58 protein-coding genes and 5 tRNA genes (1 of these 63 cut by a window edge) are annotated in these 57,070 nt (G+C 42.5%); 26 read left to right on the top strand and 37 right to left on the bottom strand.

Annotated features, from left to right (window positions below; translation table 11 throughout):
- Positions 1-680 precede the first annotated feature (680 nt).
- Positions 681-1,757 (top strand): tyrosine-type recombinase/integrase, encoded by a 1,077-nt coding sequence (locus V7R35_RS15500; RefSeq protein WP_334015838.1) that lies wholly within the window; start codon positions 681-683, stop codon positions 1,755-1,757.
- 57 nt (positions 1,758-1,814) lie between these two features.
- Here V7R35_RS15500 and V7R35_RS15505 read toward each other — a convergent pair whose 3' ends face one another.
- The gene (locus V7R35_RS15505) at positions 1,815-2,174 is read right to left on the bottom strand and encodes a diacylglycerol kinase (protein ID WP_334015839.1); all 360 of its coding nucleotides are present in this window, start codon (positions 2,172-2,174) and stop codon (positions 1,815-1,817) included.
- Between the two features lie 135 nt (positions 2,175-2,309).
- Here V7R35_RS15505 and V7R35_RS15510 point away from each other — a divergent pair, with 135 nt between their 5' ends.
- The 4 genes from V7R35_RS15510 (at position 2,310) to bfr (V7R35_RS15525) (ending at position 5,706) form a co-directional block, all read left to right on the top strand.
- Entirely contained in the window at positions 2,310-2,780 is a 471-nt protein-coding gene (locus tag V7R35_RS15510) for a c-type cytochrome (protein ID WP_334015840.1), read from the top strand.
- Between the two features lie 253 nt (positions 2,781-3,033).
- A complete protein-coding gene (locus tag V7R35_RS15515; protein WP_334015841.1) occupies positions 3,034-4,623 on the top strand; it encodes a cation:proton antiporter family protein in 1,590 nt (529 codons plus the stop codon).
- 139 nt (positions 4,624-4,762) lie between these two features.
- Positions 4,763-5,239: a bacterioferritin gene (gene bfr / locus V7R35_RS15520; RefSeq protein ID WP_334015842.1), complete on the top strand. Its 477-nt coding sequence runs from the start codon at positions 4,763-4,765 to the stop codon at positions 5,237-5,239.
- Positions 5,239-5,706: a bacterioferritin gene (gene bfr / locus V7R35_RS15525; RefSeq protein WP_014979359.1), complete on the top strand. Its 468-nt coding sequence runs from the start codon at positions 5,239-5,241 to the stop codon at positions 5,704-5,706. The genes bfr (V7R35_RS15520) and bfr (V7R35_RS15525) overlap by 1 nt, the downstream gene beginning before the upstream one ends.
- A gap of 83 nt (positions 5,707-5,789) precedes the next feature.
- Here the strand turns inward: bfr (V7R35_RS15525) and V7R35_RS15530 are convergent, their stop codons facing one another.
- Positions 5,790-6,191, bottom strand: coding sequence for a hypothetical protein (locus tag V7R35_RS15530; RefSeq protein WP_334015843.1), 402 nt, complete (start codon positions 6,189-6,191; stop codon positions 5,790-5,792).
- 306 nt (positions 6,192-6,497) lie between these two features.
- Between V7R35_RS15530 and ccoN the strand changes: the two genes are divergently transcribed.
- From ccoN to V7R35_RS15590, 12 genes are all read left to right on the top strand, one after another.
- Entirely contained in the window at positions 6,498-7,931 is a 1,434-nt protein-coding gene (gene ccoN, locus V7R35_RS15535) for a cytochrome-c oxidase, cbb3-type subunit I (protein WP_334015844.1), read from the top strand.
- Positions 7,932-7,946: 15 nt separating this feature from the next.
- Positions 7,947-8,552, top strand: a complete 606-nt coding sequence (gene ccoO, locus V7R35_RS15540) for a cytochrome-c oxidase, cbb3-type subunit II (RefSeq protein WP_334015845.1) — start codon at positions 7,947-7,949, stop codon at positions 8,550-8,552.
- Position 8,553: 1 nt separating this feature from the next.
- On the top strand, positions 8,554-8,715 hold the full coding sequence (locus V7R35_RS15545) for a cbb3-type cytochrome oxidase subunit 3 (RefSeq protein ID WP_334015846.1): 162 nt from the start codon (positions 8,554-8,556) through the stop codon (positions 8,713-8,715).
- 16 nt (positions 8,716-8,731) lie between these two features.
- On the top strand, positions 8,732-9,685 hold the full coding sequence (gene ccoP, locus V7R35_RS15550) for a cytochrome-c oxidase, cbb3-type subunit III (protein ID WP_334015847.1): 954 nt from the start codon (positions 8,732-8,734) through the stop codon (positions 9,683-9,685).
- Positions 9,686-9,860: 175 nt separating this feature from the next.
- Entirely contained in the window at positions 9,861-10,340 is a 480-nt protein-coding gene (locus tag V7R35_RS15555; protein WP_334015848.1) for a FixH family protein, read from the top strand.
- Positions 10,340-12,781: a heavy metal translocating P-type ATPase gene (locus V7R35_RS15560; RefSeq protein ID WP_334015850.1), complete on the top strand. Its 2,442-nt coding sequence runs from the start codon at positions 10,340-10,342 to the stop codon at positions 12,779-12,781. The genes V7R35_RS15555 and V7R35_RS15560 overlap by 1 nt, the downstream gene beginning before the upstream one ends.
- 1 nt (position 12,782) lies before the next feature.
- A complete protein-coding gene (gene ccoS / locus V7R35_RS15565) occupies positions 12,783-13,037 on the top strand; it encodes a cbb3-type cytochrome oxidase assembly protein CcoS (protein ID WP_334015851.1) in 255 nt (84 codons plus the stop codon).
- Between the two features lie 2 nt (positions 13,038-13,039).
- Positions 13,040-13,699 carry a sulfite exporter TauE/SafE family protein gene (locus V7R35_RS15570; RefSeq protein WP_334015852.1) on the top strand — a complete coding sequence of 220 codons (660 nt, stop codon included), beginning with the start codon at positions 13,040-13,042 and terminating at the stop codon, positions 13,697-13,699.
- A 49-nt stretch (positions 13,700-13,748) separates the two neighbouring features.
- Positions 13,749-14,489, top strand: a complete 741-nt coding sequence (gene fnr, locus V7R35_RS15575) for a fumarate/nitrate reduction transcriptional regulator Fnr (RefSeq protein ID WP_334015853.1) — start codon at positions 13,749-13,751, stop codon at positions 14,487-14,489.
- 137 nt (positions 14,490-14,626) lie between these two features.
- The gene (gene uspE, locus V7R35_RS15580; RefSeq protein ID WP_334015854.1) at positions 14,627-15,550 is read left to right on the top strand and encodes a universal stress protein UspE; all 924 of its coding nucleotides are present in this window, start codon (positions 14,627-14,629) and stop codon (positions 15,548-15,550) included.
- A gap of 116 nt (positions 15,551-15,666) precedes the next feature.
- Positions 15,667-16,626 (top strand): tRNA 2-thiocytidine(32) synthetase TtcA, encoded by a 960-nt coding sequence (gene ttcA / locus V7R35_RS15585; RefSeq protein ID WP_334015855.1) that lies wholly within the window; start codon positions 15,667-15,669, stop codon positions 16,624-16,626.
- Positions 16,627-17,655 (top strand): patatin-like phospholipase family protein, encoded by a 1,029-nt coding sequence (locus tag V7R35_RS15590; protein ID WP_334015856.1) that lies wholly within the window; start codon positions 16,627-16,629, stop codon positions 17,653-17,655.
- Here V7R35_RS15590 and V7R35_RS15595 read toward each other — a convergent pair.
- From V7R35_RS15595 to V7R35_RS15625, 7 genes are all read right to left on the bottom strand, one after another.
- Entirely contained in the window at positions 17,647-18,291 is a 645-nt protein-coding gene (locus V7R35_RS15595) for a DUF2987 domain-containing protein (protein WP_334015857.1), read from the bottom strand. The genes V7R35_RS15590 and V7R35_RS15595 overlap by 9 nt on opposite strands.
- Entirely contained in the window at positions 18,288-19,079 is a 792-nt protein-coding gene (locus V7R35_RS15600; protein WP_334015858.1) for a glucosaminidase domain-containing protein, read from the bottom strand. The genes V7R35_RS15595 and V7R35_RS15600 overlap by 4 nt, the downstream gene beginning before the upstream one ends.
- Complete coding sequence (locus V7R35_RS15605; protein ID WP_334015859.1) at positions 19,072-19,803, bottom strand: stress protein; 732 nt, start codon at positions 19,801-19,803, stop codon at positions 19,072-19,074. The genes V7R35_RS15600 and V7R35_RS15605 overlap by 8 nt, the downstream gene beginning before the upstream one ends.
- A gap of 87 nt (positions 19,804-19,890) precedes the next feature.
- Positions 19,891-20,517, bottom strand: coding sequence for a LysE family translocator (locus V7R35_RS15610; RefSeq protein ID WP_334015860.1), 627 nt, complete (start codon positions 20,515-20,517; stop codon positions 19,891-19,893).
- A gap of 9 nt (positions 20,518-20,526) precedes the next feature.
- Positions 20,527-21,291: a Sir2 family NAD+-dependent deacetylase gene (cobB, locus tag V7R35_RS15615; RefSeq protein WP_334015862.1), complete on the bottom strand. Its 765-nt coding sequence runs from the start codon at positions 21,289-21,291 to the stop codon at positions 20,527-20,529.
- 132 nt (positions 21,292-21,423) lie between these two features.
- Entirely contained in the window at positions 21,424-22,254 is an 831-nt protein-coding gene (locus V7R35_RS15620) for a sulfurtransferase (RefSeq protein WP_334015863.1), read from the bottom strand.
- 107 nt (positions 22,255-22,361) lie between these two features.
- Entirely contained in the window at positions 22,362-23,054 is a 693-nt protein-coding gene (locus V7R35_RS15625) for a tRNA-uridine aminocarboxypropyltransferase (protein ID WP_334015864.1), read from the bottom strand.
- A gap of 155 nt (positions 23,055-23,209) precedes the next feature.
- On the opposite strand from V7R35_RS15625, the gene V7R35_RS15630 reads away from it, so the two are divergent.
- Complete coding sequence (locus V7R35_RS15630) at positions 23,210-24,325, top strand: EAL domain-containing protein (protein WP_334015865.1); 1,116 nt, start codon at positions 23,210-23,212, stop codon at positions 24,323-24,325.
- A gap of 289 nt (positions 24,326-24,614) precedes the next feature.
- On the top strand, positions 24,615-25,586 hold the full coding sequence (locus tag V7R35_RS15635) for a hypothetical protein (protein ID WP_334015866.1): 972 nt from the start codon (positions 24,615-24,617) through the stop codon (positions 25,584-25,586).
- Positions 25,587-26,123: 537 nt separating this feature from the next.
- Here the strand turns inward: V7R35_RS15635 and V7R35_RS15640 are convergent.
- The 11 genes from V7R35_RS15640 to V7R35_RS15690 all read right to left on the bottom strand — a co-directional run bounded on the left by V7R35_RS15640 (position 26,124) and on the right by V7R35_RS15690 (position 35,453).
- Positions 26,124-26,210, bottom strand: a tRNA-Leu gene (locus V7R35_RS15640).
- 60 nt (positions 26,211-26,270) lie between these two features.
- A tRNA-Cys gene (locus tag V7R35_RS15645) sits at positions 26,271-26,344 on the bottom strand.
- Positions 26,345-26,382: 38 nt separating this feature from the next.
- Positions 26,383-26,458 (bottom strand) — tRNA-Gly (locus V7R35_RS15650).
- A gap of 163 nt (positions 26,459-26,621) precedes the next feature.
- Entirely contained in the window at positions 26,622-27,200 is a 579-nt protein-coding gene (gene pgsA / locus V7R35_RS15655; protein WP_334015867.1) for a CDP-diacylglycerol--glycerol-3-phosphate 3-phosphatidyltransferase, read from the bottom strand.
- A gap of 112 nt (positions 27,201-27,312) precedes the next feature.
- Positions 27,313-29,130 carry an excinuclease ABC subunit UvrC gene (gene uvrC / locus V7R35_RS15660; protein WP_334015868.1) on the bottom strand — a complete coding sequence of 606 codons (1,818 nt, stop codon included), beginning with the start codon at positions 29,128-29,130 and terminating at the stop codon, positions 27,313-27,315.
- Between the two features lie 17 nt (positions 29,131-29,147).
- Entirely contained in the window at positions 29,148-29,792 is a 645-nt protein-coding gene (uvrY, locus tag V7R35_RS15665) for a UvrY/SirA/GacA family response regulator transcription factor (protein WP_334015870.1), read from the bottom strand.
- Positions 29,793-29,983: 191 nt separating this feature from the next.
- A complete protein-coding gene (locus V7R35_RS15670) occupies positions 29,984-30,712 on the bottom strand; it encodes a pirin family protein (RefSeq protein ID WP_334015872.1) in 729 nt (242 codons plus the stop codon).
- Between the two features lie 129 nt (positions 30,713-30,841).
- On the bottom strand, positions 30,842-32,131 hold the full coding sequence (locus tag V7R35_RS15675; protein WP_334015873.1) for an aminotransferase class I/II-fold pyridoxal phosphate-dependent enzyme: 1,290 nt from the start codon (positions 32,129-32,131) through the stop codon (positions 30,842-30,844).
- Between the two features lie 5 nt (positions 32,132-32,136).
- Complete coding sequence (gene ovoA / locus V7R35_RS15680; protein WP_334015874.1) at positions 32,137-34,257, bottom strand: 5-histidylcysteine sulfoxide synthase; 2,121 nt, start codon at positions 34,255-34,257, stop codon at positions 32,137-32,139.
- Positions 34,258-34,708: 451 nt separating this feature from the next.
- Positions 34,709-34,800 (bottom strand) — tRNA-Ser (locus V7R35_RS15685).
- Positions 34,801-35,006: 206 nt separating this feature from the next.
- Positions 35,007-35,453, bottom strand: a complete 447-nt coding sequence (locus V7R35_RS15690; protein WP_334015875.1) for a DoxX family protein — start codon at positions 35,451-35,453, stop codon at positions 35,007-35,009.
- 155 nt (positions 35,454-35,608) lie between these two features.
- Here V7R35_RS15690 and V7R35_RS15695 point away from each other — a divergent pair, with 155 nt between their 5' ends.
- Positions 35,609-36,511 carry a LysR family transcriptional regulator gene (locus V7R35_RS15695; protein WP_334015876.1) on the top strand — a complete coding sequence of 301 codons (903 nt, stop codon included), beginning with the start codon at positions 35,609-35,611 and terminating at the stop codon, positions 36,509-36,511.
- A 9-nt stretch (positions 36,512-36,520) separates the two neighbouring features.
- Here the strand turns inward: V7R35_RS15695 and V7R35_RS15700 are convergent, their stop codons facing one another.
- The 3 genes from V7R35_RS15700 to V7R35_RS15710 all read right to left on the bottom strand — a co-directional run bounded on the left by V7R35_RS15700 (position 36,521) and on the right by V7R35_RS15710 (position 38,797).
- The gene (locus tag V7R35_RS15700) at positions 36,521-37,495 is read right to left on the bottom strand and encodes an alpha/beta hydrolase (protein ID WP_334015877.1); all 975 of its coding nucleotides are present in this window, start codon (positions 37,493-37,495) and stop codon (positions 36,521-36,523) included.
- Positions 37,496-37,710: 215 nt separating this feature from the next.
- The gene (locus V7R35_RS15705; protein WP_334015878.1) at positions 37,711-38,160 is read right to left on the bottom strand and encodes a hypothetical protein; all 450 of its coding nucleotides are present in this window, start codon (positions 38,158-38,160) and stop codon (positions 37,711-37,713) included.
- Positions 38,161-38,705: 545 nt separating this feature from the next.
- Positions 38,706-38,797 (bottom strand) — tRNA-Ser (locus V7R35_RS15710).
- 236 nt (positions 38,798-39,033) lie between these two features.
- Between V7R35_RS15710 and V7R35_RS15715 the strand changes: the two genes are divergently transcribed.
- Genes V7R35_RS15715 through V7R35_RS15735 form a run of 5 tightly spaced genes read left to right on the top strand, consistent with a single transcriptional unit; the run spans position 39,034 to position 41,172 of the window.
- Positions 39,034-39,699 carry a Bax inhibitor-1/YccA family protein gene (locus tag V7R35_RS15715; protein ID WP_334015879.1) on the top strand — a complete coding sequence of 222 codons (666 nt, stop codon included), beginning with the start codon at positions 39,034-39,036 and terminating at the stop codon, positions 39,697-39,699.
- A gap of 54 nt (positions 39,700-39,753) precedes the next feature.
- Positions 39,754-40,143 (top strand): sulfurtransferase complex subunit TusD, encoded by a 390-nt coding sequence (tusD, locus tag V7R35_RS15720; protein ID WP_334015880.1) that lies wholly within the window; start codon positions 39,754-39,756, stop codon positions 40,141-40,143.
- A complete protein-coding gene (locus V7R35_RS15725) occupies positions 40,143-40,511 on the top strand; it encodes a DsrE family protein (protein WP_334015881.1) in 369 nt (122 codons plus the stop codon). Before tusD ends, V7R35_RS15725 begins: the two co-directional genes overlap by 1 nt.
- Positions 40,511-40,825, top strand: coding sequence for a DsrH/TusB family sulfur metabolism protein (locus V7R35_RS15730; protein WP_334015882.1), 315 nt, complete (start codon positions 40,511-40,513; stop codon positions 40,823-40,825). Before V7R35_RS15725 ends, V7R35_RS15730 begins: the two co-directional genes overlap by 1 nt.
- Entirely contained in the window at positions 40,825-41,172 is a 348-nt protein-coding gene (locus tag V7R35_RS15735) for a TusE/DsrC/DsvC family sulfur relay protein (protein ID WP_334015883.1), read from the top strand. Before V7R35_RS15730 ends, V7R35_RS15735 begins: the two co-directional genes overlap by 1 nt.
- Before the next feature lie 56 nt (positions 41,173-41,228).
- Here V7R35_RS15735 and V7R35_RS15740 read toward each other — a convergent pair whose 3' ends face one another.
- The 9 genes from V7R35_RS15740 to lrp all read right to left on the bottom strand — a co-directional run bounded on the left by V7R35_RS15740 (position 41,229) and on the right by lrp (position 50,641).
- Positions 41,229-41,936, bottom strand: a complete 708-nt coding sequence (locus tag V7R35_RS15740; RefSeq protein WP_334015884.1) for an SOS response-associated peptidase family protein — start codon at positions 41,934-41,936, stop codon at positions 41,229-41,231.
- A gap of 91 nt (positions 41,937-42,027) precedes the next feature.
- Positions 42,028-42,363 carry a hypothetical protein gene (locus tag V7R35_RS15745; RefSeq protein ID WP_334015886.1) on the bottom strand — a complete coding sequence of 112 codons (336 nt, stop codon included), beginning with the start codon at positions 42,361-42,363 and terminating at the stop codon, positions 42,028-42,030.
- Between the two features lie 204 nt (positions 42,364-42,567).
- On the bottom strand, positions 42,568-43,020 hold the full coding sequence (locus V7R35_RS15750) for an energy transducer TonB (RefSeq protein WP_334015887.1): 453 nt from the start codon (positions 43,018-43,020) through the stop codon (positions 42,568-42,570).
- A gap of 196 nt (positions 43,021-43,216) precedes the next feature.
- Complete coding sequence (gene serS, locus V7R35_RS15755; protein WP_334015888.1) at positions 43,217-44,512, bottom strand: serine--tRNA ligase; 1,296 nt, start codon at positions 44,510-44,512, stop codon at positions 43,217-43,219.
- A gap of 10 nt (positions 44,513-44,522) precedes the next feature.
- Positions 44,523-44,906 (bottom strand): fluoride efflux transporter CrcB, encoded by a 384-nt coding sequence (gene crcB, locus V7R35_RS15760; RefSeq protein ID WP_334015889.1) that lies wholly within the window; start codon positions 44,904-44,906, stop codon positions 44,523-44,525.
- Between the two features lie 82 nt (positions 44,907-44,988).
- Positions 44,989-46,296 (bottom strand): replication-associated recombination protein A, encoded by a 1,308-nt coding sequence (locus tag V7R35_RS15765; protein ID WP_334015890.1) that lies wholly within the window; start codon positions 46,294-46,296, stop codon positions 44,989-44,991.
- Positions 46,283-47,038 (bottom strand): outer membrane lipoprotein chaperone LolA, encoded by a 756-nt coding sequence (gene lolA / locus V7R35_RS15770; RefSeq protein WP_334015891.1) that lies wholly within the window; start codon positions 47,036-47,038, stop codon positions 46,283-46,285. Before lolA ends, V7R35_RS15765 begins: the two co-directional genes overlap by 14 nt.
- Positions 47,039-47,054: 16 nt before the next feature.
- The gene (locus tag V7R35_RS15775) at positions 47,055-49,913 is read right to left on the bottom strand and encodes a DNA translocase FtsK 4TM domain-containing protein (RefSeq protein ID WP_334015892.1); all 2,859 of its coding nucleotides are present in this window, start codon (positions 49,911-49,913) and stop codon (positions 47,055-47,057) included.
- Between the two features lie 242 nt (positions 49,914-50,155).
- Positions 50,156-50,641: a leucine-responsive transcriptional regulator Lrp gene (gene lrp, locus V7R35_RS15780; RefSeq protein WP_131093305.1), complete on the bottom strand. Its 486-nt coding sequence runs from the start codon at positions 50,639-50,641 to the stop codon at positions 50,156-50,158.
- A gap of 174 nt (positions 50,642-50,815) precedes the next feature.
- Here lrp and ald point away from each other — a divergent pair, with 174 nt between their 5' ends.
- Positions 50,816-51,949 (top strand): alanine dehydrogenase, encoded by a 1,134-nt coding sequence (gene ald / locus V7R35_RS15785; protein ID WP_334015893.1) that lies wholly within the window; start codon positions 50,816-50,818, stop codon positions 51,947-51,949.
- Between the two features lie 200 nt (positions 51,950-52,149).
- Here ald and pyrF read toward each other — a convergent pair whose 3' ends face one another.
- From pyrF to ihfB, 5 genes are all read right to left on the bottom strand, one after another.
- Positions 52,150-52,842 carry an orotidine-5'-phosphate decarboxylase gene (pyrF, locus tag V7R35_RS15790; protein WP_334015894.1) on the bottom strand — a complete coding sequence of 231 codons (693 nt, stop codon included), beginning with the start codon at positions 52,840-52,842 and terminating at the stop codon, positions 52,150-52,152.
- A gap of 6 nt (positions 52,843-52,848) precedes the next feature.
- Entirely contained in the window at positions 52,849-54,018 is a 1,170-nt protein-coding gene (gene lapB / locus V7R35_RS15795) for a lipopolysaccharide assembly protein LapB (RefSeq protein WP_334015895.1), read from the bottom strand.
- Complete coding sequence (locus V7R35_RS15800; protein WP_334015897.1) at positions 54,018-54,275, bottom strand: LapA family protein; 258 nt, start codon at positions 54,273-54,275, stop codon at positions 54,018-54,020. The genes lapB and V7R35_RS15800 overlap by 1 nt, the downstream gene beginning before the upstream one ends.
- 141 nt (positions 54,276-54,416) lie before the next feature.
- Positions 54,417-56,759 carry a PilZ domain-containing protein gene (locus tag V7R35_RS15805; RefSeq protein WP_334015898.1) on the bottom strand — a complete coding sequence of 781 codons (2,343 nt, stop codon included), beginning with the start codon at positions 56,757-56,759 and terminating at the stop codon, positions 54,417-54,419.
- Positions 56,760-56,970: 211 nt separating this feature from the next.
- Positions 56,971-57,070, bottom strand: the 3' end of a protein-coding gene (gene ihfB / locus V7R35_RS15810) for an integration host factor subunit beta (protein WP_131093311.1). It continues 188 nt past the right edge of the window; 100 of the gene's 288 nt are visible here — the last part of the coding sequence; its start codon lies off the right edge, out of view; the stop codon is at positions 56,971-56,973.

Consider the following 57,070-nt stretch of genomic DNA (forward strand, 5'->3'; position numbering starts at 1 on the left):
TTTGCAATTACTATGAGGCTTTTAGAAATACGTTAATTTAAATAGTTAATTTAAATCGAGATTACTTACTTTCTCTTAAATGGAAGCTAATTAATTTAGCTCCAATAAAAAATACGAATGTAAGTGATGACTTAAAGGCCTCACCTTATAGATAGCTGTGTCTGTCGCAAATACGATGAATTTAATGATGTGAGATGCAATCACTGACTGTATTCAATGGGCTATGTAGGCTAAAAGAAGCGTAAATCTTATTATTTTATTTCGCGCTTCTACGTAAAATCTAGTGGGTAATGCCTGGTACTATTTATCAGATTTTACGTATCGCACGATTTTCGAAGCGCAAAAATATGCGCCGTTTTTGGTGTAAATTGGCATATGACGCTTATTGGTCGACAATACTCTAAATGCATGTATTAATATACAGTAACTTCTGTCTAGGGTATTATTGGAATGATAACGAACCTGTAATCACCAGTGCTTGAGTTTACTGATGTTTTCAGTAATTCATGCAAGCCTGTCGGCCACAGTTCACGCATGATAATTACAGTTATCATGCGTGAACTGTGTTGATATACAGTTACTTACAGATTTAAATGGTTTCGATCCACTCAGTTAACGTTATGCCAAATAACTCTAAAGTATCTCTCATTTACCAGCCCGGTGCTAAAGAATCCGCTTCTATGAAGGCAAATGTAACAACAACCCATCAGCAGACTAATGAAGAGTTTCTATCACTTAATACAGCTAAGTTACGCACCAACACATATTACAAAGACATATTCTCTAAACTGCCAAAGAACACACAGCGTGCATATTTAAGTGACTATAACGAATTTGGATTGTTTTGTGCGCAATATGGCTATCAGGGTTTTACTAACGACTTTGCGTCAAATGAACAATGTATCAAGCACTATGTAGAAGTACTATGCCAATCTCCCCTAGCCTATCGCACTATTAAGCGTCGATTGTCAGCGTTAAGCAAATACCTTGGTATAGCGAGTTTACCGAACCCAATCATCCGCTCTGCTTATCTGCGAGACTTTATACGACTGTCGCTGGTAGAAAACAAAAAATACAGTATCTCAAGTCATCAAGCGGTTCCATTAACCATTGAAATGCTAGACAGTATTAACAATGCAGTTATCCCAGACTCGTTATTGGAATTACGCGACCTTGCAATCATCAACATTATGTTTGATGCATTACTGAGGGCGGATGAAGTGGTTCGAGTTTGCCTTGAACATCTGTCTAGGCGTAATAATACATTATTAGTTGTCTCGTCAAAAAGCGACCAAGCGGGTCAGGGACAATATCGCTTTGTATCAGAAAGTACACTGTCCATGATTCAAGAATTTATTGATGAAGCCAATATAAATCCATCCACGAAACAACAAAGGGCTGTTGATGATCCTCGCCGTATATCGAAAGGCATTTTGTTTCGTCGTGTGTCGAATCATAAAAACGCATTACTGCCCTTTGACGAATCTGTATCTGAATATTCTGCTAACGTTTTAGATTATTCTAGTATTTATCGAATATGGAAACGCATTGCTATACGTGCAGGAATTTCTGAGAACATAACGCCGCATAGTGGCAGAGTTGGTGGTGCAGTATCGCTGGCCGAAGATGGAGCAACGTTGCCTGAACTTCAATTAGCTGGAGGCTGGAACTCGCCAGAAATGCCAGGCCACTATACCAAGCAAGCCAATGTAAAACGCGGTGGAATGGCTAAACTTTCACAAAGACACAAACGTTAAAGCGCGATTTGTAACGCATGCAGTTATGCGTAACTTCAATCGTTACTTATCGCATAACTAGAAAAGTAAAATCGTTAGCCAAGTAACTGTTGCCAATACTAAACTTACGAAAACGGCTGCAGAGCCGATGTCTTTTGCTCTCCCAATTAAAACGTGTATGTCAGTAGATACGTGGTCGCAAAGTTTTTCAACTGCAGTGTTTAGTAACTCTGTAATTAATACTATAAACAACGTCATAATAAGTAGTATTCGTTCTACATTACTTACTTCAAGCCATAGCGCTAGTGGAATTAGTACAAGCATTGCAAAAAACTCTTGTCTTATCGCAGCCTCACTTTTAAATGCAGCGCGTAGTCCATTCAATGAATAATGAGTGGCGTATAAAATGCGTAGCAATCCTGTGCGTTTCTCTATCATTTGTTGTTTTGCCTTTCCCATATTTGTGAAAACAAGTGCTTACAAGTTTGAAATTACCTATTTTGAAAATAGTAACTTGCCGTTACAGCGATATGACGATTAAATTAATTTGTATGTCTTTGTGTTGGAATTGAAATGAAAAACTACATTGTTCTGCTTTTGGTATTCTTTGTGTTTTCCTGTGACGTTGAAACCTCGTCGTCTAAAGGCTTCAGTTTGCCAAAGGGCAACACTGAAAATGGCAAAGCGGTTTTTCATAAATATAGATGTACAGACTGTCACTATATTGAAGGTGAAAAACTAAACGCTACAAACAACTATCTAACGGTAAAACCCATTATGTTAGGAGGTACGGAAGGAAACGTAAAAACATATGGCGAGTTAGTAACGAGCATCATTAATCCCTCGCATAAAATAGCACCACGTTACCCCGCTAGCTTTACAAGTAACGACGGTGTATCTCAGATGCGAGTGATAAACGACGAACTCACTGTCGCAGAACTTATCGACCTAGTTGCCTATTTGCAAGCGCAGTATAGGGTAGAACCCTACAGAACCAGCGATTATCGTCTTTATAAATTGAGAGCGAGAAACGAGAAGGGTTAATCATAACATGTTGTTTTATATATGATTACTGCTTTAATTCTCGTTGTGATTACACACACTGTGCGGTTATGCGTAACTAATGTGCGCGCTAAGTATGTTCAACAAATCGCTAATAACGCACCTTTTGGCGCTATTCTCTATGTCCAATATCGTCTGTAGCGTGCTAATCTTCTAACATAATCAATAGACTGCCCTGCACTACTGTATTTTTCACCCGCGTAGTTAATAGGGCTCATGCAATAAAAGGTTTTACATGGAGTATGCATTTCTTCTTTTCGCATTTGTTTGTGGGTTAACAGTAAAGATAATTGGCATCCCGCCCCTTGTTGGTTATTTGATAGCAGGGTTTCTGCTAAATCTTTTTGGCTACAAATTAACCGATGACCTTACTGAAATAGCAAACTTGGGTATCACCATTATGCTATTCACTATTGGTTTAAAACTAAATATAAGAGATTTGAGTAAACGTGAAGTTTGGGCTGGAAGCGTTTCACATACGCTTATTTGGGTAGGCGTTATTACATGTGCTGTTTATGGTGTTGCAGCTATAGCTTCACAATACGTTGAAGGTCTTACTTGGGAAACGGCTGCGCTTATCGCCTTTGCCTTAAGCTTCAGCAGCACAGTGTGTGTTGTAAAGGTGTTGGAAGAAAGTGGAGAAAGTAAAACTCGTCACGGTCGTCTAGCTATTGGCATACTGGTAATGCAAGACGTGTTCGCGGTAGTGTTTTTGGTCGCAGCTACTGGAAAATTGCCTTCAGTTTGGGCGTTGGGTCTGCTTGGGCTTGTTCCTGCTATGCCGCTTATCAGCAAGATGATTAACAAATCTGGGCATGGCGAACTTCTTCCTCTTACAGGGTTTATCTTAGCGCTAGGTGGGTATCACCTATTTGAGTTGGTAAATGTAAAGGGGGATTTAGGTGCACTAATTTTCGGGATGATGTTGGCACAACACGAAAAGGCTTCTGAGCTTGCAAAATCCCTTTTAAGTTTTAAAGACCTTTTCCTCATTGGTTTTTTCCTAACAATAGGGCTGACCGCCCTTCCCGACCTCACAATGATATTACTTGCAGTCGTCTTCTGTATTTTTATTCCAATAAAGGCCGCGCTATTTTTTGGTCTTTTTACGTCGCTTCGACTTCGTGGCAGGACCGCTTATTTAAGCAGCCTTGTTTTATCTAACTATAGCGAGTTTGGTCTAATCGTTGGTGCGCTTGCAGTTTCACTGGGGTTACTCGCGGACTCTTGGTTAGTGGTAATTGCACTCTCAGTGTCTATCTCCTTTGTTATTACCAGTGTGCTGTATCGCACGTCTCATGCGCAATACCATCGTTACAACGATATTATTAAACGCTATGAAAAATCGGTACGTCTTAAAGAAGACATTTACCCTACTCTTCAAAACGCTGAGTTTTTAGTGCTCGGAATGGGCCGAGTTGGGCGAGGTGCTTTTAATGCACTTTCTAATTTAAGCGACGTTAATGTTTGGGGAATGGATGCCGATCGTACAAAAGTAAAAGAACTCGCGTCTGAAGGCTTGAATGTTATTTGCGGTGACGGAGAGGATGTAGATTTATGGGAAAACTTAGATATAGCAAATGTGCAAATGGTATTATTAGCGCTCCCTTCTATTCAAGACTCGGTGAATATTACGCGTCAACTTAAAAACGCGGGTTATAAAGGCAAGGTTGCCGCAATTGCTCGTTATGAAGATGAGGTGTCTTATTTATATGAAAATCATGTAGATAAAGTGTTCAATTTCTTTACCGAAGCTGGTTTAGGTTTTGCTGAAGAGAGTCTCGCCTATGCGCAGTCTCAAGAATTACATCAACAGCAAGCGTAAGAGAAATGCAGTTCTAAATGCGAACAATGGATGAATTGAGATTCGTTATCGTTTTTAAATATATGTTTTATAAAGAAATTTTGACATTTAGCGTGAGTGGGACTACACTTCGCTAAAATACTGGAAAAGGGTTTTCACTATGCAAGGTGACAAACAAGTAATTGCAAAGTTAAACGAAGTACTTACAAGCGAACTTACTTCGATAAATCAATACTTTCTGCATGCTCGTATGTTTAAAAATTGGGGCTTCTCTGAGTTAAACGAGAAAAACTACAAGAAGTCAATTAAAGACATGAAGCAAGCTGATGACCTGATTGAGCGCATTTTATTTCTAGAAGGGTTACCTAACCTACAAGCACTAGGCAAGCTTTACATCGGTGAAGACACGGTAGAGATGCTCGCTTGCGATGCTCGATTTGAAAAAGAGCAGCTACCACTTCTTCGCGAAGCCATTGCATTGTGTGAAGAAAAACAAGACTACGTGTCGAGAGATTTACTTGAGAACATCCTTGAGTACGAAGAAGAGCACTTAGACTGGATAGAAACGCAAGAATATCAAATTGACGCGATGGGTATTGAGAACTACCTGCAAGCACAAGTTATGGGAGACGACTAATGAAAGGCAATCAAGCTATCATTAACGGGTTGAACGAGCTACTTTCATATGAATTAGCAGCAATGGATCAGTATTTTATCCATTCACAAATGTACCTTGATTGGGGTCTAAACAAACTTTACGAGCGCATTGATCATGAATTTGATGACGAGCGCGGTCATGCCACAAAGCTTATTGAGCGAATGCTGTTCTTAGAGGGCACGCCTGATATGACAAAGCGCACTGGCTTTAAAGTAGGAAAAGACGTGCCTGAAATGCTTGAAAGCGATTTACGCGTTGAGTATGAGGTTGATGCAAAACTTCGTGAGGTTATTGCGCTGTGCGAAACAGAGAAAGACTATGTTACTCGCGATATGCTAATTGTCTTGCTAGACGACACAGAAATGGACCACGCTCACTGGCTTGAGCAACAGTTGGGTCTGATTAAGCGCTTAGGGTTACAAAACTACCTTCAATCGCAAATGTAATAGTAATGGATGTTGAGAAAAGGACCAGCGCTTTAGCTGGTCTTTTTTTTATCTGTAATTTGTGTGCCTAACGCTATCAATGTTTATTGTTGGGTAACGAAATAAAGATAAGCAGGTGATTCCTCTGAAGCGATGTTTAGCCGTAGCTGCCAGCGCATAACAGGTTCACTGCAACTTCCCAGCATAAACCAACCTGACCATTTACCCTGCGGCCCCTGCTCGAGTAGCACTGGAATTTTTCCCATATACATATTAACACCCTCTATCCAGGCACTTTCCACTACATGATTTGGCGGAATTGAAAATGTGACAGTGACCGACTCTTCAGCAACGGGCTTTTCTGAAAAGTGAGCAATGGCTATGTCATTACCGATTAAGAATTCGCAAGTTTCATTGACAAACGTGCAGCTATTACCTATTCCATTACTTACATTTGTCTCGTCAAACGCAGTTTGCTGAAATTTATGCGCAAGAAAAACACACATTGTTACAAGCACAATTGCTAACAATGGCAGCTGAGAATGTAAAAATTTTGATCGTTTACTGTTATGGTTAATTAGCATTTCTTAAATTTTATGTATTTCTTCATTGACGGAGATCAAGCTTAAGTAGTTTATGGTATCTTTTTGTAACTAAAAACTTTATCATCCGCGTACCAACTGGCTTGGAGACAATAATTATTACTCTTTCTGAGCTCGGTGTGAAGCGTAATCTCTTGCTGATACACGTCTCGACCGCACTATTTTGGCAGTTGGATACCATAGTTCATTTGAAGTGGAAGATTCATTAAAATGAGTGAAATAAGCCAAGCACAACCTAACTACAATTATAAAGTGGTTAGGCAATTTACCATCATGACCATAGTCTGGGGTATCATTGGTATGGGCCTAGGGGTATTTATTGCTGCGCAATTATTTGCACCTATGCTTAACTTTGACACACCATGGCTAACATTTTCACGTTTGCGTCCGTTGCACACTAATGCCGTAATTTTTGCCTTCGGCGGCTGTGCGCTATTTGCAACGTCGTACTACATCGTTCAGCGTACCTGCCAGGTAAGACTGTTCAGTGACAAACTTGCCGCATTTACCTTCTGGGGCTGGCAGGCCGTTATTGTTTTAGCTGTTATCACCCTTCCAATGGGTTTAACAAGCTCTAAAGAATACGCTGAATTAGAGTGGCCAATCGATATTCTATTGGCACTGGTCTGGATCGCTTATATCATCAATTTCTTCGGAACCCTTGTTATCCGTAAGGTTTCGCACATTTATGTTGCAAACTGGTTCTTGGGCGCGTTTATGCTTACCGTTGCAGTTCTGCATATTGGTAACAGCATGGCTATTCCGGTATCTTTCACTAAGTCGTATTCATTGTATGCAGGCGCCGTAGACGCCATGATGCAGTGGTGGTATGGCCACAACGCGGTAGGTTTCTTCCTAACTGCAGGCTTCTTAGGCATGATGTACTACTTCGTACCTAAGCAAGCTGGTCGCCCGGTTTACTCTTACAGACTGTCTATTGTTCACTTCTGGGCACTTATTTCTCTGTATATTTGGGCTGGTCCTCACCACCTACACTACACTGCCCTGCCAGACTGGACTCAGTCACTTGGTATGGTGATGTCTATTATTTTATTCGTTCCATCTTGGGGCGGTATGATTAACGGTATTATGACGCTATCAGGCGCGTGGCATAAGCTTCGTACAGACCCTGTATTGCGCTTCCTTATTGTTTCATTGTCTTTCTATGGTATGTCTACCTTTGAAGGTCCAATGATGGCAATTAAAACCGTTAACGCACTATCTCACTACACAGACTGGACCATCGGTCACGTTCACTCTGGTGCACTAGGTTGGGTTGCAATGGTATCAATCGGTTCGATTTACCACCTAATCCCGATTCTGTTCGGTCAGCCGGCTATGTACAGCACTAGATTGGTTAACGTGCACTTCTGGTTTGCAACCATTGGCGTTGTGCTTTACATCGTTGCAATGTGGATGTCTGGTGTACTTCAAGGTCTAATGTGGCGCGCAGTTAACGCTGACGGAACGCTTACTTACAGCTTTGTAGAGTCACTTGAAGCGTCTAAACCGTTCTACGTAGTTCGTTTCATTGGTGGTTGTTTCGTTGTGGCTGGTATGCTTGTAATGGCATACAACACATGGAAGACCGTTCGTGCCCCTAAAGGCAGTATCGCTGCAGAACCAGCGACTCAGCCGGCGTAGTTAAGGAGCAGAATAATGAAAAATGCACACGAGTTAATTGAAAAGAATGTCGGCCTACTTACCGTTCTTATCCTAGTAGCGATAAGCTTCGGCGCAATGGTTCAAATTACGCCGTTGATGTTTCAACAGCAAACTATGGAACCTGTAACTGGCCTACGTCCATACACTGCACTTGAGCTGGAAGGTCGTGACATCTACATCCGTGAAGGTTGTGTTGGTTGTCACAGCCAAATGATCCGTCCATTCCGCGCAGAAACTGAACGTTATGGTCACTACAGCGTTGCTGGCGAATCAGTATGGGAGCACCCTTTCCTATGGGGTTCTAAGCGTACTGGTCCTGACCTAGCACGTGTTGGTGGTCGTTACAGTGACGAGTGGCACCGAGTTCACCTGCTAAATCCTCGTAACGTAGTACCTGAGTCGAACATGCCAGGTTTCCCTTGGCTTGCGGAAAACACGCTTAACGGCGAGTTAACAGGCGAAAAAATGGAAGTATTCCGTGGATTCGGCGTTCCGTACACCGACGAAGATATCGCGGGCGCGAAAGCCGCAGTACAGGGTAAAACAGAGATGCAAGCCCTTATTGCTTACCTTCAATCTCTTGGCACACATTTGAAATAATATGGACCAAGGAATAGTAGGCAGCATTTTTACTGTCATCGTCTTTGTAAGCTTCATCGGTATTGTGTGGTGGGCGTTTAGCAGCCGCAACAAAAAGAAGTTCGATGAAGCTGCAAACTTAGTGTTTGCAGACGAAGAAAAAGAAAAATCAAAAGAAGATTAGCAGGAGTCTTAAACTCATGAGTATGTTTTGGACAATTTGGATTTCAGTGATAACCCTAGGGTTAATCATTGGTTGCTACTTCCTTCTACGCTGGTGCCTTTCAAATAAGACAGGCGTAGCTGAAGGCGAGTCAATGGGACACGAGTTTGATGGTATCGAGGAACTGAATAACCAGCTTCCCCGTTGGTGGACAATTATGTTCTACATTACCATCGTTTGGGGCTTCTTATACCTAGCTCTGTACCCTGGTTTAGGTGCTTACGAAGGTTTATTAGGTTGGAGAAGTTCAAACCAAAATATTCAGTCGTTAGAAGAGTCTCTTCAAGCGCGTATTGAAGCGAAAGAGCAAGGTAAATTGGTTGAGTATGACCGCGAACTAGACTTTGCGGCAGAAAAATTCGACCCAATTTTTGAAGCTTACGCGGCAGTACCTGTAGAAGAACTAGCAAAAGACCCTGAAGCAAACAAAGTAGGACAGCGTTTGTTCCTACAAAATTGCTCTCAGTGTCACGGTTCTGATGCACGTGGTCAAAATGGCGGCTTCCCTAACCTTACCGACGACGATTGGTTGTACGGTGGTTCAGGCGCGAAAATTGTTGAAACCCTTCAGCTTGGTCGTAAAGCAGCCATGCCAGCATGGTTAGATGCGATGGGTGAAGACGGCATCGACGAAGTAGTAAACTACGTACTAAGCCTTAGCGGTCGCGATGTAGACCCTCAGCTTGCAAAAGCGGGTAAAGCGCGTTTTGCAGCTTGTGCAGCATGTCACGGTATGGACGGTAAAGGTAACCAAATGCTTGGTGCACCAAACCTAACAGACAATATCTGGCTATACGGCGGCAGCCACAGAGCGGTTACAGAAACGCTAACATACGGCAGAAACGGCGTAATGCCATCATTTAAGAAAACCTTGGGTGATGACAAAATTCACGTTGTAGCAGCCTATGTGTACAGCCTTTCAAATGATTAATGATCTAAATCATTAAAATGACGAGAAAGCCCCGTTACCACGGGGCTTTTTTTATGAGAAAATACAAGCCAGTAAGCATATTGTGCTTGGCCTACGTTAGTGTATTTATGCTAAATCTTGTGAATCAAGGTTTGCCATAAGAACGTTAATGCAGTAACTACGAGACTTCATATACATGAACAGACCTTGGTATAAAGAATTCTGGCCCTGGTTTTTAATCGCCGTTCCAGTTGCCACCCTTATAATGGGCGGCGTGCTTTTAAATTTGGCCATATCTACTGAAGACAGCCTAGTAATAGACGACTACTACAAAGAAGGTAAAGCAATTAATGCAAGTCTAGACAAGGAAGCTGTGGCTAAGCGTTTAAACATCACAACAGATTTGACAATCAAAGATGGCAGTATTGCGCTTGAGTTTCATTCTGGTATCCCGAAAGAAGGTAATGCGGTAAAGCTTAATTTCTACCATGTTACATTGGAAGAACGTGATGTAAGCGTATTGCTTTCACGCGATGCCAACGGAATTTATCGTGGGTTTGTTGAACAAAGCCTAGATGGAAAGTGGCGCGTTTCTCTAACGCCTTTTGACGAAAACTGGAAAATTCAAAACACGTTGGTGTTACCACAACCTGGTGCTATTAAGTTCAACCCATAATGTCACATAAAGATTGCTACCACTGCGGCCTGCCTGTTGCTAACAGTGACATAGGCCAATTTCAAACCGTTGTACTAGGCCAACCAAGAGACATGTGCTGTCCAGGCTGTTTAGCTGTGTCTGAGGCTATCGTAAACAACGGGCTTGAAGACTACTATCAATTCAGAACAGAGCCGGCTAAAAAGTCAGATGATGGCATTTTAACCAAACTCGATAAGCTAGCGTTATTCGACGACCCTGCTCTACAAGAAGAGTTCGTTTTTGATGAGGGTAAACACAAGCAAATTCAGCTGACACTTGAAGGAATAACCTGTGCAGCATGTGGTTGGCTTATAGAGAAGCAGCTGTCTAAAGTTGATGGCATCAAACAAGTTGCGGTAAATGTTCAAGAACGTCGAGCCTTAATAACGTGGTCTGAACTTGAAATAAAGCTTAGCCAAATTCTTACAACGTTAAAACGCATTGGCTACGAAGGAAGCCCATTTAACCCAGATGAGCATGAGGCTAGCTACAAACGAGAGCAGAAAACCTTTTTAAAGAAATTGGGTTTGGCTGGCATTATGACTATGCAGGTGATGATGCTGATGACCGGACTGTATTTTGACTGGTTTGGTGCCATTGAGCTTGAAACTAAGCAGTATTTTCATTGGGTCGCGTTAACACTTACCACGCCTGTAGTCTTGTATTCGGGCAGCACCTTTTATTTAGGAGCTGTAAAGGCGATAAGCGCTAGAACGGTGAATATGGATGTGCCGGTAACCATAGCAGTATTCGGTACCTATTTGGCAGGCATACGCTCTACCCTTTTAGAGCGCGGTGATGTGTATTTCGAAACTATCTGCATGTTTATATTTTTGTTGCTACTTAGTCGCTTTTTAGAACATAGAAGTAGACACAGAGCCGCGCAAATATCTGCAAATATGATGCAGCATGTGCCGGTATCAGCAAGTAAACTGCTTACCGATGGCACAATTACCGATGTACTAGCAAAACGCTTGGTCGTTGGCGATGTAGTGTTAGTAAAGCCGGGTGAGATCATACCCATTGACGGCCAGGTTATAGAGGGGCGCGCATCGGTTGACGAGTCTATGCTAACGGGCGAGTTCAATCCGGTATCGAAGTCACAAAACAGCGTTGTATACGGCGGTACTGTTTGCCAAGACGGTAGCCTAACAATATCAGTAACCAAAACGCTAAAGCATGCGCTGGTTAATGAAATAGTTCGCCTTCAATCAAGCGCAATGGCCAACAAACCTAAAGCCGCACAGCTTGCTGATAACTTTTCTAGGTATTTTGTTGTTGCCGTGCTTCTTATTTCTGCTTGTACCTATGGATACTGGTCATTGCAAGGCAGTACAGAAGCCTTTTGGATAACCATATCCGTGTTGGTGGCGACATGCCCTTGCGCTTTAGGCTTAGCTACGCCTTCAGCACTAACTTGTTCAATGGCCAAACTTAATCGCCAAGGTATCTTACTTAAACGTGCAGACGCGTTAGAGCAGGTAACCAGCATAACTACTATTGCCCTTGATAAGACAGGTACATTAACCAAAGGCAAGTTCACACTGGCACAAACATGGTTTGCAGAAGGTGTGGATGCACAAAATGTGTTGGCCCTTGCCCAAGCGCTAGAGACTCGCTCAGAACATCCTATTGCAAGTGCCTTTTTAAAGTCCACTTCACCTGAAACTGCTAGTGAAAAGAACGCTAAGCAAGTACCTGATGATCAAGCTGAAGCATTTACGGTTAGCCAATTTGAAGTAACACCTGGCGGCGGAATTGCTGGGGTGATTAATGAAGCAAAATGTTTAATGGGTACAGCTTTGTTTTGCAAAGTAGAGCCGCAAGACGTGAACATTGATGCGAATGTGTTTTTAACTGTAAACGGTCGACTGTTGGCTGCTTTTGTAGTGAGTGACAGCCTTCGTGAAGATACGAAAGAAACACTTAACGTGCTGTCAAAAACTCATGAGTTAGTCGTGTTAAGCGGTGATACACAGGACAATGTAAATACAGTTACGCAATCGTTACCTATAGCTAAATCACTTGGCGGGCTTACACCTGACAAAAAATACAATGCGGTAGTTGAAATGCAGCAACAGGGTAAAAAAGTGATGATGATGGGTGACGGCATTAACGACGCTCCTGTACTTGCCAGTGCAGATGTTGCTATAGCTGTTGGCAACGCTACTGATGTTGCAAAAACTGCCGCCGACGTTATTTTGCTGGGCGACCAGCTTCTGTCTGTGCCTGAGCTGATTGAAACCGCACACAAAGTGAAACAAAAGATTCGACAAAACATCGGCTGGGCTGTTGGCTACAACGTATTGGTTCTACCGTTTGCAGTTACTGGGCTTTTATCGCCTTGGATGGCCGTTGTGGGTATGTCGTTAAGCAGTATTATTGTTGTAACCAATTCAACAAGGCTTTTAGGGAAATAGAATGAGCATAATTTACGTCCTTATCCCCATTGCTATCATTATCGTTGCGTTGGCAATTGTTATTTTTTTCTGGGCTGTAAAGTCTAATCAATTTGAAGATTTAGATCGTCAAGGTTACAGTATTTTGTTTGATGACGACCTTCCACCTGAAGAGAAAAAACTCGCTGAGCAGCGAAAAGCCTTGCAGCGTCAAGAAGAAAAACAAAACATGGGTAGTGAAAACCAAGAAACAGTAAATAAAGAATCGAAGCGCTAAATATGGAAGGTATTAACTATCTATCTGCGTTTCTCATTGGTCTTGCCGGCGGTGTGCACTGCGTTGGAATGTGTGGCGGTATCGTAGCCGCACTAAGAATGGTTTCCCCAAAGGATGCTAACCCACTTCCCTATACATTTGCCTATAATTTGGGGCGCATATTTAGCTATACCGTTGCAGGTGCGCTTACCGGTGCTATTGGCCAAATGGCGTCTGAATTTATTCCTTTGGCAAATTATGTTCTTACGCTGTTAAGCGGCATTATGCTGTTGTTATTAGCGTGCTATCTAGGAAAGTGGTGGACCGTTTTAACCGCACTAGAATCGTTTGGTAAAGGTTTGTTTTCTAAGCTTCAACCTGTTTCTAAAAAGTTTCTTCCTTTTAAATCACCAATGCATGCCATTCCTTACGGTATTATTTGGGGCTGGCTACCTTGTGGCCTTGTTTACTCTACACTTACGTGGTCTTTAGCCGCAGGTAATGCAACGCAAGGTGCGGCGTTAATGCTATTTTTTGGACTGGGAACCTTACCAACATTGTTGGCCGCCAGTGCAGGCAGCCAGCTTCTTTTACGTGGCTTTCAACATACTGTTACCCGACAAGTCATTGCGGTGTTAATGGCTTTATATTCAGTGCTTTTGATTTATCGGGCAATCCTTTAAAGCTTGCGGTATTATTGGTAAATAACCATAACTATTGTGAGGTCTTGTCATGAGCGCAGGAAGCCAGTTTTCAATTCACTGTCAGAACTGTAGTTTTAGCCATTTGTGTTTACCTGTGGCACTGAATAAAACTGAAATTGAATCTTTAGATGACATTATCGAGCGTAAAAAGCCCCTTCACAAAGGTGATATATTAATTAGTACGGGCGATACATTTCGCTCTTTATTTGCTGTGCGCACGGGTTCTTTTAAGTCTTTTGTAACCAATAACGAAGGCGAGGAGCAAATTACTGGCTTCCATTTTCCAGGCGATATCATAGGCTTTGACGCGCTGCGTGAGAATAAACACCAAAGCTACACACAAGCGCTGGAAACGGCAATGGTATGTGAACTCCCCTACGAAACTCTTGATGAAATGTCGGTGCAGTTCCCGAAACTAAGACATCAAATATTGAGCTTTATGAGTGCTGAAATTAAACAAGATCACGACATGATCATGCTACTCAATAAGCGTACAGCAGAAGAGCGTTTGTTGTATTTTATCTCTCATCTATCACAACGTTTCGAAGAGCGTGGTTTCTCACATCGTGAATTCCATCTAACGATGACACGAAACGAAATTGGAAATTATTTAGGGCTTACCATAGAAACAATTAGTCGTTTACTCAGTCGTTTTCAAAAAGAAGATATTATTAAGGTAGACGGCAGACTTATTACTATCAAGAACTTTGACCGCTTAAACGAGAAACTAGAGGCTTTAAACGGCCCGAGTATTGTGTGCAACGGATAGGTGGGCACTTAAGAACTTATGTTTAAGTTCACTAGCCATCACCTTTCGAATTAGCAAAATATTGATCTAGTTCAACTTTCGTTTTCGAGTTTGTCGTTTACACTAAACATATATGGTTCGTTTTAACGGGACATCACATGATTGAGTGTAGACATATTTTAGCGATTGTTGATACTGAACGAGACAGCCAGCCTGCGTTAAGCCGGGCGTTTGAACTAGCCGCAAAAACAGGCGCTTCGGTTACTGCTATGTTAGTGGTTTACGACCTTTCTTACGACATGACCACAATGTTAAGCGGCGATGAGCGTGAGTCAATGCGCGACGCGGTTACCAATGAACAAGCAAAGTGGTTAAAGAACCACTTGAATGCTTTAGGATTCCAAGAAGCCGATATTGTGGTTGAGTGGAACAACCGCGCTTACGAATCAATTATTTCCTATACGTTAAACGACAAGGTTGATCTTGTTGTAAAAGCCACAAAGCGACATGATGACTTGGCGTCTGTACTATTTACGCCAACTGATTGGCATTTAATGCGTAAATGTCCCTGCCCTGTACTATTAGTTAAAGACCACGATTGGCCGGAAAACGGCGAGATAATCGCTGCAGTTAACGTGGGTAGCGAAGACAATGAACATGCTGCCCTAAATGATAAAATTACACTTATCGCAAACGACTACGCCACGTTACTCAAAGGCAATGTGAATCTAGTTAATAGCTATCCAACAACACCGCTTAATGTCGCCATTGAAGTGCCAGAGTTCGACCCTGAGAACTATCATAATGCGGTTAAGAATCACCACAATAATGAGATGCAGGCACACGCGCTTAAATATGGTGTTCCCGATGAAAAGTGTATCGTGAAAGAGGGCCTCCCTGAAAAAGTGATACCGCAAGTTGCCAAAGATATTGATGCAGAGCTAGTAATAATCGGTACTGTGGGGCGCGTAGGCCTATCTGCGGCACTTATTGGAAACACTGCGGAACACGTTATTGATGAACTCAACTGTGACGTTTTAGCCATAAAGCCGGATGGTTTTGTTTCGCCACTGGCTAAATAAAAAATGTAAGTAACGTTTTATTACGCTATGTGCATAAATTAACGACAGCAACCATGGTTTCAAAAACACGCTTTATTGTATAATGGCGTTTTTAGAACGAAACAAGCTAGTTAATTATGAGTTTAGGCACAACCAGTGCTAGTGCTAACGATGCGGTATCAAACGCAGCACAAAGCAAGCAAAAGTATAATTTCAACAAACTTCAGAAGCGACTTCGCCGTAACGTGGGTAAAGCCATTGGCGATTTTGGCATGATTGAAAACAACGATAAAGTAATGGTGTGTTTATCTGGCGGTAAAGACAGCTACACCATGCTTGATATTTTACTTTTCCTTAAAAAAATTGCGCCTATTCATTTTGACATCGTAGCGGTAAACCTTGACCAAAAACAGCCAGGTTTTCCAAAACACATATTGCCAGAATATCTTGATAGCGTTGGTGTAGACTACAAAATTGTAGAAGAAGACACGTACTCTATAGTTAAAGACAAAATTCCAGAGGGAAAAACAACGTGCTCTTTGTGTTCAAGGCTGCGCCGAGGCATTTTGTATCGCACCGCGAAGGAATTAGGCGCAACTAAAATTGCCCTGGGTCATCACAGAGACGACATGCTAGAAACCTTCTTTTTGAACATGTTCCATGGTGGCAAGCTAAAATCAATGCCGCCTAAACTTGTGAGTGACAATGGCGAGCACATTGTAATTCGTCCCCTTGCCTACTGCAGCGAAAAGGACATCGAGAAGTACTCTCAGGCTGTCGAGTTTCCAATTATTCCGTGTAATTTATGTGGAAGTCAGGAAAACTTGCAGCGTCAGAACATAAAAGCGATGCTACAAGATTGGAATCGACGCTTTCCTGGAAGAATTGAGTCAATGTTTAGAGCGCTTCAAAACGTAGCGCCCTCGCACTTAATCGACAGTAATCTTCATGACTTCAAATCAATTACTACTCAGGATGGCCCTGTAGAAGATGGCGATATTGGGTTTGATGAACCGTCTTTTACTGATACTAACAATGCCGAAATGGTAGATAGCGATAACGCCATTGAAATCGTCAACATCATGGAAACCAAATAGATGAAAATAGGACTTGCGTTAGGCGCAGGCGCGGCGCGCGGTTGGACACACATAGGTATAATTGAAGCACTTGAAAAGCTTGGCGTACGCATCGACGTTGTAGCCGGTTGTTCAATTGGTGCCTACGTTGGTGCTGCTTACGCAAGTGGTAGGCTTGAAGAGTTAAAAGAATGGGCGTGTTCACTAAGCGATTGGCAGGTACTCGCACTGATGGGAGTTGGCTTGCGTCGTGGTGGTATTGCTAGCGGCCAGAAAGTGTTCGATAAGCTTGCAGCAGATTTTTGTGTAGAGACTTATGAAGCAATGCAAAAGCCGTTTGCGTCAGTTGCTACTGACCTATACACCGGCCGAGAAGTTGTTTTTAACTCCGGACCTATAGGCGATACTATTCAAGCATCTTGTGCTATTCCAGCCTTATTCAGCCCTGTAGCACACGGTGATAGATGGCTTGTGGACGGTGCAGTAGTTAACCCTGTACCTGTAAATTTGTGTCGACAATTAGGCGCAGACTTCGTAATTGCTGTTAACTTAAACGCAGATTTTAGGCCCATGCGCTTAGAAAAGTTACGCAACGATCATGAAGAAAATCAACGAAAAACGGAAGACTTCTTTACTAAAAGTCAAAACGTATTACGTCAATGGTTTTCCCCCGATTCGAAAGACGATGATAATAAAGCTGATGAGGAACAGAAGCTTATCGAAAATGATTCGGAAGGCGTAGAAAAAACAGAAGGCTCTGTGGCGTCTGATGTAATTGAAAAAATTGAAGAAGAAGTAACAGAAGTGCCTGCAAAAGCCAGTAAGCGCAATCCACCTGGGATCATGAGCGTTATGAGTTCTTCATTAGAGATATTGCAGGCACGAGTCACTCGTTCACGTTTGGCCGGTGACCCACCTGATATCCTTATCGAGCCCCAGCTTACTGATGTTGGAATAATGGAGTTTCATAGGGCTCAGGAGCTCTGCGCAAAAGGTGAAGAAACTATTTCACGATTGGCAGAGCAAATACGCTATCAATTATCAACTTGATGCCATAGCCGTAATGCGAAGCGGCGCATGGGGTAATGTTAAACCCTTCGCTTCGCTTATCCACTGCTGCTCTAGCTGAAGTACACCATTATTTATTTGTACACCCTGTGGTGTAATAAAATCTAAGTTTTTGTCGTCGAATTGAATCATTAGGCCTTTAACAGAAGGCATAAGGAACGACAGGAAGCTCCCCATTTCATTAAAAAACGCTGCGTATTGTTCAAACAGAAATGACAGCTCTTCCTGTGAATAATACTGCTTTAGATATTCGACCTTCGTTTCAAGCTGGACTGACATATCACATACATTCGCCACTTCTTTTAAATCTATGCGAACAAGTGCATTGGCTAGCTTTAGTGCTTTTTCAGTGGGCACGGTAAAACGCCCTTCATTGCTTACCTCTAGGGGTAACGTTTGTTTATCAGTCACTATTTCAGCGTTGTTTATTCCGCAAAGACGCCCTTCTCCAACCCTAATAAAACCAAATGCAAATTGAAGCGCTTGTGTATCTTCGTTATCCAACTTTTTAACATGGCTGTAAAAACGACTGTACTCTACGTCGATGGATTCAGCATGTGCGGTTAAGCCAGACAAGCCACATAGAGCTGACGCTAATAATAAAGCTGCACGTATCATTCGGTTAAAAACTCCTCGTTAAATCGAATCATGGTTTGAAGCTCTTCCACATAAGCGGCTCCTCGCTCTGAATAATTCATTAACCCTTCAGCAAGCGCTACGCCCGTAATAGGAATTTGATTTGCGCGTAATCTGCCGCGTATTTCCCGTAAGTCTTCATAAGCGTCGTGTCGGTTTATATTTCGCATGTAGGTATACGTTGCACGTGACACATTTTCAAACTTCGCAACTTCATGAGATGCACCGTCGTTACGTCTACTTGGTACAAACCCACAACCTTTAGAGAAACACCACAAGCCAAAGAAGTTATATCCCTTACGTGCGAAGCGGCTAGTACCCCAGGCAGACTCATTCGCAGCCTGCACCAATACAAGTTCAACAGGAAGAATGTCTACTTTCAGCATAAGTGCTTCCAACTTTTTTTGAAGCGGCTGTTTTGCTTTAACTCGATACTCATTTTCCAACCACGTTAAGCGCTCAATATCGTCGTCGGTCAATGACTCGTTAACAAGGACTTTTCGGTAAAGCGTTTGAATATAATGACGGAGAGAAAGCAAATAGGCGTTTTGTTTTTCAACCTCTGGACGAAGATAATTGAAAAACGCTGCCTTCTTTTCTTTTACATTAGTGTAAACCGAAAAGTCAGGCACAGGTTTATGGGCCTCAACTGTTTTCGGTACCTCTAAAATATCGGGCTCTTGGTCGGTAAAAATAATGGCATTAATTACGATAACCGCTAAAACACCTAGCGTGATTAAAACGATTTTTGACGTTTCTCTTTTATGCATCAAATCGAGACTCATTGACATCATGAATTGGTGCTTCTTTGCCTCCCTCCTGCTCGCCAATAAGTTCTTGATACAGCAAACCCATAACACTGAAGTAAAAAGGCAATACCCAGATCAATGAAAAACCAAGCGTAAGCGGCGCGCTAAGAAAAAGTAGGAACAGTACGCCGTAAACTGCTGCAATTTGCGTCCAGTAAGCATTAAAAACTCGGCAAGATAGAATAATAGCGCTTATTGGTGTGAGCTTTCTATCTGCTACCAGCATTAATGAAAATGACGATGCAAGATAAAAATACAGTCCTGGAATAATAAGTAACACCAGCCCTAACTGAACAAGGATACTGTTTACTAACTGCGTAAGGGCGAGTAAGAAAAGCAACGGAAAAAAGCTGAAAACAGTGAATACAGATGTTTTCTGTGCTCTGGCGTTCATTACTCCCATCATGTAGAGACCCGCTATAAGCGGAGATACAATACATATCGCGATGATTTCAATAATCGATTGATGCTCAAACACATACGTGCCGTCATTATTCACCGTAATATAAGGCTGTGCCAAAAGCCCTATGACGACAAAGGTTAAGAACAATACGACGCTGCCTTGAAGTAATGCACTGTAATTTGATTTCGTTAGGGATGCGGCGTTAGACAGTATTTGCTTAACATTAAAATTATATTGTCTGTTAAGTGTTTGCTGCAGTTTATCTTTTTGTACGTCGTTCACTCGCTACTCTTTATGTTACTTTCCGCTAAATCGGCACAATTATAACAATTAACGTCATCGAATGCTTGCATGGCGGTTACTAGTAACCTAACCAATAATTAATTTAGACGCCAAGCCAACAAGAAGAACGCCCATTGCACGGTCAAGCCAATACCCCTTTCTACCCAACAACTCCGCAACTCTGCTGGTGCTTAGCAAATACGAAAGAAAGCAAAACCATAACCCTGTCGCAAGCGCTAGGTAAATTCCATAACCCAGTTTAACGGTAAAAGGTGTATCGACGCTGATTATGGCGGTAAACAGCGTAAGAAAAAACAGTGTTGCTTTTGGGTTTAACCCGTTGGTAAGAAATCCCATCCACAATGCTTTTTTAGGTGAAATTTCCGGTGGTGCTTCAGTATCTACATCCACATCAGAATGCTTAGGAGGCCCGCTTCGAAGTGCACCAAAAGCTAAGTAAAGAAGATACGCGGCAGCGCAGTAACTAAACGTTTGGAATAGCCATGGTGTTGTTGCAATTACAACACTTAAACCAACAAGTGAATAGATAACGTGCAACAGTATTGCGGCTCCAATGCCTACACTCGTATACATCGCAATTTTGCGCCCATAAGACACACTATTTCGCACTACTATGGCAAAGTCGGGGCCAGGGCTTGCTACAGCAACTAAGTGCACTATTGCGATGGTTAGAAATTCATTTAAATACGGCATATCAACCCTTTATAAACCAGCGGTGCGGTTTATTATTATCTCTACAAGCGCCGGCACTTCAGCACTAGCTAACCCTGTTATAGATTCGTCGAATAGTGCATTGGTTGAACTTGGCGCTAAATTCACTTCTATCGTGTATGCGCCAGCTTCTTGTGCTACCTGCACGAATCCAGCAGCCGGATATACGTTTCCAGACGTACCTATGGCAATAAAAATATCTGCGTTAGATAATGCATTATATATATCATCCATGTATAGCGGCATCTCACCAAACCAAACAATATCAGGGCGCAGCGTTTTACCACCACAGCATGGGCAAGGTGTGTTCTCATCAAATGAATCACGCCAAACAAAAGTTTTTTCTGACCGTGAACAACGTGCAGAAAGCAGTTCACCATGCATGTGCAGTACTCTATTACTTCCGCCCTGCTCGTGCAGATTATCAACATTTTGCGTAACGAGTAATAAGTTGTCTTGAAATGCTTTTTCTAGCTTTGCGAGTGCCTTGTGTGCCTCATTTGCTTTTACAGAAGCAGACTGAAGCTGTTCCCGTCTTGCATTGTAAAAACGATAAACTAACGCAGGGTTTTCAACGAAAGCTTCTGGAGTGGCCACCTCTTCTACTCTGTGGTTTTCCCACAGGCCATCGTTATCACGAAATGTCTTAATGCCCGATTCTGCTGAAATTCCTGCACCAGTAAGAACAACTATTTTGGGAGGTGTATTGCGCAGTTGGTTTTTAAACAGGTTAATGAACGTAGCATTATCACTCATTTGCGCTTCTCGTTAACATACTTTCTTTGCGCAATAGTGTAACGCTATCTAGCGCTTCCACCTACCTTTTTACTACCTTTTCACTACCTTTTTCGCTGATGTTTTTACTTTGAAATTACTATTGCGTAACTCTTAATTCGCAGTGACCACTGGATATTGCAAGTCTGCTCCCCATTCTGACCAAGAACCGTCATAAACGGAAATCTGAGTAGCGCCGCACATTACAGCCGCAATACCTACGATGCATGCTGTAACACCAGAGCCGCAGGTGCAAATAATAGGTTTTGTTAAGTCGATACTGTGCTGCTTAAAAGTATCATAGAGTTTATCGACTTCTTTCAAATGGCCGTTATTAAGCAACTCCATAAAAGGCAGGTTGAGTGCTCCAGGCATATGCCCGGAACGCACACCTTGGCGCGGCTCACTTACCTCACCATTAAACCGCGGGCGACTTCTTGCATCTACAAGTTGGGTATCTGTTTTAAGTGCGTTTGAAACAGTTTGTGCGTTTACAAACCACCCTGTTCGAGCATGCCCATGATAAGTAAGCTTGCCATACTGTTGTTGTTCTGCCGTGGGTAGCCCAGCAGCCTCCCACGCCTTTTGCCCCCCATCAAGAATATAAACTTCCTGATGTCCGATTGCTTTAAGCATCCACCATACACGTGGTGCACTGAACATTCCCCTTGTATCGTAAACGACAACTGGCGTGTTTTCAGTTATGCCTTGCTTGCCTAAATACAGTGATAATATTTCAACATCCGGCATGCTGTGAGGATAACCCGTTGCATGGTCGCTGCCTTCATCGTCTAAATCAAAATCGACAGAGGCAGGCAGTACCATGGCATTCCTTGCATCTGGTGTGTTTGTTATAGGGTCATCCATTACCGCACGGAGTAATGTTACGGGGCGTTCCTGCATCATTCGTGCAACATCACTTACTTTGATTAATGGAGACGTCATTACTCACTCGCAATTTTATTGTTAACGTAATCAAAATAGTGGATGTAAATCAGGTGTTTCGCAAATAAATGGGCGTTTAAATGCATATACCGCTGAAAAACACTCAACTAACAGTCATTTTTTACTTGTGAGGCCGCAAAATCTAATTTGTCTCTTAAGTGCGGTTTACCTTTTAAATACTCACGTCGAAATATGCTGAAATATTGAGCTAAGGCCTGCGCACCGTCAGTCTCGCCAGCCATGTCTAACACGCTTATTCCAACCTCGGCTGTGCAATGTTGAAAAGCATGGGTTGATTCACGCAGCAGGTAATCCGAAGACACTTCCGTACTTACTCCAAGTACAGGTAGGCGCTGAAGATAAGGACTTTTAACGAACATTTTTTTAGCTTCTCGCCATGTCCCATCCAGAAAAATAAACAAAGGCTTCTTGTTTGTCTTTCTTTCAACACTGTTTACGCAGCGTTCAGGCTGTGCATATTCATGAGGGAATACGACAATTGGCTCATAATTGCTGTTGTTTAAAAGAGATAATACTTGTGGATGTGGTTGTGTCCGCTGCCATAAAAACGCGTAGTTCTCAGACACCACATCAGCAATCAGACGGCCTGTATTAGTTGGCTTATAATATTCGCCTTTATACATCAGAAACAGCACCGCTACTTCGGTGCTCGGCGTTGGAACATAACTGCAAATACAGTTACTTAACGGTAACAGACACGCTTCACAACGCTTTACTTTACTTCCCCTTGCATGAAAGGGCCTTTCTGCTTTACTTAACTCTTCCAACCGAAGAGACATAACTGAATTCAAGGGTGTAAACTTTTGCTTTATTTAAAATGCGAAAGTTATCACAGTTTGAAGCTTAGCCCTAACTTTATAGGTTACCAGCCTGTGCTAATCCGAGTTTCAAGTAATAGCGTATAACCATTACCTTAAATAAGGAGTTGCCTGCCATGTATTGTGCCGATTGCGAATCTGTTGATGATTATTTTTTCGAAACAACCTACTTTTGGATCTTTGTACCCACGGTAGAAACCTTTGGCAAAGTGGCTGGTCTTTGCGGCTCAATGCAACTTAATGCGCAGCAGGAATCATCGCACTGCATATCTTGTTTGGTAAATAGTTCGCAAATTCAACGTTTTCTAACATCATTAAATGGCGCCCTTGAAAGTAAAGAATTAGAAAACACCAAGGTAACGACTACCGAAACAAGCGATTCCCCTAACATAGATGAAATGGGACGCATGACGACACTGGCAATATTGTTTAATCGATTTCAGGCGAAATGGTTAGTTGAAAGCGTTGAGCAAGAACGCTACGAAAGTTGGTTTCAACCCATTGTGCGTGTAGAAGATAAATCTAACTTTGCTCACGAAGGGCTGTTTAGAGTGCGCGATGATCACGGGTCTATAGTGCCTCCAGCGCTGGCGTTTAAACTAGCCGAGAGTTCTGATTTATTGTTTTCTCTTGACTTGGTGGCTAGGCGCTCGGCGGTAGAATGTGCCGCTAAAGCAAAACTAGGCGGAAAACTGTTCATTAACTTCAACCCTTCAAGCATCTACGACCCGTCTTATTGTTTACGCGCTACAGCATCAAGCATTAACGAAATTGGTATGAAACCCGAAGACGTTGTGTTTGAAGTTACTGAAACACATCGTGCCACAGATATAAACCACCTTAAGGGGATTTTAGCTTTTTACAGAAATGCGGGCTTTCAAGTCGCATTAGACGATATAGGTTCGGGTTGGTCGGGCTTGAACTTACTACAAACACTACGCCCAGATTACGTGAAGATTGATATGGAGTTGGTGCGAGATGTACATATAGACGAGTACAAACAAAATATCGTTACTAACCTCATACGCATCGCAAAGGCTAACAACATTGAAGTTATTGCTGAAGGCATAGAAGTTGAAGAAGAAGCACAGTGGCTAGCAAACGCGAAGGCCGACTATCTTCAAGGCTATCTTTATGGAAAGCCTAAGGCCTATGAGCCTGAATTATCTGGCGATGAGCAGCAAAAAATTGATGAGTCATTGAAGCCGTTAGATAACGCCGCGAACGTGTAGCTTCGAGCTGTGCCATTTTTTGCTTCTTCGCTTATGTTCTATTTTAGCAGCCATTTCGCTTCCACAGAGCATGCACTCAAGCAGAAAAAAAGGATACTAAAGTTGACCAATTTCATTGACCTGCGTAAGCTTCAACGTGGTCCAACGTGAATGTTTGGATTCCAAGGGTGTAACCAAGCATGCCCCGACTCCGAGCATTATCTCATGGATAATTGGGTGAACCAGAGGGATTTAGCTAACAATAGGTATACTTACATTTTCAAAATAAGGTAATACGGAACTAAAAGGGATGATTGGAAAGGATTCTAATTTATTAAGGATTTTAAAGAACGCAGAGAAAGTCTCATTTTCTGGATTACTTAATGCTCTTGCGCTTACAGTCTCCGTGTTAACTTTAGTGTATACACAATGGTCAAATACTTATTCACTAGAAATTGAAAACACCTCACATATACAGTCATTGTCAGACCTTTCAATAGGTAAGCACACGAAGATTCTTTTCAAAAATAATGAGGTAAAATCGCTACATAGCTCTTATTTTGTGTTAACGAACACTGGCTCGCATATGATTGACACTTCAATGATTGTCAAGCAGCCTGAACTATTCATTCAAGGATCGAACATTTTAGCAGTAGAGATAGCTAATAAATTCCCGAATGAACTAGATGTAAGTCTCAGTGTAGTTGAACAAAACTCTATTATGATTGATTTTGATTTGATTAATAGTGGAGAATTTATTGAATTTAGAGCAATAACTGATGGCCCAATAGATGACTTTACAACAAGCGCACGAATCAAAAATATTCCAGAAATTGACGTTATTAAATTAAACGTTAATAGGTCAATCTTCGAATACATAACCTTGTATGAAATAGCTCTAATAGTTATAGCGTACAACTTTTTTCTGTTTGTAAGAAGCTTCGGTAGACACCACGCTGGACCTATTTACTATTACTCGAGGGAAATACTGAAACTGTCGTCAAACACAAACAAAGCTGAGTTTCTAGTATTTCTAAGCTCTAAATGTCCTATTACAATAAAGCCTACATTTCTTGATGAAGCTATAAAGCAAACAAAAGCTACAAACTTTCGTAATAGTGAGCAGATCGTATCACTTCGCGATAGCTTGTATTACAAAGCAACTCAAAAAGACTATTCGATCACAGTTTTATTGTTTCTGATTATTAGCAGCGTTCTTGTATTCCTACAGCTGGGCTTTTTAGGTTATCAATTTTTACTTTGGCTTCAACAGTATTTTTAGTTACCCTTGCCCACAAGGACCATTTCATTGAATGCGTCAGTAGTTGCATCTTCAATCTTTACAGTTTATTTGAACCGTTCGATAAAGAAACGTAAATTGTATTATTGGTCTTAATTGACACAAGCTTCTAGTCAGAATATTTATGTACGATATCAAGCAGCCGTGATCCTGTCTCTTCTCCAACTCAACATATTTCTAAACATAAGCTAGTATACGGTTCCGAATCACAGGTTTAAATTTAAGAGCTGGTGTAATATCAAGCACAACAGTATTGACTTTGCTTGATGTGCTGACTGAATGATACTGCGCCTATGCGCTCAACTGTTCTGAGAGGTTTAAATTAATTTTTGGTAACAGTGTGAACTAAGCTGAATGGCCTTCAATAGGTTCTCTGTAAAGAAACCGTTAAATAACGCCGCGAACGTTTGACATAGCCTTTGTGAATAATCGCTTTAACAAGCAATCTATTATTGAATAACAGGAAACAAATATCTCAATAAGAAAAGAATCAATCTTTGTTTTCTAGGAGAAAGTAAATGGTGCCCGGGGCCGGACTTGAACCGGCACGCTGTTACCAGCGAGGGATTTTAAATCCCTTGTGTCTACCAATTTCACCACCCGGGCATCGGGTTGCTTTTCAGCAAAGGTGTCAGGCGTAGAACCTGATGCTGCGTTGCAGCTCTATGGAGGCGGAACCCGGAGTCGAACCGAGATAGACGGATTTGCAATCCGCTGCATAGCCATTCTGCCATTCCGCCAGTGCGACTGGCGCGTGATTAAAGCATCCTCTAAGGATTGGAGCGGGAAACGAGATTCGAACTCGCGACCCCGACCTTGGCAAGGTCGTGCTCTACCAACTGAGCTATTCCCGCATGCCTTAATCTTACATTTCGTTTCGGTGATGTCCTCTCGAAATGTGTGGTGCATTCTACCTACCCAATCAAAACTGTCAATACGAAAAAACGTTTAAATTGAGATAAATGCGGCTTTTCATGATCGTTTGCTAATTTTTTATTCACATTGATTAATGCGCGATCAATTCGCCGACGATACCCCGCCTTTTAAATGAGGCCACGCTGCTTTTGAATAAACAATCATTGACCAAATTGACAGCACCGCAGCGATATAAAGTAAAATATATCCAAGCGTTACCCAATAAATTGGAAAGCCCATAAAGGTTTCTAAACCCGACAACAACCCAATTAAGGCCAACATTTGAGCAGTTGTTTTTGCTTTACCGATAAATGAAACCTGAACGGCGTCTCTTACACCGTTTGAACCCATCCACTCTCTTAACGCAGACACATAAATTTCACGAACTAGCAGCGCTATTGAAGGAAGCGTTATCCAAAGCGTTGCATAACTATGCGTAATCATTAGAAGCGCTGCACCAACGATAAGCTTGTCGGCAACTGGATCTAAAAATGCACCAAAGGGTGTTGATTGTTGAAGTTTTCTTGCTAAATAACCATCAAACCAATCTGTGATTGCTGCAAGCCAGAAAATAAAAGCACCTGCCTCGTGCGCCCACTTCCAATCTAGAAAATAAACAACTACAAAAACGGGAATAAGGATTACTCTGAATAGAGTAATGCAATTTGGAACAGTCCACATAAAAAATACGTCTCAATATCTTGCCGCTTTGGGCGTTTAGCGCTGCTATACAGCTATTATTCTGGTAACACATTACCTTAAAACACAACGTAATGCTTGTAACAGCCAATATTTAGTTGTGAAGATGGTCGTAAATTGTTTCCGCTAAGTCTTGGCTAATGCCAGGTACGCTGGCAATTTCATCTTTGCTTGCCTTCTTAAGGCCTTGTAGGCCGCCCATGAACTTAAGAAGCTGCTGACGTCGCTTCGCGCCAATACCCGGTATACTTTCAAGGCTTGAAGTGGTTTTCACTTTCTGGCGTCTATTTCTGTGCCCAGTAATAGCAAAACGGTGTGACTCATCGCGAATGTGTTGCACTAGATGAAGACCAGGTGCATGGCTGTCCATCGACACCACGTCGTGGTTTCCGGCAAGAATCAGCGTTTCTAAACCCGCTTTTCTAGTTACCCCTTTTGCTACACCAAGCAACATTGGCTTCTTATCGTGTGGCCAATCTTCGAAAAATGCTTCAGCCTGTGCAAGCTGCCCTTTACCGCCATCTATTATTAACAGGTCAGGGATTTTTTGTACTTCTTTAACGCTTTTGTATCTGCGCTTCAATGCTTGCGCCATTGCTGCGTAGTCGTCACCAGGCGTTATTCCTTCGATATTGTAACGACGATAATCGCTTTTAAGCGGCCCTTCTCTATTAAATACTACGCAAGATGCTACAGTTTGCTGACCCGACGTGTGACTAATATCGAAACATTCCATGCGTTGAAGTGGTTTATCGACTTCCAATGCTTCTTCTAGACTCAAGTAGCGCGCAAAAACTGATTTCTGCTGGCTATATTGTGCATCCAATGCATTAACTGCATTTGCCTGTGCCAGCTGCAGATATTTTCTTTTCTCTTCACGTGCACCTTTAAAAAAGGTAACTTTGTGGCCCGCTTCACTTGAAAGTAGCTCTATAATGGCGTCCTGATCGCTGAGATCGTTAGCTAGCACAATTTGTTTTGGTATAACTTTATTGCCTGCTAAGTAAAACTGCAGGAAGAAAGACTCGAAAACTTCTTGTTCGTCAGCTGTATTAGGGACCTTCGGGAAAAATGCCTTACTGCCTAATAGCTGGCCATCACGTATAAACATCACTTGAATACACGCCATATTGCCTTTAAAAGCAAACCCAAATACATCCATTTCATCCTGCGTACCAGCAACCCACTGACGCTCTTGAACTTTACGTAACGCGTTAATCTGATCTCGATAGCGGGCGGCGGCTTCGAAGTTAAGGGCTTCGCTTGCCTTTTCCATTTTTTCAACGAGGCTACCAATTACTTGCTGATTTTTGCCCTTTAAAAATAATCGGGCAAAATTTACCTGTTCTTTATATTCTTCGTCCGACACATAGCCATCAACACAAGGCGCACTGCATCGCTGCATTTGATATTGTAAACAAGGCCTACTGCGGGCACGGTAGTAGCTATCTTCGCATTGCCTTACTGGAAATATCCGCTGCATAGAGCGCAAACTCTCACGCACAGACCATGCACTAGGGTACGGGCCAAAATATTCGCCCTTTTTCTTTTGCGGGCCTCTGTGAAAAGACAGTCTTGGGTGCGGGTGGTCAGATAGAAATATAAAGGGGTACGACTTGTCGTCGCGCATCACTACGTTGTAACGCGGCTTGTACTTCTTTATAAAGTTGTTTTCTAGCAAAAACGCTTCTGTTTCGCTGTTAACCACAGTGACATCCATCTGATGTATTTGGCTAACCAAGGAGCGTGTCTTTGCGTTGTCTACGTTTGTGCGAAAATAACTAGAAACACGCTTCTTTAAATTTTTTGCCTTTCCTACATATATTACTTCATCCTGTGAGTTGTACATGCGGTAAACACCAGGTTGTGAAGTAAGATTCTTTAGGAAAGCAGCTGAATCAAAGGCTGGCATAGTCGAATTGGAGTTAACTACAGTAGATTGGGGTCGATAAGCTTATGGCGAAGTGCCAAATGCGTTAGTTCAACGTCAGAGGTTACTCCTAGCTTGTCGAACATTCTATAGCGATAGGTGTTTACCGTTTTCGCTGAAATACTAAGCTCATTGGCGATGTCTTTAACGTTTTGCCCTTTTGTAAGGCGTTGAGCAATGTTCAGCTCGCGGCTTGATAAATCATCAAATGGGTTGTTATTACTGGGTGACAGCTTACCTACCGCAATGTTGTTAGCTACTTCACTATCAATATACTTCTGGCCGCCAAATACTTTATGAATAGCCATAATGACTTCTTCAGGCTCGGCATCTTTCGTAAGAAATCCAAACGCGCCAGCTTCCATTACCTGCAAAGGTATTGGGCTTTCCTTATGCATAGAAACACAAATAACCCGCGTATTTTCAGACATACGCACAATTTTCTTTGTTGCCTCTAAACCGCCAATACCAGGCATGTTTACGTCCATGAGTACCACATCTGGTGCGTTTTTTCGGCACAGCTGTACAGCGTCCTCACCATTTTTTGCCTCGGCCATAATGGTAAAGTCACTTACATCTTCCAGAATTCGGCGTATCCCTGTTCTGACCAAGTCATGATCATCTGCTAGGATTATTTTTATCACTCTAGTATCTCACTGACATCTATAAAAACCACAAGTAGTATTTCATCGCAATTAAGGTTTTTCGCGCTTAAGGCGAAGACCACTAAGGCGCGGCTGAAACACTACGTTAAAGTCATAATACCACGTCAATTAATTTCGTGAAGTGAAGATACACATTTTGTAATAAATAATTGAATTTATGAACATTTAGCCTAACTTGGTAAATCGAACCATAGTGCTACAAACGGATCGTTTCCTAAAACTTTTACCGTCTCATGCTCATAAATTCCAACCCCATCACCTGGGTTTACTGAAATGGGAGCATTTTCACTGGCTAACACTACATTTGCAGTGCCGCTTACCACGTGAAGGTACCCTTTTCTGCCCTCAGTAACCTGTTCAATTTGTTCATCTTTTTTTAGCTGAATGCGGGTAATAGATGCATCTTGCTTTATGGTAAGCGATTCATTGCTGCCATCTTGACTTACAAGAAGTTCTTTTGCACCCGAAGATTCGCCTGATTGCGTACTATTGCCGAAAGCACGCTGAGAATACTGTGGCTCGCCTCCCTTCTCACTCGGCACTATCCAAATTTGCAGAAAGTTGACGGCCTCGTCTTTTGAAGGGTTGAACTCAGAGTGCATAATGCCTTTCCCTGCACTCATCACTTGAATATCACCCGCTGGCACAATGTACTCATTGCCCGTGCTGTCTTTATGCTTCAAAGCACCGCTTACCACATAAGAAATAATCTCCATGTCACGGTGTCCATGGGTTTCAAAGCCCCTGCCTGGTGCAACAATGTCATCATTAATTACCCGCAACACAGAAAAACCCATGTGTTTCGGATCGTAATAATGACCAAACGAAAAACTGTGTTTGCTGCGCAGCCACCCAAAGTCAACGGCACCGCGTGTTTTTGCTTGTCTTAAATATACCATTGCTAACTCCAAAAAATGTTTGTCTCAGCGTTGCTGAAAACTTTAGTATGAAGTCATTATAAGACCCACAAAGTAGAACTAAATGCCAAAATAATTGAAGATATGTCCTACTAAATAGAATGTACATACCTAGCAGAAACAGATGCGATTCAATGCGCGCTCAATAGTATCAGGTGAACATGCAAGATTGAGACGTATAAAGTCAGGGTTTCCAAAAGCGCTGCCATCGCTACCAATAACGCCATTTTTAATACAGTCGTCGAAGGTGCTTACCGTCCTTGCAGACCCAGTACTACTTGTATCATTGCCTTTTAACTGTGGCGTTATTGATGAAATGGATAACCATAGAAAGTAGCCTGCTGCGCCCATGGTATAGGTGGCTTTAAGTTTGTGGTGGTAAAAGAAGGCATTAACAAAGTTTCGGTTAAACTCAATAGCTACAAGGACTTGTTCTAACCATTTGCTAGATGCGTTATAAGCACAAACAAGTGCCAGTTTACTTAAAATGCTTGCATTAAGATGTCTTCGATTTAAGGCTCGCCGTAAAGCTTCACGCTTCGCATCATCTGCAACAACCGCGTACGACGCACCCGGTACGCTAGCCAAATTAAAGGTTTTTGATGCGCTATTAATGTGAATTAGGATTGGAGAACATAGTAGCCCTCTGGCAGCGCCAAAAAGCGGCACGCTTGATGGCGCCACATGAGGTAAGAACCCGAAGTCACTGTGAACTGCGTCAACGATTAAAAGAATATTATGGCGTTCACAGAAGCGTATAATTTCAGCCTGATTTTCAATATCAAGCACAGTTCCCGTTGGATTATTTGGGTGGCATAGCAAAAAAGCTTTTGCATCAGCATCGAGTAAAGCAGTATCAATGGTCTCAATATGGCCCGAGTTAGTTGTTTTGTTTTCTGATAAAGGTAACTCTATTGATATTGGCTGTAGCCCGTTCGATTCAATTATATCTTGAAGAGGCGGATAGCTAGGCAACAAGTGCATGACTTTGTCGCCCTTGTTACAAAAAGTGCACAATGCGGTGTCTATTGCGCCTATTGTGCTAACCGCATCAACAACATGTTCCGGTAACACAGCACTCGTGTGTTGCGAAGACAACTGCACATTTTGTTGTGAGTGCCAATCGGCGACAGCCTGCCCTACATCACAGTCTTGGTAACCATATTCAGTCACTATATGTTGCTGCAATAGCGCCATAACCTCTTCTGGAGGGCGAATGTTCATATCGGCAATCCACATAGCAATGGCATCGCTAGGTGCTTGGGGAAACCTTTTGCTAACGCCTGCGTATTTCAACCGTGAAGTACTCTGCTTGCCTGACTCATCACTGTCCCATAGCGACGAGTACCTGTCAGCCTCTTTCCTGTGCGCTTCTAAAACGGGTGTAGCGTTTATATCCATTAGCTTTACGATTGGTTTTTTCTAAACACGTTAAATTCAGAGAGTGTATGTTGGTATTTCCGTTTGGTCTCGCGAATAACAAAAGGTATCTCGACAGGCGCATTTACGCGACTAAACTGGCCGCTTAAAGCGTTCTCTAGTGCCTGTGTGGAACTCAGTGTTTCCCCGTTTTCATCTTTGTAACCGCCTAACCATTCGCTACGTTCAGTGTAGTCTTCCAACCATGTGAATGGGCTAGCTATAATTAACAGCCCGCCTTCATTAAGTCGTTCACTAATATTTGAAAGCACCTTCCGTGGGCTATAGACACGATCTATTAAGTTACCCATAAAGATAAGATCGTAACCGGTAAATTGTGGTTTTAAGTTACATGCGTCACCTTGTGCGAAGTGCACCTTATCTGCAACATCTGCTAAGCCAAGTGCTTCAAGTTTTCTCGATTTAAACGAGGTAAGCTCACCCTCTTCGATTAAATGGTAGCGAATTTCACCACGTTCCTGCATATCAAAAGCGGTTTTAACAAACCGTGCCGAGAAATCGATACCATCAACGCTTTGAAAATACTTCGCCAACTCAAAAGTGGAACGCCCAACTGCACAGCCGAGATCTAACGCCTTATTTGTATTTATTCCGGCACGCGTTGCCATTTCAATGCAAAATGCAGCGCTTGCTTTGGCAAAATTAGGAACGCCATGGTACACGTCGCCGTAATGAAACTCGCTATACTGTGATACTTGTGTGTCGCTTTCATAATCAAAGTCATTCACTTTTACCATACTGTCGCTTTGCACGTAACGAAATCCCGCGTGTTGAAAAAAATGTCTTCTGAAAGCATAGCGGCTATCTCTCGTTGCTTCATTACCTGTAGATATCCAACTACCGCCCTTGATTAAGTTGTGCTTATTATCAAAAGTGGGCGTGGTAAAGTCATCGTATAAGTGGTGAACCTTAAATCCATCAAAAGGATAAATAGGCGTCTCAGTCCATTGCCACACATTTCCGACTACATCAAAGAATTCACCTGACTCGTTAATATTCACAGGTTCACTAGATGCATATTTCCCCAGCCCAATATTAAAACCGTCGCTGTAGACTTCTTCAATAACGCCCGCATGCTCTCGCATGGCAAACCACTCGTTCTCGGTGGGTAAGCGAATAGACAAGCCGCTCGCTTTGCTCTTGTAGTTACAAAACGCTTTTGCTTCGTGATAATTTACGTCTACAGGCCAGTCTAAAGGAAGCTCTATTTCCTGCAGCATGCTGCGGTATTTGTAACCCTCGTCGGTCTTAACCCAAAAAACAGGGTGACGAGCCTTTGTGTACTCTCGCCATTCGTTACCTTCTTTCTCCCAGTATTCAGCGTTGGTATAACCTCCTTCTTTCACAAACGAGAGAAACTCACCGTTACTTACAAGAAAACGAGATGCCTTAAATGAAGCAACTTGCTGTTTAAGTTCTCCGTACTCGTTATCCCAGCCGTAAAAGCTAGCTTCGGTTGTTTTATTACTGGTGATTTCTGTAGCAGGCACCGTCAGAAGAGCATTGACCGGTATAGCAGTCTCATCTGTTTCGAACTGTGTGCAATCAGGCCAATCTTCATTGGGTTTAACTGATGTGAGCGGCAATTGTCTTATGAGAACTGACGATGTTTCTAGATGAATTCTTTCGTGCTCAATCCCCATAATGATTGGCCACATGGGGTTTTCCCAATTAATAGGCATTGAAAACGATAATGTGTCAATTAAATCGCACATTAACGTTCTAACTTGGTCACGGTAATGTCTTACTTCATCAACAGTTGGCCAATCGTAATTTTCGTCATTCAAGTCGTCCCAACTCATTTCGTCAACGCCAATTGCGAATAGCGATTCGAACTTAGGGTTTATGCGTTCGTTGATAACTTTAGCTAAAACAAGTTTGTTGATGAAAAACGTTGCTGTATGGCCGAAATAAAAGATAAGTGGATGACGCAGTTTTTCAGGTCTTTCGTAAAAAGCGCTATCGGAAGCAAGACAAGAAAATAACGATTCGTAAGTATTAAACGAGTCTAAAAAGTAAGCTTTAATTTCTTTTCTTTTTTGCTCAACAGTGCCATTTCGAAGGTGAAGCGTAGACATTGATTGCATACTATCCTCTTATATTTTTATTACTGCAGAACACCACGCGCCGGAAAATAGTATATACGCGCTTTAGTAAAGCAAAAGTGTAACGACGAGCAGCAAATCTAATTTGTTGTATCAGGGTTTTATGACGAATGCGCGACAACAAATGATTTCTTATTGGAATGAACCATAGTTACCAGATAAAGAAAGGATGAGATCAGTTTTTATTTCATCAAAACGGTGACTTTTGAAAAGGCATAAAAAAACCCGCAACAATGTGCGGGTTTCTTGAATGTGCCGGATAGTGAGGGATTCACTCACGCCGTCCATGGCGCTCGCCCTTCCCGCAGCCTTCGGCTGTGCAAAACGGCTATCGTGCCGTTTTGTCGAACAACGGGGTTTCTCACCCTCACTCATAAAAGTATTTTATTTAGTGCATAAAAAAACCCGCAACAATGTGCGGGTTTCTTGAATATGGCGGAGAGTGAGGGATTCGAACCCCCGGAAGGTTTGACCCTTCGCTTGATTTCAAGTCAAGTGCATTCAACCGGACTCTGCCAACTCTCCGTAAGTGCTGCGTATAATAATGATTTAATTATTTCTGTAAAGCACTAATTTCAATAAAATTAATCAACTGCTGAATCACTAACCAAAATGTTTAAATTTTCGCAAAATAAGACAAAAATCAATCTAATGCTTAGCGTTATTACCACTTAAAAAGAAAAAAGAGCAAAGGCTTCCACCCCTGCTCTTTTCCAATTTATTCTGTTTAATTAAGAAAGTTTATTTGCAATAGCACTGTCTACTGAATACTTTCCACCACCTTGTATTGCCAATGCGACATTTACAGCAAGTAATGTAAGGGCAAATTCGTACCCGTTGTTACTCATGAACAAACCGTTACTAAAATGAACGCTGAAAATAGCAATAATCATGGTAAATGCGCTTACGATAGCAGCCGGTCTTGTTAGAAAACCCAACAGTAAAGCAATACCGCCAAAAAATTCTGCGCTACCTGCAAGGAGTGCCATTAGAAAACCTGGTGCAAGACCAATGCTTTCCATCCACTGCCCTGTTCCCTCAAGACCGTAACCACCAAACCATGCGAATAACTTTTGTGAACCGTGTGCAGCAAGGATGATACCTACTGGAACACGAAGCATAATGTTGGCGATGCTGTTATTGGTAGTAAAAATGTTTTTCAAAAATTGCTTGTTCATTGTCATTTCCTCAATATAAATAAAATGTATGTTGTTTCAAATCTCGTCGTTGCTAGGTGTTAGTCAACGTTATGGGTACATAATAGGCGTCGCCATTATTTTGATAAAGATGTGCTATATTGAATTATTAACAACAAAATATTGATAATAGAGTTATGGATAGGTTAGCCCTTCTAAGAACATTTTGTGTTGTGGTGCGTGAAGGTAGTTTCACACGCGCGGCTGAGCGTCTCGATACGTCAAATCAACTAGTGAGCAAATATGTTGCTCAACTAGAGAAAGAACTAGATGTGCGATTATTTAATAGAACAACACGGAAAATACACCTGACTGAGGCGGGGCAACAGTGCTTTGAGCATGCACAGCATATCTTAGAAAGTGTGGAAGATATGGAGGGGCAACTAGGGCTTTTAAATACATCGGTCAAAGGTGTATTGCGTGTTAGTGCGCCCGTGTCGTTTTCAACGCTGCACCTTTCTGCTTGCCTTGGTGCATTTCAGCAAAAACATCCGCATGTTTCAGTAAACTTGCAACTAAACGACAGAAAAGTGGATGTGATAGACGAAGGGTTTGATGTAGCAATAAGAGCCGGACAATTGGACAGTTCTTCTTTCATAGCAAAAAGAATCGCAACAATTAAACTTGTGCTTTGTGCCTCTCCGGAATATTTAGAGAAGAATGGTGTTCCAACGCTTCCGAGCGATCTAAACCCCAAACACTATCTAGAATATAGCTATATTAATTATGACGATGAAACGTCAGAGTTAATTCAAGTACTTAAAACCAATTCGCAGCGCTACAAACCACGGCTTACTGTTAATAACGGTGAAATACTCACTGACGTTGCAAAAATGGGGCTAGGCTATGTGCTACAACCCACATTTATTGCTGGAAAAGCGCTGAAGAATAAAGAGCTGCTCAGTATTCTTAATGATCATACCCCCCCGTCTATTGGCCTATATGCCGTTTACCCACACCGAAAATTGGTTTCTAACAAACTACGTGTTTTTATCGACTTTCTTTCTGAATATTTTGCTGATACACATTCTTGGGAATAGATAAAAATGTTACATGTTTTCTAAGGCATCAACACAGACTTTATCACTCACTGGGCACAATCCGCCTACCAGCTTCTTTTCAGACGGATGTACTGATGTATTGGTAATATGAGAGACATAATCTGCCAGTAGCTCTTCATCGAACAAAGCCACAAGTTCCTCATGCTCTAAATGATAATAAACGTTCAACGAAACATCATCGCGGTTAAACAATTTATCATTGTAAATCTGCGCAGCATTAACAACATCATCACTCATTGAGGCGTACATGAAAATAGGCATTGGTTTGCCAGTGTTCAGCTTATGCATTATGTCTAGGTCGTTTCGCGTAATGCCACTTCGTTTGAGTACAATCTCTGCTGCATTATCAATATTATGTTGAGAGACAAATAAACGAATCAATCGGTTTGCGCTATATAATCTAAATATAGCATTTAATGAATAATCGAAATTAATCATCGGGGCGATAAGATGCAATGTTGCATTGTCGACTTGTGTTGAGAGTTCAGTTGCTGCAACAGCCCCCATTGATACGCCCACAATATGAGTTCGACGCGCGTTTCGTTTTTCAATTAATGCTTTTAACGGCTCTACGTAATTAAGACCAAACGAAAAGGAATCTTCTGCATCTGGATTTGGCGCAACAAATACCTGAGCCCCTGTTATTCTCTGTAACCACAGAGCTTTAAAAGTCAGTAATTTAGGGTCAAGCATGTAGCCTGGTAGAACAACAATAATATCGTCCTGTAGTACTTGCGTATGCAAAGGCTCAGTTTTGTTGTTTTTAAACTTCCAAACTTTTTGGGTGTCGGTTGTATTGAGTTTAAAAGAAAGCGAGAGATTTTTTGCTTTTATAAAATCGTTTTTTGAATCGTCTGCGGCAAAAGAGGTAACCCGAATGCATCGGTTATTGTTGCTACATACTTGCTCAGAGGTGAGCACTTTGTGGAGGTCGCTTTCAATTCGTTTTAAGCCTGGGTTCATTACCTGCTTTGCGATAAACGTCGCACAGCCGCCGCTTAAAAAGCAGAGACCCAATAAACCCGCGTAAAAAAGTACCCGTGCCTTCACCAGAACCTTAACAATTATTTTTATTATAGGTTCATATTAAGCACGATTATCTAAATTAGTAAACGATGACGCACAGCTTTGTGGTTTTGAAAAACTGTTTTAAACGTAAACCAAAAGTCACGGAGAGTTTAAAAAGCCCCGTCATCAGTGGTTGCCCAAACGTTAAACAATTGCTGATATGTCGGATACTCGTTCAACATCTTCCGCGTTTTTTGAGCGTGAATAGGTGTTATGTGATTTAGCCAAAACCTTGTCTCATCAACATAATTTAATCCCTTAGCGATTTTCATAATGGTGTTAGCCATTTCAAGTGCAAGACCGCCACTTTCTTTCGTACCAAGGTATTTATTATCGAAAGCGCCTTTCTGTTCTGGGGGGAAGCGCGATAGCTCAGACATTAACTTTGAATGTATGCACGAAAACAGCGTAATAGGCCTAATGGGCTCTCCCAATGGATAACGGCAAGCCAAAAGGGATAATTCAGCTTCGTTAAACGAATGGTCTACTGGACACCAAAACCCAGTTTCAAAACCCTCGTGAAGAAATAAATTTCGGTCTGCATGTAGCGTTTTGTCCATGACAACCCTCGAAGAAAGAAGAATACAAGCGTTACGTTAAAAACGTTGATAACAAAAATACGTTTTGAAAAGCCAAAACACAGGAATTGCGTGTTTTAGTTAAAATTAGCAGGAAATTGGGAGTCTTCAAATTATGCGGGGTAGAACAACAAAAAAAGCCCGCAACGTTGTGCGGGCTTCTTGAATATGGCGGAGAGTGAGGGATTCACTCGCGCCGTCCATGGCGCTCGCCCTTCGGGCAGCCTTCGGCTGTGCAAAACGGCTAACGTGCCGTTTTGTCGAACAACGGGGGGTCTCACCCTCACTCAAAGTAGTATTTTGTTTAGTGCATAAAAAAACCCGCAACAATGTGCGGGCTTCTTGAATATGGCGGAGAGTGAGGGATTCACTCGCGCCGTCCATGGCGCTCGCCCTTCGGGCAGCCTTCGGTTGTGCAAAACGGCTATCGTGCCGTTTTGTCGAACAACGGGGGGTCTCACCCTCACTCAACTGCAGTTTTCTTTTGGCATAAAAAAGCCCGCAACGTTGTGCGGGCTTCTTGAATATGGCGGAGAGTGAGGGATTCGAACCCCCGGTGGGTTTGACCCCACGTCTGATTTCAAGTCAGGTGCATTAAACCGGGCTCTGCCAACTCTCCGTAAGTGCTGCGTATCTTAATGATATTTTTATGACTGTAAAGCATAAATTTAAAAAAGTTGTTTAAGTGCCGAGAATTCAATCAAATACGTTATTTATTAGACAATCAGGGGCTAATAATGCGCAGGTAACACCATTTTCATCTGAAAGCACTTGAAAATGGGAACTAAAAGCCATACAACATACACTAAATAAAAGAACCATTTCGGTCATATATAAGTCCTATTGGAGGAAACAATGGATCAACGTTCGATGTATTCAAGTGCATCTCAACCATCGGTATTGCAAACAAACAAGGTTTTGCGCAATACCTACATGCTGCTTGCGATGACACTGGCGTTTAGTGCGGTTTGTGCTGGTATAGCTATGGCAGTAGGCATCTCTCCTATGATGTCACTAGGTATGACCATTGGCGCTTTCATCACTTTGTTTGTTGTACAGAAGAAAGCTGACTCAGCGTCAGGTATCTACTGGGTATTTGCATTTACTGGCTTAATGGGTGCTTCATTAGGTTACACGCTTAACTTCTACCTTGGCGTAGCAGGCCCTGGCCTTATCATGGAAGCGCTTGGTGCTACAGCGTTGGTATTCTTTGCTCTTTCTGGTTATGCACTAACTACGAAGAAAGACTTCTCTTTCATGGGCGGCTTTTTAGTTGTGGGTCTTGTGGTTGTGCTTGTGGCGGCTATAGCGAACATATTCTTCGCGGTACCTGCAGTAAGCCTAGCAATAAGCGCTGCTATCGTATTCATCATGTCAGGTTTTATCCTGTTTGATACCAGCAGAATTATTCACGGCGGTGAAACTAACTACATTCGTGCTACAGTTTCGCTATACTTGAACATCTACAACTTGTTCACGTCAATCCTACACCTACTGGGTGCATTTGGTGGCGACGATTAATTCGCGATTAAGGTTTTAAAATAAACACCCCTTAACCGGGGTGTTTTTGTTTGTATGGCAGAATTTTCAATACTTATTACTTCGTCACCTTTTAATGGTGACAGCGCTATGCGCGCACTAGCATTTATTAATGGCGTAATTGCTAACGGCGATAAAGTAAACAACATATTCTTTTATGGTGATGGCGTATATCACGCAAATTCGCTCATGCTTGATACGGGTGACGCCTTTAGTGCATATCGAGCGTGGTCGAAGCTTTCTTCCGAACACAATGTAGCGCTTTTGGTATGTATTACAGCCGCTGTTAAAAGGGGCATTGTTAGTCAGCAAGAAGCTGATGACAATGGCATTGGCTTTGCCAATCTTCAAGCTCCTTTTGAGCAAGCTGGTTTAGGCGAATTTTTTACTTCGCTTCACGGTTGCACTAACTTGGTACAATTTTGATGGCTTTGATTTTAATAAGGTTAACGCAACCTCCCTACTCTAATGCGTTAACGCAAGAAGGAGTAGACTTCGCTTTAGCTGCAACCAATTATGGTCATGAAGTTAAAGTACTGTTTGAAGACCTTGCCTTACTTCAGTTAGTAAAAACAGCGTCGGTGAAAGGCCTAAAAAATAACAGTAAGCGTTTAGCATCAATGCCGCTTTTCGATATCGACGATTGCTATGCATGTAAAACCAGTGCTGAAGCCATGCAACTTAACGAATCACTTCAAAACACCAGTGTTATTGAAGAGTTAGATTGTAAATGGTTAGCAGCATCCGAGAAACTTGCGCTTATTAAAAGTGCCGACCATGTAGTAACGTTTTAATGTTAATCTCAATTTCTCACGCAAAGCTTTCTGAATCTCAACAAGATGTGCTCGCAGCATCATGCTCTGCAAGTGAAGCTGTGGCAATTGTATTCAGTGGCGATGGCGTCTATTCATTACGGTCAAACGCAAATTTAATTGATAATTGCTTATCGATAATCACAGAAGAAACAACAGAGTACGATGTACGCTTTTACGCTGTTGCAGAAGACGTGTTTTCACGTGGCGTAAATGTAGACCAAAACATAACTCAAATTACCAATCAAGAGCTTGCTGCGCTTGCGGCTGCGCATAAACAATGGGTAACGCTTTAATGACACAAGATACGTTTAGCTTCACGTATAACGGCCAAGATATCGCTACAGACAAGGCAGGCTACTTACTTGACCATACACAGTGGGATGAGGGTATGGTGGAGTTACTTGCGCGTGAGGAAAATATAGAAATGACAGACGCACATTGGGAAGTGGTTCGCTTTGTACGTGCTTTCTATGAAGAGTATGAAACTAGCCCAGCAATACGCGCGCTAGTAAAAGCAATGGCCAACAAATACGGTCCTGAAAAAGGTAACAGCCGCTATCTTCAGCGACTGTTTAAGCGCGGACCAGCTAAACAAGCCACAAAACTAGCAGGGCTTCCAAAGCCTGCCAAGTGTCTATAGCTCTTCTTTCTTAGCTTCCGTGCGAGTTAGGTAAACGAAATATGGTTACGCATAACTCATGCTTTATCCGTAGCGCGAAGTATTTCTGAACTACTTGTAGGCTCTGCACCTTTAAACGTTTTCACCTGTGTTATGCGCAGATCGGTATACAGCTTTGGAGTCGCTAATAGTTGTTCAACCTCATAGTTCATGTCGTTTTGCAGCCAAGCATTAACCATGTCTTTGTTGTGCGGTAAAAAGCATGGAATTGACTTTTCGTGATATTTGCTAAAGCCGTCAATGGGCGGACGAGTAACCACTGCGCAAGAATACGCTCCATTGCTGAAAATTCGGTAAACTGCTCCAAGTAAGAGCACGCCGCATTCGGGCTGCATCAAATAATGAGACTTTCCTTTACCACCCAAAGAAGGGTTTGACTCGCCTATTGCTGTGGCTACTACAATTCCTCTTCGGTGATGAATAGCTTTCTTCCAATATGGGCTATCTATATTGCGTGCATTGAACGTGGTACGTTCACCTATTTCAAGGGTTTCGCCATTAGGCTTTGCGTCAAACCACCATGTAGCATCAATTCCTTTCGAATGGTTTACGATTAAATTGGTAATACGCTTGGTGGCAACTTTTCCAAAAGCCGGATAAAAGTTTATAACATTGCTTTGATTCGCTTCGTCTTTAAAAAGGGGAATGGTGTGCTGCAGCCCTACTTCTTCTAGCAATGCGATAACAGCTGGCGAGTCAGTAACGCGCTGAATAAAGCCACACATGGCTTACTCCCTAAATACACTATATTCAAAGGAAACAATTCAAAAGGCTCAGTTCAAAAAGCATATTTCGTATTTTATGCTTCTATTTCTTTTATGCCCTTATCACTACTCGCCAGTTCTTGATGCTTGCTTCGTATTTGGCGGTTAAATCAGACACCCAATAAGTTGTGATAGCTAAATTCTTTTCAAACAAAAAGCTATTTACACGAAGCCTAACTACACACGCATTCTTGTTGGGGAAAGGCTTTACTAGTATATAGGTACCTGGGGCTACTCGCTCAATATCAGTCAAAAGCGCAGTAGTTCCAGATCCGCCTTTTAGTTCAATTTGATATTCAATCGTATGAAAACCGTGAATATCTATGCCAGAGTTGGACAACAGTGAGACCTTTGCCAACATATTCTCTGTATTTACGGTATCTTGCATTGGATTCTAATGCCTATAAAAAAGACGTTTTCGTTGTGCCGATTCTGGGCTAGTTTGTGTTTGAGTATTTAATCACACATCATTACACACCAGTACAGAGATGCACCCAATCGCTACTGAATAAGAGTGTCGTGCTGCGTATCTGTTGTGCAATTCAACTTCAGCAAACATAGCTCATTACTAATAGCGCATGAGGCGATGATTCTAAAATTTACAATGCTCTTTGGCTTTCGCGGCGTTTCTTGAACCCACCAATTTGAAGTTTAAAGGCACTGTAGTTAACACAGGCGTACGCTCTTTATTATCTGATGTTGGTGACCAACGCCACTTATGTAAGGCTAACACCGCTTTGTTATCGAATACCCCTTCAGGATAAGACATTGCTATTTTATAACCTGTCGCTCGACCATTGTTGTCTATTCTTACCTGAACATCTACACAACCGGACAACGCTTTACGTCTTGCTGTAGCCGGAAATTGGGGTTGAGAGTGTTGCACTAGTTTCCAATAGTCACTTAAAGCCTGAGCGCTGTCCGCTTTGGTTAAATCAATATAGTCACTGCCCAGTGGTTCTTTAACCTGTGCCTCTTTGGCATTTGAGTAAATTGTTAACGTTGATAAAGCTATTGCTGTAGTAATTGAGATAAGTGTTTTCATAGTTACATCCTAGTAGTAATAGCGAAGAGCAAAGGCGTTACTTATTGAATTCGCCGTCCTAATTTCTCTTTGAAAAAATATCAAAAGCTAATCTTTTTAAGTGTTTCGGTCTATATCTAGCTAACCAAATAAAAGATATGAACAAAAAGAAAAGCCCAACATATTCTGTTGGGCTTTAACAATAATGCATCTAACGTTACGACGCGCTGATAACTTCTTGACCGTTCATATACGGTACTAGCGCTTTCGGTACGGTAACACTTCCATCGGCTTGCTGGTTATTTTCTAGAATAGCAACAAGCGTTCGACCTACAGCAAGCCCTGAACCATTCAGTGTATGAAGAAGCTCTGGCTTATTCGTTTCAGGGTTACGGAAGCGTGCCTGCATACGACGCGCTTGGAAATCTAGCATGTTTGAACATGAAGAAATCTCGCGGTATGTATTTTGCGCAGGAAGCCATACTTCTAAATCGTAGGTTTTACATGCGCCGAAGCCCATATCACCGGTGCATAAAAGCACTTTACGATAAGGTAATTCTAGTTTTTGTAGAATAACCTCAGCGTGACCCGTTAGCGCTTCTAATGCATCAAAGCTATCTTCAGGTTTCACTAATTGCACAAGTTCAACTTTATCAAACTGGTGCTGGCGTATAAGTCCTCGTGTGTCTCTGCCGTATGAACCCGCTTCAGAGCGGAAACAAGGCGTGTGTGCAGTCATTTTCACAGGTAGCGACTTTGCATCAAGAATTTCGTCACGCGCAATGTTGGTTAAAGGTACTTCTGCAGTTGGAATTAGGCTTAGTCCCTGTCCTTCCTCGGTCGCAGGCTTAGTGTGGAATAGATCTTCTCCAAATTTCGGTAATTGACCAGTTCCATACAAGCTGTCTGCATTTACTAAATAAGGCACGTACATTTCTTGGTAGCCGTGCTCTTGTGTATGCGTGTCTAGCATAAATTGCGCAATGGCGCGGTTCAAACGTGCGATATCACCACGCATCACCACAAAGCGGCTGCCAGTTAGCTTGCTTGCCGTAGCGAAATCGAGTCCATTATTTAACCCTTCCGCAACGTCCACATGATCTTTTACTTCAAAGTCGAATGTGCGTGGCTCACCCCAGCGCGAAATCTCAACATTGTGATCTTCATTTTCACCTTCCGGCACAGACTCGTCTGGCAAATTGGGAATACCTTGTGTGAAAGCATTGATTTCTTCTAGCAGTTCGCTTAGCTCTGCTTTCGCTGCATCTAGTTCGTCGCCAAGCTTTCCAACTTCAGCTAATAAAGGTGCTATGTCTTCACCTTGCGCTTTAGCTTTACCTATGGACTTACTTCGTACATTACGTTCGTTTTGCAGATCCTGTGTTCTGGACTGAAGTGTTTTTCTTTTTTCTTCAAGCGAACTGAAAGCTGCTACGTCGAGGTTAAAACCACGGGCAGCCAATCGCTTGGCTGTTTGTTCTATATCGCTTCGCAAACACTTTGGATCTAACATGTGTTTCTAATTATCCTTTCATTAATTCAATCGCCAACCACCCAGCCAATAGGCAGGCGCCAACGTTAAGAAATACATTTGCAATGGCACGTTGCCAAAGCCCATTTTCTAATAAAGTTAACGTTTCAACTGAGAACGTTGAGAATGTTGTAAACGCACCTAACAAGCCAACCCCCAATAAAGCACGGTAGGGAGAGTCAGATAAGTCATTTCGCTCTATAAAACCGTATAGTATGGCTAAAGCAAACGACCCTACAACGTTCACGGCTAGTGTACCAAACGGTAGATGTTTTCCAAATAAGGAATCCACTGAAGTCGTAACAAAATACCGTAAACAAGCCCCCGTTGCGCCGCCAATGGCAATAAAACAGTACAAAGCTAGTCCTTGAGGCAACGTGGCACTCCTATTATTGAATTATTATTCGTTGAATGAGGTGTTTTAAACGTATTCAGCAAATACATGCTGAAACGTTACTTTAACGTTTATTAGTGCTTTGCGCATTAAGTGTGTCTAGGTAATCTCGTTTGGCTTTTAGTGCTTTTTCAAGACCACGCTCGTTTGGAAAGTAAAAGCGCGTTCTTGACAAACTTTCTGGAAAATACGTTTCGCCAGCAGCAAACGCGTTTGCTTCGTTATGCGCATAGCGGTAACCGTCGCCATGACCGAGCTCTTTCATCAACTCGGTGGGTGCGTTGCGTAAATGTAACGGTACTGGTGCATCGGCAGTTTTTCTCGCCAATGCTTTAGCGTCTTTGAAAGCCATATAAACTGCGTTGCTCTTTGCAGCTAATGCACAATAAACCGCAGCCTGTGCAATAGCGCGCTCACCCTCTGCAGGCCCAACGCGGTGAAATGTATCCCATGCATTGATGCAAAGCTGCATTGCTCTTGGGTCGGCATTGCCAATATCTTCTGATGCGATGGCAAGTAAACGCCTTCCAACATACAGCGCATCACCGCCGCCATCTAAAATTCTGGCATACCAATACAATGCTGCATCGGGGTCGGAACCCCTAACCGATTTATGAAATGCCGATATCAAATCATAAAAGGTGTCGCCTTTATTATCGTAGCTAGCAACCTTTTGTCCCACAGCCTGCTCTATGTCACCCACTGAAATTTCGCTGTCGCTGGTAAAGTCTGCTGATAGCTCTAGGTAAGTAAGCAAACGTCGTGCGTCACCGCCACTAAGCTCAACCAACGCGCCTTTTGCATTCTCTGCAATACTTAGCTTGCGTTCGCCCAAGCCATTTTTATCATCAGTTAACGCCCTATCAACCAGTTCAAACAACGCTTGCTGTTCTAGCGGCTTTAGCACATAAACTCGCACTCTTGATAGCAGTGCATTGTTAAGCTCAAACGAAGGGTTTTCGGTGGTGGCGCCAATAAACGTTACTACGCCCGACTCAACAAATGGAAGAAACGCGTCCTGCTGACTTTTGTTAAAGCGGTGAACCTCATCAACAAATAATAAGGTTTGCTGATTATATCGTGCGTTATCTTCTGCTTTATCCATAGCAGCACGAATGTCTTTTACACCACTTGTCACCGCTGAAATTCGTATAACGTTGGCGTTAGTGTAATGGGCAATTAGTTCAGCTAACGTTGTTTTACCCGTGCCTGGCGGGCCCCACAAAATCATGGAGTGACAGTGCCCTGCCTCAAGCATTTTTCTTAACGGTTTGTCGCTGCCAAGTAAGTGCGATTGACCGCTATATTGCTCAATTGTAGTAGGACGCATGCGCGCCGCTAAGGGCGCAAAGCTTTTATTAACGTTGGTCATCTACAATAAAGCTGTCAGGCACGTCTACTGCGAATGTATCAGCGGCTAACACAAAACGTGTTTCAACATTGTCGAATACTAAAGTGCTAATTTGCTGCTGAGTATCTAACATATTTAGTGCTGCTAAGTTACCCAATGAATTAAACGTTAGTGTTAGTGTTTTAATTTGACCGCCAACTTCATTGGGGGTCACCTGGAAACTTCTTAACGCTTCGTCTTCCACAGAGACATTTAGCTCTGTTATAGAAAACTGACTCCATGTTGCATTATCACTGGCAGTCAACAAAACAATTGGATTGTCCTTAATTGCACTTTCTTGCGAAAGCACGGTGACTTGCTCTACAAATGTGTCTACGTTCCACACCGCTTCGCCATCAGCAATTAGCAACGTTTCGTCAGGAAACGTCGTTTCCCACCTAAGTTTATTGGGGCGCGTCATCGTTAAAACGCCCTGGGCTTCGTGTACTACGTTTTGTTGTGCGTCTACCACGGTTTGATTAAACGTGGCTCGGTACTGCTTAATGTCAGCAAGCAGCGCTTTCAACGCATCCTTAGCAGAGACAAGAGCGCTACTGTGGTGACCTTCGTGAGATAAGTGTTTCTCTATTTGTTGTTGGGTACCTTGGTTGGTTACCAAATTCTGGTTATCCGTTAGCTCGCTTTCATTCTGCTGCGCATTCACATAAGTGAGGCTATAGGTTGAAATTACGCTCGCTAAAAAAATCGAAACTGCTTTTTTCATTCAATGCTTCCAGTGATTAATCCTTGTGAGGGGGCGGTGCGAGAACTTCTCTATTACCGTTATGTCCCTGTGCACTTACGACACCACTCATTTCCATTTGTTCAACTAGGCGAGCAGCTCTGTTGTAACCAATTCTAAATTTACGCTGTACGCTACTTACGCTTGCGCGCCGTGTTTCGGTAACAAACGCAACGGCTTCATCATAAAACGCATCAAACTCTTGGTCTTCGCCTTCAGGTTGTTCACCAGGTAGCAATACTTCGGCTGTCGCCTCACCATTAAGAATTTCATCGATGTAATCGGGCTTACCACGTTTCTGCCAATCGGCAACAACAGCATGTACTTCATGGTCGTCAACAAACGCACCATGAACCCTAGTAGGTACAGGACTCCCAGGCGGAAGGTACAGCATATCACCCATACCAAGTAGGGTTTCGGCACCCTGTTGATCTAATATCGTTCTCGAATCAATTTTACTTGAAACTTGGAACGCACAACGGGTTGGTATATTTGCTTTGATAAGACCGGTAATAACGTCTACAGACGGACGCTGTGTAGCAAGAATAAGGTGAATGCCGGCTGCTCGAGCCTTCTGAGCGATACGGGCAATAAGCTCTTCAACCTTTTTACCAACAATCATCATCATGTCAGCAAATTCGTCTACTACAACAACAATAGCAGGTAGTTTTTCAAGGTCTGGCGCCTCAGCGTCCATACTCTCTTCATTTTTCCATAAAGGGTCTTTTATAGGGGTGCCATTGGCAATAGCTTCAGTCACTTTCGCATTGTAGCCCTTTAAGTTACGCACACCTAAAGCACTCATAAGACGATAGCGGCGCTCCATTTCACCAACGCACCATCGAAGCGCGTTGGCCGCTTCTTTCATGTCTGTTACAACTTCAGCAAGAAGGTGAGGAATACCTTCGTATACCGACAGTTCAAGCATTTTAGGGTCAATCATAATCATGCGAACGTCTTCTGGCGTGCTTTTGTATAGCAAGCTCAAAATCATTACGTTCACACCAACAGATTTACCCGAACCTGTTGTACCCGCCACAAGTAAATGAGGCATTTTGGCAAGGTCTACTACAACTGGTTTACCTGAAATATCAGCGCCAAGTACCATCGTAAGCGGCGATTTGTTTGACTGGAATGTATCGCAGCTAATAACTTCGCTTAAACGCACCATTTCACGTTTTTTGTTTGGAAGCTCAAGGCCGATAACAGATTTGCCAGGTATAACCTCAACCACGCGCACTGAGATCGCCGACATTGCACGGGCCAAGTCTTTTGAAAGACCGGTAATTTTGCTTACCTTTACCCCTGGGGCTAAGTCTAATTCAAAACGCGTTATTACCGGGCCGGGATAAACACCGACTACCGTGGCTTCTATATTAAAGTCAGCGAGCTTTTCTTCAACAAGGCGTGAAATACCCTCTATTTCTTCAGGTGTTAACGGGTTTTCATGCTTATCTGCACGCTCTAGCAAGTCAAAAGAAGGCATAGGCGGAAGATTCGGGTCAATATTCGGGTCGTTCTGCCCTGCCCTTGCTTTCGCCGGTTTGGCGCCTAGCGCCGCAGGTTCAAAACTTTGAGGCGTTGGAGTCTGCTGAGGCACAGCGTTGTGGCTCGAAGACTGTGGCGCTAAAGTATTTGAGGCGTCTGCTACATCGTTTCCATTTTCAGCGGCTTGGCTATCAGAATGAATAGTCGGTTTATTGCCGGTCTCGTAAGGTAAATCTTCATCGAACGAATCGAGCTCATCAAAATTAATAGACGGGCCGTTATTAGATGAGTTTTGCATTGAAGGTACGGTATCTTCCTCAATTTCATCATCACTGCACTTCTCATCAGCACTTTTATTAAGGCCCACTTTATCTTTAATTGACTCACGCATGCCTGAGAATGAAAACGGCGCTTTCGATGCACTTGATTTCTCGGGTTCTACATCCGCGTTGTCACTTGCAGGCTCTTCATATGAGTACAGTGCTGCTCCTGAGGTGCTAGCTCCTGACACGTTAGTATCGTCTAATCCAAATGTAGGTTCGCTCCTTTCCCTACTAGGCATGCTATAGCCATCAACATTCTCATTATGTATTGATGCGTGACTATTAACAGTTGAATCAAGTTCACTTTGATTGATGTTATCGTCACTCGACTGCTTTGTACTGTTTTCACTGTCACTCTCAAATCCGGGCTCTGCTCGCATAGTTGTGATATCAAGCTCGGACGGAGTTAACTGTGCAGATTTGTCGCCCAAAGATAGCTTAGGCATGTCCAGCGCTAATAAGCGCTGTGGTGCAGCAATGGTTTTTTGTCCAAGCCATAGCGTTATTTCGCCCAGCCTGTCGATAATGGTAAGCCAACTTACGCCAGTAAGTAACGTAAACCCGGTGCAAAAGAAACATAGCAGCAATAAAATTGTGCCCGCGGTGTTGAAATATGGAACTAGCGCAGAGCTAATTACGTCACCAACAAAACCGCCCGCTGAAAAATTGAAAATGTCGTCGAAATTAATGCTGGCGATACCGGTAGCACCCAGCGCCATGAGCAAGCCGCCGACTATGCGAAGCCCAATAGTTAGGTAATCAAACTCGTCCAACTCTTTTATATGTTGGAATAAAAACCAGCCAAGAAATGCAGCGCCAAACGGCAGTAAATACGCTAGATAACCAAAAGAAAAAAGTAATAAATCAGCACACCAGGCACCTGTCGCACCCACCCAGTTGTGTACATCAAGTTGCAGGCCCGCCTGACTCCAGCCAGGGTCGCCAGGATGAAAAGATGCTAATGCCAGCAATAAAAAGAAGGCGAAAACACAGGCCATAATCATGCCTGCTTCCCACACTCGCTGAACTCCCGTTAATCGCGCCATAACCCTAAAAAACCTTCAAAATGCGTCATTTTTTCTCTTGGTCCGACACTAACTGTAAAGCTGCAAAAACTTAGCGAATTCTTTGCATTATTTACGTGCTAAACCAAATGTACTTTTATAATTATTCTAAGCGGCTTTGTAATAAGCCACATGTTTAGTGAACCCAGTATCCTTGGGTAATAACTAAACACTGTATTTTTGCACAGCCTACCATAAAATTGCGCCTTTGAGCCATGCTTTCGTTACTTCAAATTAATCCTTAAAGACGACGTACTTTTTACTTCTTCCATCACTACATAAGTTCGAGATTCGCTTACACCGGGTAAACGTAGCAAAGTATCACCGAGTAATTTTCGATAACTTCCCATATCAGCTACACGGGCCTTTAACAAAAAATCAAAATCACCCGATACCAGATGGCATTCTTGTATATCGTCATGTAGTTTTACTGCAGCAGAAAATTCTGCAAATATATCCACCGAAGTTTTGGTAAGCGTTATCTCAACAAAAACAAGCATTGCAGCACCCAGTTTTTCAGGGTCTACTACCGCATGGTAACCCTTTATATACCCTTGGCTTTCTAAGCGCTTAACCCTCTCTAGGCAAGGACTTGGGCTTAACCCTACTTCTTTGGCAAGCTCAACGTTTGATATACGTCCGTTTTTCTGTAGTTGAACCAGTATATTTCTGTCTATTCGGTCAAGGTGTTTTGGCGTTTTTACCAGCATATAATATTTTTCCAATTCTTAGTTAAACAAAATTATATTCTACAAATACCTTTTCTTCAGCAGATAGTTCTATTTTTATTGTCGTATACTCGCCACAATTAAAAACCCTTGTTGTTATAAACATTATATCCATTCGAGCCGTCAAGAAGCTCACGCAATAATAGAGGATCACGTATGTTAGTTGGTGTACCAAAAGAAATTAAGAATCATGAGTATCGTGTAGGCTTAACGCCGGCTGCGGTTAAAGAGTTTGTTACCCATGGTCACAATGTACTGGTAGAAACAAAAGCAGGCGACGCCATTGGTTTCACCGACGAGATGTATATCGAAGCAGGTGCTTCAATAGCACCAAACGCAGAGCAAGTATTTGCTGAAGCGGAAATGATTGTAAAAGTAAAAGAGCCTCAGCCTAACGAGTGTAAAATGCTTCGTAAAGGTCAAACACTTTACACTTACCTTCATCTTGCACCAGATCCTACTCAAACAAAGCTTCTTGTTGAGTCAGGCGCAACATGTATTGCTTATGAAACCGTAACTGACGATCGCGGCGGCCTTCCTCTTTTAGCTCCTATGAGTGAAGTGGCTGGACGCATGTCTGTACAAGCTGGCGCACATTATCTTGAAAAAGCTCATGGCGGAAGCGGTACACTACTAGGTGGCGTACCAGGAGTTGCGCCAGGCAAAGTATTGGTCATCGGTGGTGGTGTTGTAGGTATTAACGCTGCAAAAATGGCACTAGGTTTAGGTGCTGACGTTACCATTCTTGACCGCTCACTACCTCGTTTACGTCAACTTGACGATATCTTCAACGGCCAAGTTAAAACCGTTTACTCTACAGTTGATGCTATAGAGCACTACTCTTCGAAAGCTGACCTTGTAGTTGGTGCTGTGCTTATTCCAGGCGCTGCAGCTCCTAAGCTGTTAACGCGCGAGCACATTGCAGCAATGAAGCCAGGCTCTGTATTGGTTGACGTAGCCATCGACCAAGGCGGTTGTTTTGAAACATCAAAAGCAACAACACACCAAGACCCTGTATACATGGTTGACGATGTTGTTCATTATTGCGTAGCCAACATGCCAGGCGGCGTTGCTCGCACATCAACAATGGCACTGAACAACGCAACACTTCCTTTCGGTCTGGCACTAGCTAACAAAGGCCCTGCAAAAGCAATGCTTGAAGACAAGCATCTATTGAACGGTCTTAACGTGCATGAAGGTAAAGTAACCTACAAAGCAGTTGTTGATGCGTTGGGCGAGGAATTAGGCCTAACCTATACACCAGCAGAAGTCGCGCTTAAAGGCGAATAAATTTTATATAGCGGTGTAGTTTACACCGCGCTTTACGACCTAATATCTATCTATTTCAGGTCTTTATATAGTACAAAGCTCGGCATGGTCACCCATAGCCGAGCTTTTTTTATTGAATTTATGTATCTGCTAGCGAGATTTCATGCAATCAAAGCTGTGCATTAGACTACGTGCTTGAACCCCTGCTCTCGGCGCTGTGACTAGATAGATGCATTTACTGCTTTTAGCACCGCAATTGGATCATCAGCTTTTGTAATTGGACGGCCCATCACCAAGTAGCTCACACCAGCACGCATAGCGTCTGGTGGCGTCATAACGCGTTTTTGGTCTCCAACTTCTGCGCCTATTGGGCGAATTCCTGGCGTTACTAGTAAGAAGTCATCGTTGTATTTAGTGCGCAGTACCTCAGCTTCTTGTGCAGAACATACAATGCCATCAAGGCCTGCTTTGTGAGTCAATTCGGCTAGTCGTAATACCTGCTCTTGTGGCGTAACACCACTTATTACACCTGATAACTGCTCTTCATCCATACTGGTAAGCACAGTAACTGCAATAAGCTTTGTTGAAGGGTTTGTGCTATTTGCTATCGCAGCTTTCGCTGCTTCCATCATGGGCGCGCCGCCAGAGGCATGAACATTTACCATCCACACGCCTAATTCTGCAGCTGCTTTACACGCTTTTGCAACGGTATTTGGGATATCGTGAAACTTAAGGTCTAGGAAAACATCAAAACCTTTTTCAACTAGTACTCGAACAAAGTCAGGACCAAATAAGGTGAACATTTCCTTGCCCACTTTCAACCGACACAAAGTAGCGTCTAGTTTATCGACAAACGCTAGCGCAGTGTCTTTGTTGTCATAGTCTAGTGCAACAATCACTTTAGGGTCTTGCATGTAAAATTACTCTCCGTCTAGCCCTTTGATAGGTTTAACTGTGCCCCACTTTTTACAGCTAGGGCATAGCCAATATAATTTTCTTCCCGAGAAACCACAGCTGTGGCAGCGATATTTAGGACGCTGCAGCATTTGCTTTTCAACAAGTTCTTTCAATAAACGCAAGCTGTCTGCCGTCGTTTTGTCTTCCAACTGATCGATATACAAGCCCATTAAGGTTTTAAAACCTCGCATTGTAGGGCGTTTTCTTAGCTGCTCTAGTAGATATTCTGCCGCTTGTGCTGTGTCACCACGTTTAAGCAATACATCTACCATCGCTAAATATGAGGTAGCACATTCTTGCCAATGAGCATCTAAGTTCTTCTGAAATGCTTCCCAGTTACCGGTTTCTTCAGCAATCTTTTCAAGACTTGGCACAGCTTCACTGAACCAGTTGATATCTCGTTCCGCCACTTGCGTAAAATACGCATCGGCATCGGTAAAGCGGCGCTGGTCTAGCGCTATCTCACCTAACATAAGCCACGGTCTCACCGCATGCTCGTCGGCATTTACCGCCTTTTGTAAAAGTGTTAGTGCAGCGCCTTGGCTGTCATTTTTAAGCTCAACCACAGCTTGCTCACAATAAAAGTGCGCAAGACGCTCACATACGTCATCGTTGTCGCCGTGGCACTGCACCATACGCTCGGCAAGTTCAATGGCGCGTTCCCACTCTTTAGTGGTTTGATAAATGCTAAATAATTGTTGCTGTGCCACTAAATAATGCTTTTCACTATTAAGTAGCTGTAGAAATGCATTTTCAGCGCGCTCTAGAAAGCCTGCTTGCGTGTAGTCGTGCCCAAGTTCGCGTAGTGCGTTTTCTCGTTGTGCAGGTTGCAATTCTTCCCTGCTTACTAAGTTTTGATGCACTTTGATAGCGCGGTCTATCTCGCCGCGATGTCGAAAGAAGCTGCCCATAGCGATGTGGGTTTCCACCGTATCACTATTTACATTGATCATTTTTATAAGGGTATCAACGGCTTTATCGGGCTGGTCTGATAATAGAAAATTAAGGCCTTTGTAATAGTGCTTGGAAAGAATACTCGACTGCTTTCTCTGTGCTTGTCTTACACTATTTCGGCCCATTATCCAGCCGTAACCTGCAGCAACAGGTAAAAGGAGAAACAGCAGTTCGAGCATTATCGATTATTTTCCAAGCTCTGTAATTTTGACTGCGCGGTAAGAAGCTGTACTCGTAAACGCAACCAACTTACCAGCATAAGAAGTACGCCTATTCCAACACCAATCGACAGGGTAATTGCTATTAATGTAGACACACGCAAGTTTGCCTGCGCAATAAGATAGTTTACGGTAATGAGAGTTTCATTTTGAGAGCCAATGACAAATGCAAAAGTCAAAAGCACCAAAATAAGTAAAAATGCTAGGATCCCTTTCAACACTAACGCCTTCTTTATCTATTTAGCGTTAAGAATAGCAAAATGGTAAAAGAGTTAACACAAAAAGCGTGAGCCAAAATGTAACTTGTTTTGGCATAAAGAATTGATACTTAGCTAAAACACCGCGTTTTCTAGTAAAGATTACGCAACCACACTTACATCGACAGTCTCTTCTGGCGCTTTTCCAATTAAATTGTCTATTACCAAGTCATGATGCAACGCAGACATATTGGTCAGAAAAATACAGTGAGTATAGCCAGCTTGCATAGCTTCTAATTTTTCATACATCGCTTTGTTTAGCTTCGACAACTGCGCTAATCGTTTTTTAGTAAGTGGCGTAACCGCACCATGGCATCTAACAGCGCTAATGTCGGTGGCACTAAGTTGAATTTTGTCGTTAACAAGCTGGTCTCTAATTTGTAATCGTAGTTTAGAGTACAGAAAGTCTTTTTCGTTGATAAACACAAGTCTACTATCGCTTTTACGGACGCAGTGCACGACCAAACTGTTGTTCGTCGTTTCTTTGAACATTTGCTCTAGTAATCTAGATTTCGGTTTTGCTTGGCCTTTATCAGCAAAAAAACCATGAAGCGGAATAACGCGTTGTGTCCGGGAAAACGGATATAAATCGTCAGATGTTTCGCTTTGGTAAACCGTTTTAAGTCTGTCTAACGTGTGTCGATTCATCACGCATAGCACCGATAAAGATGGCATATGTCGTACTGCTAATTCCCAAATATAACGGTGAGTTGCCCGCTGAAGCCGAGCAATATCTCGAGTTTTAAAATGAGCGCTTTGTTTTTCAATCATAGAGTCTACGCTTGCACTTACCTTGCTAATCCGCGCTTCCTCTAAAAGGCAAAGTCTTACAACGCCGGTTTCTGCGTTAAAGTCTATCACCTTGTATTTTTCGTTTTTAAGTTTGAGCTCTGGCACTGAAACCCGCACATCTTTTTGTATGACACTGTGCGGCTTTACAATAATCTTCATTCCTTTGGCAGATAAGTCCGACACTTGCGCTTCTAGTGTCGATAACAAACCTGTACGAACTGTTGCGGGCTTATCGAGTAAGTAGCGTGTTTCAGAGCGTCTATCTAAAGCCTCTTCCATTACAAAATCTATATGCCACGCTTTGCCTGAGGCTCTAATTGAACGTGAAAGAGGCTTGAAATCGCATTTTGAAGACAACGTAAGGTTGGATAAATAACAGGTTACGTCTTTGCAGTACATTACATGAGAAATGTCTTTTAACGATTCGAAATCATTGGCGCTTATATCGTGGATAGCGAAAGCCCTACGTTTGTCCTCATTACTGATATTGTCTAAACGACAGTGTATACAAGTGAAGTTACCGCCCTTTACCAGTAAATAAACTAGCGCATTTAATTGTGCGAGCTTAAGTAATTGCCGGTGTGTCGCGACAACTTGAACTTCGCCCTGTTTGGTTTTTATTGTGCCGCAGAAAACAAACGCCTCTCTATACCGCTGAAGCTCTTTTGAAAGTACTTCAAACATTGGCTTTTCACGTAAACAACTAAGCAGATGTTTTGCATCATTAAACCCCGTATTACCTTTTGTAAAAAGACCAATTACAGGTTTAAATAACGACTTATGAGGTGCTAGGAAAACAGGAAGCCATGGACTATTTTCTAGTATGCGATCGCGTTCTAAATCTTGCATAGCCCGCTCTATTTCTAAATCTAGCTGCAGCGGCTGTTTATAAGCAGTAAGAGAAATATAACGCTTTAAATTCGAAATAAAGGCTGAGTCTACATTATCCTCAAATTTGAAGTGCGATTCATACTTGCCTAACTCTTTATTGTATTTAACGCCAGATAACGTTAACGAAACTTCCGTTGCATCCTTAGTCAGGCCAACTATTTCAGGAAGCATAAAAGTAATAGTTTCACCCGTATTTACGTTTGGTGGACGTTTAGTTTCAAGGGCTAGCCCTTTAAACGAAAGTGCACTTATTGCGCAATTTCTACCATTTTCAAATTCTGCTGAAGACACCGTAAAGTTGGGTCTAATGGCAATATCGTCGCCAAATTCAATGTCTGAAAAAGATTGGCTTTCTACGTTAAACGCATCAACTACTTTTTGAAACTGCTCTTTTTTAATTTGCGTTTGATAAAACGATGAATTCATTACCGACTCGAACACACCAACAGTGTAACGGTCTTGGTAAAGGGCTGTTTCGTTTTTAAGAATTTGTGCGCCGACTTTGTCTAAGCGCATTTGCACACCGAAGTATTTAAACTTCATTACGGGAAAACGTGCAAAAGCGGAATTATCAGCAGGCGCATCAGTCAAAGACGTTAATCTAATGACTTCTTCTCTTACAACTTTCCGCACGCTACTAGGTAATCGTTTTGAAAACTTGTTTATGCCTTCTAACAACTTGTTCTGTTGTTCGTAGGGTATTAACGCACGTATAAGCGGCTGATATTGTTTTATTATTGCTTTTTCGTCGCCGGAGGACATTATTGTTCTAGGTATTAATTCTTATTATCTGAATAATATATAACCGAATTTGAATGTGGGTCAACAACTTATCGCTACTAAAGTATAAGGATAATATAATAAGCAGCAATTAGGGCGGTGCGTGGAATATTAGAACACAAAGCAACGATTACTTTGCGTTATCTAATAGCTAGTAATAAAAAAGCCGCTCTAAAGCGGCTTTTTCAAATCTTTAAGCGATTGACGCGTCTACACGCTCGCGTAATTCTTTCCCTGGCTTGAAGTGTGGTACATATTTACCGTCTAACTTCACTGTTTCGCCCGTCTTCGGA

Origin of the sequence: Alteromonas sp. S167 (assembly GCF_036864375.1) — a bacterium.
Taxonomy (GTDB): Bacteria; Pseudomonadota; Gammaproteobacteria; order Enterobacterales; family Alteromonadaceae; genus Alteromonas.

Coding starts and splice junctions, on each gene's coding strand:
- tusD (WP_334015880.1), top strand. CDS start 39,754: ATGGCAGAATTTTCAATACTTATTACTTCGTCACCTTTTAATGGTGAC.
- ald (WP_334015893.1), top strand. CDS start 50,816: ATGTTAGTTGGTGTACCAAAAGAAATTAAGAATCATGAGTATCGTGTA.
- cobB (WP_334015862.1), bottom strand. CDS start 21,291: ATGAGTGATAATGCTACGTTCATTAACCTGTTTAAAAACCAACTGCGC.
- ttcA (WP_334015855.1), top strand. CDS start 15,667: ATGAGTTTAGGCACAACCAGTGCTAGTGCTAACGATGCGGTATCAAAC.
- V7R35_RS15635 (WP_334015866.1), top strand. CDS start 24,615: ATGATTGGAAAGGATTCTAATTTATTAAGGATTTTAAAGAACGCAGAG.
- V7R35_RS15700 (WP_334015877.1), bottom strand. CDS start 37,495: ATGAACCCAGGCTTAAAACGAATTGAAAGCGACCTCCACAAAGTGCTC.
- V7R35_RS15595 (WP_334015857.1), bottom strand. CDS start 18,291: ATGATACGTGCAGCTTTATTATTAGCGTCAGCTCTATGTGGCTTGTCT.
- lapB (WP_334015895.1), bottom strand. CDS start 54,018: ATGCTCGAACTGCTGTTTCTCCTTTTACCTGTTGCTGCAGGTTACGGC.
- pgsA (WP_334015867.1), bottom strand. CDS start 27,200: ATGTGGACTGTTCCAAATTGCATTACTCTATTCAGAGTAATCCTTATT.
- lrp (WP_131093305.1), bottom strand. CDS start 50,641: ATGCTGGTAAAAACGCCAAAACACCTTGACCGAATAGACAGAAATATA.
- V7R35_RS15610 (WP_334015860.1), bottom strand. CDS start 20,517: ATGCCGTATTTAAATGAATTTCTAACCATCGCAATAGTGCACTTAGTT.
- ovoA (WP_334015874.1), bottom strand. CDS start 34,257: ATGCAATCAATGTCTACGCTTCACCTTCGAAATGGCACTGTTGAGCAA.
- V7R35_RS15555 (WP_334015848.1), top strand. CDS start 9,861: ATGAACAGACCTTGGTATAAAGAATTCTGGCCCTGGTTTTTAATCGCC.
- V7R35_RS15560 (WP_334015850.1), top strand. CDS start 10,340: ATGTCACATAAAGATTGCTACCACTGCGGCCTGCCTGTTGCTAACAGT.
- V7R35_RS15715 (WP_334015879.1), top strand. CDS start 39,034: ATGGATCAACGTTCGATGTATTCAAGTGCATCTCAACCATCGGTATTG.
- V7R35_RS15570 (WP_334015852.1), top strand. CDS start 13,040: ATGGAAGGTATTAACTATCTATCTGCGTTTCTCATTGGTCTTGCCGGC.
- V7R35_RS15600 (WP_334015858.1), bottom strand. CDS start 19,079: ATGCATAAAAGAGAAACGTCAAAAATCGTTTTAATCACGCTAGGTGTT.
- uvrC (WP_334015868.1), bottom strand. CDS start 29,130: ATGCCAGCCTTTGATTCAGCTGCTTTCCTAAAGAATCTTACTTCACAA.
- V7R35_RS15510 (WP_334015840.1), top strand. CDS start 2,310: ATGAAAAACTACATTGTTCTGCTTTTGGTATTCTTTGTGTTTTCCTGT.
- V7R35_RS15630 (WP_334015865.1), top strand. CDS start 23,210: ATGTATTGTGCCGATTGCGAATCTGTTGATGATTATTTTTTCGAAACA.
- V7R35_RS15675 (WP_334015873.1), bottom strand. CDS start 32,131: ATGGATATAAACGCTACACCCGTTTTAGAAGCGCACAGGAAAGAGGCT.
- V7R35_RS15775 (WP_334015892.1), bottom strand. CDS start 49,913: ATGGCGCGATTAACGGGAGTTCAGCGAGTGTGGGAAGCAGGCATGATT.
- V7R35_RS15750 (WP_334015887.1), bottom strand. CDS start 43,020: ATGAAAACACTTATCTCAATTACTACAGCAATAGCTTTATCAACGTTA.
- V7R35_RS15530 (WP_334015843.1), bottom strand. CDS start 6,191: ATGTGTGTTTTTCTTGCGCATAAATTTCAGCAAACTGCGTTTGACGAG.
- ccoN (WP_334015844.1), top strand. CDS start 6,498: ATGAGTGAAATAAGCCAAGCACAACCTAACTACAATTATAAAGTGGTT.
- V7R35_RS15705 (WP_334015878.1), bottom strand. CDS start 38,160: ATGGACAAAACGCTACATGCAGACCGAAATTTATTTCTTCACGAGGGT.
- uspE (WP_334015854.1), top strand. CDS start 14,627: ATGATTGAGTGTAGACATATTTTAGCGATTGTTGATACTGAACGAGAC.
- serS (WP_334015888.1), bottom strand. CDS start 44,512: ATGTTAGATCCAAAGTGTTTGCGAAGCGATATAGAACAAACAGCCAAG.
- V7R35_RS15500 (WP_334015838.1), top strand. CDS start 681: ATGAAGGCAAATGTAACAACAACCCATCAGCAGACTAATGAAGAGTTT.
- bfr (WP_014979359.1), top strand. CDS start 5,239: ATGAAAGGCAATCAAGCTATCATTAACGGGTTGAACGAGCTACTTTCA.
- V7R35_RS15590 (WP_334015856.1), top strand. CDS start 16,627: ATGAAAATAGGACTTGCGTTAGGCGCAGGCGCGGCGCGCGGTTGGACA.
- ccoP (WP_334015847.1), top strand. CDS start 8,732: ATGAGTATGTTTTGGACAATTTGGATTTCAGTGATAACCCTAGGGTTA.
- V7R35_RS15730 (WP_334015882.1), top strand. CDS start 40,511: ATGTTAATCTCAATTTCTCACGCAAAGCTTTCTGAATCTCAACAAGAT.
- V7R35_RS15505 (WP_334015839.1), bottom strand. CDS start 2,174: ATGATAGAGAAACGCACAGGATTGCTACGCATTTTATACGCCACTCAT.
- V7R35_RS15765 (WP_334015890.1), bottom strand. CDS start 46,296: ATGACCAACGTTAATAAAAGCTTTGCGCCCTTAGCGGCGCGCATGCGT.
- V7R35_RS15725 (WP_334015881.1), top strand. CDS start 40,143: ATGGCTTTGATTTTAATAAGGTTAACGCAACCTCCCTACTCTAATGCG.
- V7R35_RS15670 (WP_334015872.1), bottom strand. CDS start 30,712: ATGGTATATTTAAGACAAGCAAAAACACGCGGTGCCGTTGACTTTGGG.
- lolA (WP_334015891.1), bottom strand. CDS start 47,038: ATGAAAAAAGCAGTTTCGATTTTTTTAGCGAGCGTAATTTCAACCTAT.
- V7R35_RS15515 (WP_334015841.1), top strand. CDS start 3,034: ATGGAGTATGCATTTCTTCTTTTCGCATTTGTTTGTGGGTTAACAGTA.
- V7R35_RS15620 (WP_334015863.1), bottom strand. CDS start 22,254: ATGACGTCTCCATTAATCAAAGTAAGTGATGTTGCACGAATGATGCAG.
- V7R35_RS15625 (WP_334015864.1), bottom strand. CDS start 23,054: ATGTCTCTTCGGTTGGAAGAGTTAAGTAAAGCAGAAAGGCCCTTTCAT.
- ccoS (WP_334015851.1), top strand. CDS start 12,783: ATGAGCATAATTTACGTCCTTATCCCCATTGCTATCATTATCGTTGCG.
- fnr (WP_334015853.1), top strand. CDS start 13,749: ATGAGCGCAGGAAGCCAGTTTTCAATTCACTGTCAGAACTGTAGTTTT.
- V7R35_RS15690 (WP_334015875.1), bottom strand. CDS start 35,453: ATGAACAAGCAATTTTTGAAAAACATTTTTACTACCAATAACAGCATC.
- ccoO (WP_334015845.1), top strand. CDS start 7,947: ATGAAAAATGCACACGAGTTAATTGAAAAGAATGTCGGCCTACTTACC.
- V7R35_RS15740 (WP_334015884.1), bottom strand. CDS start 41,936: ATGTGTGGCTTTATTCAGCGCGTTACTGACTCGCCAGCTGTTATCGCA.
- bfr (WP_334015842.1), top strand. CDS start 4,763: ATGCAAGGTGACAAACAAGTAATTGCAAAGTTAAACGAAGTACTTACA.
- V7R35_RS15545 (WP_334015846.1), top strand. CDS start 8,554: ATGGACCAAGGAATAGTAGGCAGCATTTTTACTGTCATCGTCTTTGTA.
- V7R35_RS15805 (WP_334015898.1), bottom strand. CDS start 56,759: ATGTCCTCCGGCGACGAAAAAGCAATAATAAAACAATATCAGCCGCTT.
- V7R35_RS15735 (WP_334015883.1), top strand. CDS start 40,825: ATGACACAAGATACGTTTAGCTTCACGTATAACGGCCAAGATATCGCT.
- V7R35_RS15745 (WP_334015886.1), bottom strand. CDS start 42,363: ATGCAAGATACCGTAAATACAGAGAATATGTTGGCAAAGGTCTCACTG.
- pyrF (WP_334015894.1), bottom strand. CDS start 52,842: ATGCAAGACCCTAAAGTGATTGTTGCACTAGACTATGACAACAAAGAC.
- V7R35_RS15695 (WP_334015876.1), top strand. CDS start 35,609: ATGGATAGGTTAGCCCTTCTAAGAACATTTTGTGTTGTGGTGCGTGAA.